Raw genomic sequence first — 56189 nt, 5'->3', positions numbered from 1 at the left:
TCTTCAAGCCCTTTGACTTCTTGTCCTGGTCGGAAGTGACCGAGGGACTGTTTTGCAATGTACTTTGGCATGCTTTATTCCTTATACAAATCCACGACCACCAACAAGACCGTTCTTGTTGTTAGGGACTGCGAGCGGTGATGATTCAGCTAGCATTTGAATGCTAGATGGGTTCTTTTCCTGCCATTGGCTTAGGTAAAATTCTAAAGCTTGGCCAAACGCTTCTACGTTCTGCAATGCACAATGTGCAATCCAACCATTCGCATCTGAGATTAAGCCAAAGAAGTCTTCAGGAATGAATCGCTCTGATTGACCACCACCAATGCTGTGCTTAACGTCATACGTCCAAAATTCAATATTATCAACAGTGCCACGGAACTGAGGTTTATCAATCTGATCAAATGTTGGTGTGAGTGGTACGTTAATACCAGCATACGGTGCAATAAACTTTTCTTTAAACTCTGGGTCTTTAATCAAGGTGTTGTACACCTTTGATGTCGTCAGAGCCATACTTGGTGATGTGCCTGAATGCTCCACAGACAAATCAATCATAGATTGAATATCTTTGACAGGTGTAGCACCAGCTTGCCCCCACTTGATTAATGGAGCGAAATTACAAGCAGCGTTGCGCTCGTAATCTACTTCATACATTGGAAAGTCTGCAGAAGCGAAAGTTGTCTTGCCATAAAGCAAAACATCACGCGCAATCAGCAATTTACGGTTTTCAATAGACTGACGCAGATATACAGCCTTTTGTGCTTGGTCAATCAAAAGAAGATCAGCGTCACTTAAACGATTTGAACCAGTTGCAATGACACCGAATTTTCGCAATTGACTAATCAAAGCAGTGTTTTGTACTTCACTCGGCATAACCGTCATCATTGGCTTTAAGTATGCAGGTTTAACGAAGTTCACTTTGCCTGATTCCCCAACTTTAATCTGTCGACCTGCAGCCGTCGGGGTCACAAATGGTGCTAATGGAGTAGCTGTATTTAATTCACCAACTGGCACTTCTTGTTTCGTGTACGAAACACGTTGTGGAAAGAAGCGATCCATTAGCCATGTATCAACTTTCTGGGTTGTATCAGTAAGAAGTACCAACTGTGGTATATCCAACAATTCCACAGGTGCATTTTGAAATGTAAATGTCTGACTCATGAATTAATTCCCTGATACTTTACGAAGTTCGATTTTGTTGACCAATGCCTGTGCACGCACAGCATCGTACTGACCAACTGTTAATGGGGTACCGTTTACAGTCACTACAGCAATATCAAATGCACCTTGCACATAGATCGGCATTTCTAGACCATTCGCTGCATGGTAGGTTGCTTGCTCTACAGTCATATCTGTATTTGCAATCGCATTCCAATCACCTACCGATCCTTCTGTGACTGTAGGGTGATCCGCTAAGTTATTTGTTCCAATCTTGAGCAGATCACCGCGCTTATACGCTGTGCCCGTTTTTACTTTTGCATTTTCTGTGCGAACACCATCCCCAACTACAAGTTGTGTTGTGGTGATTGTTTGAGTAATTGTGCTCATTAATTTTTTGCTCCTTGTTGAGCTGCAGCAAATTGGTTAAATGCCTGATCAAGTGCTGAACCTTGATTACCGCCTTGCCCTTGCCCACCCTGACCACCTGTAGCTTGGTGAGTAAACAAATGCTGAAAGTGTGATGGAATATGTTGCTGCTGCTGACCAGCTGCTGGCTGAGTACCTGCTGAGAATTGACGAAGTTGTTTAGCTGAGAATGCAAATGCAGAGTCATCTAATGCCTTCATCTCGGTAATATCTTCCGCACTAAATTCTTTGCCCAGATCTTTACCTAAAGCAGTAATTTCTGCTTCACGCTTGGCTGCAGCAAACTGCTTGTTTTGGGCTTCAAGCTCAGAGTTTTTAGTCTCTAGCTCTTGGATACGGGCTTGCGCCTTTTCTAATTCGGTCACTTCTGTGTCCTCTGTAGGTTGATTTGTTGTACCGGGTTTTGCTGAGAATGCATTTACCGAGGTTGTTCGATCCGCACCTGTTGAACAGATCGTAAATTCGCGGATACGGTTATTTCGAAATACTGCGACTGGTCCAGTGAAGGTTTGTCCATTTACAACAACATTCACCCCTTGCCCTACTTCTTCAACAGAACCAGGATCAATGAACATGGACATCTGAAACGGATAACCATCATCTGCATCATCTACTACTTCACGCGCTTTCGTATTGCGGAGAAAGTCGCCAGTCACTGTGATGTTTTGATTGATACCGACTTCCTTCACTACACCGACACGACTGGTACTGAAGTGCTCTTCTAGTAAAGGTGTTGGGGTTGAAATCTCAATTCCTTCAAGATCGAAAACAACACCATTTCGACCCCAAAACCAGTGACCATCAACACGACCACCACCGTAAGCCGTGCCTTTAAAGGTTCGCTTCTTATCCCCCTCAACCTGAGGAACAATGTCCACGGCGGATAGTGAGAATAGGTACTTGCCCTGCTCTTCATTAAGTTCAGGCATTTTTCATGCTCCATAAAAAAACCACCTTAAAAGGTGGTCTTGAATGATTGTGATTACTTAAATACTTTGAATTAACAGATTGAGTTTTTCACAAGCTGTATCTTTTACATCAGAGCATCCATTGATATTCAATACAGCGGCCAATGTGTCAATGATTTGTAGTGTATCTTCTAATGGATAGTTGAATTTTAGACCGGCACCTTTAGATTCCTTATTACCTAACGCTCGACTTCCATTTGATACATCTGAACTTTGACTTAAAGCATTTGAGCCAAAGTCTTGACCTAATGCATGACAACCACGCTCATCTACTTTTAATGCACTCGTTAAAAGTATTCGAAGTTCTGCCCGATCTTCTTTAGATTCCGCGACAATTGAATCGATGTTCATTCCGGTTAATGACATGCCATTTTTATATAAGACACTCATTCCATTTTTTAAAATAAGCTTCATCTAATTCACCAATGCTTTAAGTGTGTAAATCATCTTGCCATTCAGCGCTTCAATCGAAACCACTTCAAATGACAAACCCATTGGCATTAATACGCCATGACCAGCATTCAATTCGTTTAGATCAATGCCTAAGCCTTTCGCATTCTCAATCTGCAACACCACATCGGAAGCATTTTCAGCTAACAGTAATGGCGAATTAAATTGAATCGTTTGCCCAACTTCATAAGCGACTACATGCTGCAAGGTCACACCGCCTGTCACGATTGCAGCAGAATTACTCGCCACGGCGTTTAAGGCTTGCATGTCCTGTGTGAGCCAATGTTTTAAAACATCGTCCGCTTTCGAGCTCACAGACGCATTTAGGTAGTTCGTGATTGCAGCATCATTTCCCTGCACGTAATCCAAAAAAGTCTTAATCGCACTTGGTCTAATGGATGGATCTAAAGGAATAACCGTATTGGCCACTGTGTTGAATAAGTCACGACTAGAATCAGTCATCGGGGCTAACAGACTGGTGAGCTTTTTGGATGCAGTCCATTCGGCTTTAATTGCCTCTTTCTGCTCTAGTAGATATTCTTTATCAAGTAATGACTTAGAAATCTTCTGATCCACCAAAGCCTCAAATTCTCCGAATTGCAAAGGATGTGAACTCCAATCCAATGCTTCTGCAACCTCAGGTAACTTATCATCTGGCGTGATGCCGTATTTAAGCGCCTGTTTCTCTGTGAGGGCGATAACCGTACAACGACAGCGGAAACCCAATGGAGGGTAATGCGTTAGCCAAAATGGGTGATCAATCGGTAATACAATTCGATTCAGCGCTAAATGTGCTGGACGTACGCGACTATCATTGATAGCCGAATACATCAGATACTGACGTTTGTCTTTATTTCGTTGCTGTTGCTGCCAACGCCCATGGCCATATGCACTTTGGATATTGGTACGGAATACATTGTCTAGGTAATGCTTGGGTAAAATGATTTCAGACTCAGCTACAAGCTTCTGAAAATCGTTAAAGGTGCCACCCGATGCTAAGGTTTTGTTAAGTGACTTAATCACTGACTCAGCTTGTTCAAGACTCGACAGAAAGCTAATCGTAGTCGCCATCTGCCGTGTCTTAAGATCCATTGAGTAAAACTCATCAGGCAACACCACTTTCTTACTATGCGCATAATGCAGCGCTTCAAGAAACGTGACTGGTTGCATAGCTCCATCCATAAAAAAAGCAGCCTAATGGCTGCTAGATTTTTTTATTACTTTACCAACCTCTTCAAGTCAGTCAGGTTTAAAAACAAATAAAATATAAATAGAAACATGAAGAATATCGGTGAAATTAGAATTAAATAAGCAATCCCCATAACACTCTTACTTATGTAAAAGTTCACTACCATGTAATTAATAAACCAATTTCCCAAGGACATTAGTACTAGAAAAACGAATGCAAAGAAAATCATTGAAGAGATCGCCATAGCAACTTCTTTGCAGTAGGTTTTTAAATTTAAATCTAATTTTGTAATTCTTCCATTTTCGTCAGTCGTTTTTATAAGTACTTGATCCCAAAATCCGACTATAGATGCAATGATTTCGAAGTTGATAAAATCAGGATGTCTAAAATAATAATCCACCAACTCTTGAGAAGCTAAACCATTTCCAGTTAATTTCTGTGCTGCAGAATTCTTCCGTGCTCGCTTTTCTTCCAGAGTCATCTCTGTTGATGCGTCAATTTCAGAAATTTCATTAAAGTAATTATTTCTTCTTTTTGCACGATCATCTGACTTAGCAAATTTATCTTTTCGGCTTATATAAAGTTCAGTCAACTTTGTAAAATCAATCATTACCACCCCCATTTTTTCATTTTAAAAGTGGTAATGATTTTATATGCTTACAAGTTAAATGTAACTTATCTATTTACCCCTACCGGCCGTCACATACCCCAATACATCCCCGGCATACAAAGCTTGATCTAAATTAGCTTTGAATTGAGCCTTGGACGCCATGGGAATAAGTTGCATTAAATTGCTGGCTAAATCCTGTGGATCCGTCGATTCGGCCACCAATTGTTTAATCTGATCCTGATTCAATAGCTCTAGGTCATCTTGGGCATCGGTCAGCTCATCCACCTCTTGCTGCTCAGGTGAGTGCTTTTGTACAGATGCCTTAAAGCTGAATGCTTGATGAGGTAATGCAGAAAATTGGGTACTTGGAACCACTTGCTCAACTGGCTTTAAATCACCATCTTGCAAGTTGTACTCACGAATGAAGTATGACTCTGAAAGATTTGCACCAGCATTCTTTAGGTGTGTATCCCGCTCAGCCTGTTCTTTATTCAATGGTTTCGTTTTTTCACCGAGAAACACTTTATGTGGCTTCCAGTCATTCAACACACATAACGCATCCACGACGGCTTGAATTGTTGGCGTAACCAATCGAATGTCTGACTTAAGCTTGTCGCCACGGACATTCTCATGGACTTGACCAAGTGCATAGCTTCCCTTGCCATCCGTACCACTGGTAAGAGTCTGCCCCAATACAACCTTTTGGATCTGCTGTGCCAAGGTCTTGTTGAATGTCTCAAAAGCACCGTTAGCTGAACCAGAGCCTTGAGTTGATAGAACTTGAACATCATCTTCAATATCAATCGAAAGTACACTTTGCGCATGAGCATTGAGTAATGCTTGGCTCATATCATCGGTCTCAGTGTCTTTACACTTACCCAATAATATAGGTGTACCAAATCGCTCCAAGAACTTAGCCCAAAACTTAAACCCATTCTGTTTGAAGAAGAACAGCCAATAGAGTGTCGCCAGTAATGCCTTGCCATAAGGTTGTTCAAATGAAGCCTTACGACGAGTGAGGAAGAACTTTAGGAATTGATCAACTTCCCGATCTGCACCACCACCGTCTTGACGATAGATCAAGCGCCCATCGTTTTTAGGCTCAAACCATTGCATTGGCTTTTCACCAATCCACTGCAATCCTAGATATCCCTCTTGTTTTACTTCGTATACAGCCTCTTGCACTGAATAGCCAAAGAACAAAGCATTTAGTGCAGCTGATGCAATTTCGAAGTACCACTCATCAAGCTCAGCTTTTAGATATACTGCCTCTGGTGTATCACTAGGCTCAATGCGGAACGGCGTAGCCAATAACGCATCAATACGTGTCTCTACTGCCTGCGCAATCTCATCATCATCCAGTAATACAGATAAGCGATGACGAGTAATACCCGCTTTACGCAATACCTCATCATTGTCAGGACGTCTTCCAAAATGTGTGAAAAAGTTAGAAATCGCTTCTTGAGTGTATAGACCACCTTTGGACAAAGCCTTCTTTGACGCTTTGTCCTTTTTAGACTTTGCCATGTGTTTTCCTATTGATATGTACGACTTTTTGCCTATTCGTGCTTCATTTAGCTCCGTAAAGCCATCACTACATCCATCCACTTGGTCGTCATGCGTACCATTTGGAAAGTTGCGTAGTTCCTCAATGAGTGCTTTGTTCCAATCACCACGGAGCATCTTTACATTGCCGATGTTGACCTGAGCTGCGAATGGTTGTGCCCGAGTAATCTTGTCACCTGATACCGTCTCAGCATTAACATTGAAACCTGAAAGCATCGTGATGAAGTTTTTAGCTTGAGATTTACCCGCTTGACCAGGATCTTGAGGTAATCGAATCGAAACAGATTTGCCATCCATTTGAGCTGTTTGCTTAATCGTATTTTCTACCCCATCAGGCCCCCATCGTCCGCGAACCATATCGACGATGTAAATCATGTTTTCCTTGGTCTTTAGCATTCGAGGACCTGCAGTCCAGTCACCTTCATTTTCAGAAGCTGCTAAGTCCCAAGCACGAACTTCTTTGATGAATTCCGCGGGTAACGCATCCACAATTTCAATTCTGTCAGGCTTAAAAAAACCACCCGCAGGTGGTGATGGTAACTGTCGATACTGACCAGAGAAGACATACGGCGCTGCATCCTCCATGACCCTTAATCGCTCAATACTATGTTTTTCTGGCCAGAGTGCTGAGCCATCGGGCTGAATTGCAGGTAAACACAAATGTTCCCACTCTTCGCCATTCCCGCCATCTAACAACCAACCTGCAAGGTCTTGCTCATGCAAGCGCTGCATAATGACGATAATGGGCGTATCAGGTGAGTTTGTTCGAGATTCCAAAGTGTTTTGAAACCATTCAATCACATTGCCACGGATCGTGTCTGAACTCGCTTCACTGGCTTTATGCGGGTCATCAATAATAATGGCTCCACCAAACTCTTTTCGGATCTTACCTGCACCAAAACCAGTGATGGTACCGCCCGTACCTTGCGCGTAGCAGACACCTCCAGCAACCGTTCGCCAATCATCTTTCGCTTTACTATCATCCCTTAACTTAAATTCAGGAAATACTCGCTTAAAGGCAGTTTCTTGAACTAGGTTTCGCGTCTGGAATGCGTTATTAGCCGCTAAGGTTGCTGAGTAGCTGATATGAATAAACTCACAATCAGGAACTTTACCAAAGCACCAAGCCATGAAGTTAATTACAGCCAGCTCGGTCTTGGAGTATCGAGGCGGGACGTTAATGATTAAACGCTTAATCTCTCCACGGAAAACTCGCATCAAAGCATCACAGACTACTCGATGGTGCCAGTTGTGCATCCACTTGTACTTACGACGTTCTTTGAACATGTATCGAGAAAAGAAATACAAGTCCTCTTGGGCCTCTATGCGTATCGCAAGTTCACGTGCTGGATCAGTATTCATCTAAAACTCGCTCCCTCGCTTCAAGGTAGCTCTCAGTTGAAACATTGGAATTTACAGTCTCGATTGGCTTGCCATCTTTGCCTGTGATCTCTTGTCGATTGGTAAATTGACCACCTAAGTCCTGCGCTGCTTGCTTCATGATGTTTAGTGACATCACGGTATTTCTGGCATTTTTTTCAAGATGCTTTTGATACTGCTTTAAGCGGTAATACTTTTGAGTAATCGGAATATCAATCAATCCAGCATCAAACTTCTCACGGGTCTCATAAAAAAGGTCGACAAATTTCTTGGAAAGATTTTTACCGCGTTGTTTTGTGGGATCGTATGTTGAGCATTGTACTCGATCAATTTTCACCCCAAATTCTTGTGATACAAGCTCCGCTACTTCTTGTGGAGTGTCACGGCACGCAAGAGCTTGAACTATAAATATTTTTACAGGCTCTTTTAGGGCTGCCATAACCACCTCTTTGTATCACTACGTATCACAAAATAGGCAAAAAAATTTAAGCCAATTTTAAAAGACAGGTACCACAAGCATGTGCAATTTTAGCTTTCCCAATTGTTGGCCCATCATTAGCAAGGTCTACCATCTTCTGCACATCTTCTGATGCACCATAGCGTTGAACCACACCATGAAACTCTTCAACATCATGTGGTCTTAAATAGTATTTATATTCACCCGTTGAAGGACTTATTAAGTAATTCCCATCTTCGTCCCGCTTGGCACCAAGGTGGTAAAGCTCATGCTCAATCAATGCGCAAAATTCTGTATCGCTTGCCTGTGAGGCGAACTTGGCATCAATGGTAATAATGAAGTCAGGAACACAACCAAACCAATCAATCATTTGTTTTTCTTGTCGCAACTTACGCCAGCCACCCGCCATAGGCGAAAACTTCTCGGTTTGGCCCAATACAACTCTGTCAGCTTTGATGAATGCAGAAGACGCCCATAGAACTTTAAATAATGTGCTAGACCACGGCGATATATGAGCGTGATCAGAGTTGTAGAGCTTTCCATCACTAGAAATGAAAGTATCGATAATCCACTCTTCAAGCTCTTTTGCTGGCTCAAAATCAACATTATCTAAAGGGTCTATATTTAGAAGTCGTTCTGGTGGTTGTGGCCTTATCATAAATTTCGCCCATTAAAAAACCACCCGAAGGTGGCTTTAATAAGGATTATTGGTGATATAAATCCAAAATTTTAGTTTCTAAAAAAAAGAGGGTGGATTCTGAAATTTTTATTAAAATCAGTAATATCTAACTCCATCTTTTGATGATTTGAAAAAATAACAATGTCTTCGGTTTTAGTTCGACCAATAACACCGCAAACAAACCAAATATTTAGAATATCAGTAAAATCAGATGCAATACATTTACTAATTACATCATCATCTAAATCCTCTGATTTGAGTAAAACTTCGCAAAATTCATCCTTCTTACTTACTAACACCCCAGTGTTAATAGTATTGGTTTCGAATACTGACAATGCATCTAAATAAATTCTTAAGTTTGGAAATAAACTATACCATTCGGAGCAAAGTGCTGATTTACGACTTGAATAGAAATCCTCTTCAGCTTCCAACACTACACAATGATTTAACTTACAAACATCACCCGAGACTTTGGATAAACAAAGATTGACATACTCAATAGCATCTCTTGGGCGAAGCATAGTTCTTTCCAGAATATACTCTTTAGCCGTCTTTCCTAGAACCTGAAAATTAAATAAGTCTTCAAAGGTAACACCCTCATTAGTGTATTGCCTTTCAATAATGTAACTTATGCGCTTATCAAGTAGGTTGACAATCTCCTCCCTTCTCCATTCAACATGGGATATCAAAGAAAGGTCCTTTTCCTCTTGTCTCAATTTCTTCTTATAAACACCTTTAAGAATATCGGTTCTAATAGATATTAATACTTTTGTATTTTTTATATCCAACAACTCTCTAAATGCATCCAAAAGCGCGTTTATAAAATCATAACGAATTGAATTTTCGTTCAACCAAGAGCGATCCAAATCATCGATACTGATAATATATTTTCTTTTCTTATCCTTTGTGCCTTCAATAAGTGCACGAATCACTTGTTTTTGCTTGGTTAGAAGCTCAGTATTAACATATCGACTTGTTTGAGATTGTATTTTCTCAGTAAACTCATTGTTCTGTTTACCGCCTACTGTCGATTTTACAGTTGAGACATCCCCTCCAAATGATGCAGTAAGCTCTCGCTGCATTTTGTTTGTAATTTCAGAAATAATATTTTCATTAAAAAAATTATCTGAAAAAGTTTCTACATATTCAGCTGCTAATTTATTTCGATCAAAAACTAGTGCTTGTAAAGATTTCAATAAATTATCTTTTGGAAATGTAAGTTCAATGACTTTAATTAATAAAACATGCAGCCACAATGATTTATAAAATATTCTTATATCAATATCATTTTCAATTAGTGAGTTTATAAAAACATTGTTTTTTATATGCTCAAAAATCATTGATTCGGCTTCAATAGTTACCGATTTCATATTTGGCAAGCTGTTAATTTTTTTTAGAAGTGCAGTCTTTCCTGATCCAGTTCTTCCAACTATCACTCTTTTTGAGAATGAATAATCATTTTCATCAAAGCAGGTTAAATCATTGAAAACCTGTGTTTCCCAAAAATAATCTTCTAAAAAGATATCCCTCTCAGCATCAATTGTCCCTATTCCACCCTTCAATACAAAATGATTTGACATAACAACCTTGTTTTTAAATGTTCTATAATCATGATTTTATGTTAGATAATTATATTTTAATAGTGGAAAACGAGACTTTGCGCCCTAAAATCAGGCGCAATATTAGTCTCTTCTTGAAAACTTACATGATCATCTCCTGTTGAATGAAATACGGTGAGGCATATGTATCAGATAGAAAAGAAAAACCCCGCCAATAATGCATATTGAGCGGGGTTCTATGTGCCGTAATACGTTCGGCAAATGCCACCGAAGTGGCGAGGGTTAATCAATCTCTTTCAAACAATCCCGACACACCTTGATTTCCTCATCATCAATCGTGTAATCGATCTCAGTCGCACCATGCAGGCCGAATAAGCACATCAGTAATCTAAGCATGATTTTACTCCTGGCTAATCAAGCATTTTAACTTGATGTGATTACACTAATATTTCTCAGGGCAATAAAAAAAGGATGTGGTGATCTGCCACACCCCTGCCTATAGTTCGATATTAATCAGCTCGGCAACTGATCTACCGCTACTCACAATCACATCAACCTTACATGCACGGTCAATTTCACTTGCTTTCGTTCTCTTTAAGGTCGGGTTGCCAAGCCCTAACTGGAATTGCCTAAACGATCTAGGCATTTACTCAAGGCATGTACTGCAAGCTGGCACACTCGCAGTATATGATTGCCATATATCAGGCATTAAAAAAGCCCACCATTTGGCGAGCTTTGAGGTTAGTAAATATCTAGGTGGCGGCATTAAAATTTAAACCACTACGAATAAAGTCAAGCCGCCATAAAAAAAGCCTAATCCACGGGGACTAGGCTATAAACTTTGAATCTTTTTCATTGGTAGCGGGAGCTGGATTTGAACCAACGACCTTCGGGTTATGAGCCCGACGAGCTACCAGACTGCTCCATCCCGCATCAACGAGTTAGCTTTATACGCCCTAAGCAACCACAAAGCAAACTTTATTTGAAATATAAGCACTTATAGTATTAACGAAATTCAAAATATCTTAAGCCTACCCTATAATTGCTTCAGTTATAAATGCTGGATGAGATGCTCGATAGAGGCTCAATCTTCTCTTTTCACCCTCTAAAAACAACTTGGGTTCTTCCGACCATATTGATTTTCTCGAATCAAGCCCGGATAGACCTACTGCCCAATCAGAAACAGCCCCATAAACAAAAGTATTATCAGCGAAAATTAATTTGGTCTTGTTATGTGTACTATTTATAAGAACTTTATGTGTTGGTAATGAACCGAATACACTGATCTGAGTGTAAATGTATTTATAGATTTCAGGCATATAGAGGAGCACTTAAAAGAGAGTTTCACTATACCATCTTAGTTGTTTAAAAAGCCCATCAAAGCTCCTGCAATTTGTATACAGCAATAAAAAAGCCCTACATATCTGTAAGGCTTTTCCCCTTGGTCATGTGCGCTGATACAAGGAATCGTTGTTTTTATTTACAACAAAATAATTAAATCATTAATCGAATAAAAAATGAAGCAAAAAACCACTAATAAAAAAGCCCACCTTTCGATGAGCTTACATCCAATCTTTTCTAAAAACTTACTTGGAGGATTTAACCTCATCAGAAAGTTTTTCTAAACCTTCCAACCTGTCTTTTTCAGAAAGGTTATGCACGTGAAAACACAAAAAGAATATAAGTGCTAATAATACTCCACCTAAAATCACAACCCTTTTCATTCTCACGAGAATTCATCTTGATTTAAACATAGGCTTAGTATGTCACCCATTTGCTCAATAAGCCACCAATAAAAAAAGCCCATCAAATGATGAGCTTTTAAGCCTTGGTCTCGGATAAACCGTAATACGACCAGTATAGTGAAACTATAGCTTAGTCTTCGCAAAAACGAAATACCTATGCCTTTAATTCTTTGTAAGTATTTTTCTTATACAACTCTATTGATTTTGATGCTTCATTAATTGCTGACTCGATCGCCATGACCATTAGCTTTTCGTATTGCTTCCATGTCATCCGATAATTATCAACATTCATTTGCATGGTATTAATCCCCGCATAATATAAACGCCCCTGAGCAGTGAAGTTATTCTCAAGCTGGGGATCTAAAGAGAAATCTATAACCATGCGTGCAATTAAGTAAGCCAAGTGATTCATAGTAATTTGTTCAGGCTCTCGCTTCTTATCTACCACGGCGTTTTGAAGCATGATATTTACCAAGTGCATACGCACATATTCATAATCACTTTCACATTTACCATCAAAGACAATTAATGAAGTAACCGACTTTGCCAACTGCGTATCCATTGTAGCAATGGCACCTAAACGATCTTCGTAATTCAAAGGCTTCTCCCCAGTGCCATGAGCTTGTGGCTCAAAGTTTGGCGACTTTGCAGTAATGCCATGAGTCAACCATTCAAATTGTTCAAATTTATCTGCCGTAACTGCCGTCATCCCAAATCCCCTACCATCTTCTCTATTTGCTCAATCGCTTTGCCGCTTTTCACTTGCTCGGTGCTAAACCGTATTACCTGATAACCCATCATTGTTGCTGCGTTGTATTTCTCTAAATCTCCTAAATACCCCTTACCCCTTGTATGCCTGCCATTACTCCAGATCCCACCTTCTACTTCGACCAAGATCTTTTTGCCCTTTAAGTGGAAATCAGCTCTCCATTTACGTGTAGAGTGAAACTTAAACTCCTGCTCAAACTCAATCTTTAAAGCTCTCAGTGCGGTGGCCAATATCACCTCACCCTCACTCTGTACCTTTTCACCTTTAACCTTTGGGCGCTTAGATCCTCTTTTAGGTTTCTTCACACCAATCATCTTTTTGTATTCAGCAATGGAGTAGCTGCTTGTCACCCCTTCACCCCAAACAACTGCTTCGCCTTATCCGTTAAAAAGAATCGCGATTCATCTGCAAAACCTGAATCTTTTCGTTTGATATACCCAGCTTGCTCTAAACCTTTCAGGTATCGCTGTGCTGTTCTTAAACTGAGATCGCTTAATGCAGTTTTGCGAAGTTCGGATACCGTTGCTATTGGGGTAGTTTCAATCGCCTTGAGCGCATGAATTACACGTTCAAATATTGCAATCTGATTCACTGGAGTACTTAGATGCTTCATGCTTCCCCCCCAACACGTTCATCTGCCCAGTTGCATGCAACCACGCTCAGTCCACCTTGCTGAAATCGAGACCAAAGACGATCGCCCAAGTCTTTCTGCAACTCAACTAATGTCAGATTCGAAATCAGCATGGTCGGCTTCATTCGGTCATAACGTGCATATAAAACTTTGTGTACCAGCTCACGGCGTTTATCACGGTCGTGCAAGCCATATTCATCCAAAATCAGTAAGTCGTACTGGCTGAAATCATAAATCACAGATTTTTCTGTAGCGTCCGGCTGCTCCCACGCGTTCATTATTCTCTGTGCCAGATCTTCGCTGGTGATGTACCGTGCATACTTACCTTTGTTTAGTAATGTCCGAGCCGTTGCGCAACTCAGATGAGTTTTCCCTGTACCAGTAGGGCCAACCATCACAAAGTTGTTTTTATGGCCATGAATCATGTTCTTTGCGAATGAAATAACCTGATTCAGTGCATTCTGTTGTCCAGCATGTTGCACTTTGTAATTTTTAAAACCTGATGTTGCATGTCGCTCTGGAAGCATTGCTCCAGCAAAATGTTTTTCACGTACAGCACGATCAATTTCAGCTTGTGCATTGAGCTTTTGTTCTTCCAAAAATTCTACGGCGCATTGTGGGCACTTCTGAAATGGCCCTGCTTGTACCATTGCTATTTTGTGTTTTGAACAGATTTCTTGTATTTGTTTTAATCCCTGAGCCAGCATTGACATTGCGTTCATAGAAAGTCCTCCGGGATATGGACTGATGAATTCACAGGTACGTGATGTTGCGATGCTTGGTCTGCCCAAGCTGTATTCACGTCTAGATCAGAATTTTGTTTTTCAGAACGTGGATAAACTGATGGCTGTTTGTTTTTGCGTTCAGTTTTTTCCAAGACTCTTTCAAACTCTTGAATAATCCACTGTGCAAACTTTCGGTGTTTTTGGTTGTCAGTCAGTTGAAAGTTTTTCTCATGGTGTGTATTGAAGTTTCCAAGATGGAATTGAAAATCTTCCAGACTAAGAATTTCAGAAACACGGTGTGAGTGTTTGGTAGTTTTGAGAATTGAACTCAAAGTTTCAGTATTTGGATTCCACACCTGATCAACCACATTTTCCTGCGTGTTTCTCTCTTTAAAGTTTTCTTTAAATGTTTCTTTAAGTGTTTCTTTAATAGTGCCCCGTTCAACGGTACTAGTCCCGTCACCTTTCACGGTACTAGTCCCATCCCGTTTGTTGGTACTAGTCCCGTCACCTTTAAAGGTACTACCCTCATTTGGTACTAGTCCTATTTCGCGGTACTGGTCAGGAGTGAATACATATTCATTTAGGCAGCCTGTTGTTCTCTCAACTTTGATCAAACCAAGTTGTTCCAGATCACGAATACATGACATGACTGTATCGCGTTTTTTGATGCCACAATATTTCTGAAATTGTGTGATAGCAATTGGGTGAGATACGCGATCAAATCCAACGGTTTGACGCATAACAAACATTAGACACTTAAATGCCTTATCGTTCAGTTGAGCCATAATCTCGCTGTCAATTAGCATGTTAGGCATCTTGGTGTAGCGCTCTTCTTTATTCGACATAGCTTTGCGCTCATTTTTTGGAAAATGAACTACTTGCCCTTGAGGTATTGGTGGTTCATGTGCTAAATTTGAGTTATTCATTAAGATTTACCCTCTGAATTGAATGCTAAAGCCCGATCTCAACTCTCGGGCTTTTCCTTTTTTCATCACGACACTTCACCCAGACTCTGCTCGGTCAGAGAAAGTCGGCGTTTAGCATTAAGTTCAATTGTTGTTGCGTGGCGTAGTAAATGCGAAAGCGCAAATTTGCGATTACCATCCAACAAAATTCCGTCACCCTGCACTTTATGAATTGTCATAAGGTGGTCAGGCATAAATGCATCAACAAATACAACCGTGTCGCCTTTCGCGAAATCAGACTCAATAATTGTTCGCGTACCCATAGATTGATCTTCATCTTGATAGCAGTTGATCTGTACTAAGCAATGGTTGCACTGCTCTTCTTTAAAATTGCTGCACTTGTTAGCGCATGGGTGTTGTGTTAGATTTGTTTTGTTCACAAGATTGCCTCGATTGGTTTTTTGAACACTAAAAGCCTGATTTCTGCGATCAGGCTTTTTCTTTTTGAGTATTTGCTGTGTACTTCTGCATTTGCTTAAGCGCTGCCTGATCCACGGCGGTAATCAACTCGATCAAGCCCTGGGTAATCTGGTGGATCTCTTCGTATTCCGCTGGTGTAATCACCCCATCCTCATAAGCCTCATACACAACTCGGTTTGCTTTCCCGCTCTTAATGTTGTGTTGCATCATTGCTTCAAAGATCGATAGCTCATGATGTTTGCTTGAGTCACAATCCACTGGTACTAATGCGTATCCCATCTGATGCGCCCACACCTTTAAAATTTCAGGGTTCTGCGTATACAACATGATGGTTTCAAGCTTCTTTAAGCTCGGTAAATGGTTCGGCATCCCTACGTTGCCGTAGTTGCAAATCGTGTTATGCGAATCACCAGTGACCTGAGCAATTTCCTTTGGTGAAATTCCCTTTGTCTGGTTAATCATTTTAAAAATTGCCGTTTGAGCTTCACGGCTTAGTGTTATTTCTTGCATTTGTGAAATCCTTTATTTGTTTCACGTTTCTTTGAAGGTTTGACAAAGTGATAATTGGTTATATTGCCAATTGCTTGAAATCATTAAGAGATGGACATAACTCAACCGCTTTGAATTTTCCATCTGTCGCCGCCTGGGCTCTCATCGCAACGATCTCAGACATTCTTTTTGAGCCTCGCACCCAGCCAGACACTGCTGGTTGTTTGACCCCAAGGGCTTTTGCTGTATTTTCCTGCCCACCAAAATGGGTTACGAGCAACTGGAAAATATTATTTGTGGTGTTACTCATAGTTATATCCTCACTAGATATAACCAATATTATAACTATAGTTATTTTTAGTCAATAACTATAGTTATTTGAACTCATATAACCAAGGTTATATATTTGTTATTAAGATTTTGAGGTTCTGAAAGATGGAATTAAAAGACAGGCTTAAGCAGTCAAGAAAGCGTGCGGGGAAAACCCAAGCAGAAGTAGCGGAAGCTGTGAAAATGTCTCAGCCTGCATATCAAGCCTTAGAATCTGGTCGAAATCTGAAATCATCTTTCCTTCCACTGATTGCTAATTTTTTAAATGTTGACCCTCTATGGTTAACAACTGGTAGTGAATCAACTCCAGAAAAAAGCAATGCCGATATATCTGCGATGGAGGTTAGTATCTATCAATCTGACGATCCCGTTCCAGATGGATACGTAGCTATTGATTATTATGATGATGTATATGTTAGTGCTGGAAATGGGTATCTAAATCTAGAAAAGCCAAGCAACAATAAGATGCTTTTCCCTGTTGATCTAATTAAAGAATGTAATGTTCAACCATCCGCAACCAAGGTAATCCATGTCCGCGGCGAGAGTATGTTTCCTAAATTAAAAGATGGACAGGCCATATCAATTGATATGTCTGCTAGAACCATTTACGACGGGGAAATCTATGCTTTTCAGGTTGGGGATGATACGAAAATTAAATACTTGTTTAACTGGAATGATGAAGGCAAAGGTGGCTTTAAGGCTGTCTCAGCAAACCCTGATAAAAATCAATTTCCTGACGAATACTACTCCCCTAGCAAAATAGAATCAGAAGGTATAACTATATTAGGGCAGTACTGGTGGAAACAGGTCGTAAAGCGCATTCGACGCTAATAAAAAGCCGCTATATGCGACTTAATCACGTAATGAGAATGATTAATGAGTAAAGAGTACAATAACATTGAGGTGAGTAAATACAGCGAGCTAAGCAGTGATGAACAATCAGCTATTCACGAAATGCTTATCTCATATGTACGCTCAGATCATTTCTACAATATTGTCTTACTTCATGATAGTGAGCCTTACGACCTGGTCAAACTTGTAAGTATTAGCTTCGAGAATCAAGATGCTGCAATCTGGGTTCACTTCGAGACCATTACTGCTGAGAGACTGACTATGCCTTTAGACTTTATTTCAAGAATAGAAATATGTAATCACGAAGAACTTTTAAATACTGTGAAGCTGGGCCGGTATGAGTCTGTTTAGGTTATCTCTGGGTGTTTATAAAGTAAATCATCAGTGACTTTGAAAAAGATTAAAAACTGCGAACCCGACGCAGTTCTTATGAAGAGATCGAGTGGGGAAAACATGATTCAAGAACGTCCAACAAGTGAAATCATTACTAATAAGGAGCCACTCAATGGCTGATAAAATTATAATTCAATACTATGAATTTTGTTTCAAAACCAGAGGAAAGCCAGACAAATTACCTCCAATAGATTACGTGAAGATTCACGATGCGTTTACACTACTTAAAAACAATCTGGGTAACTTGACGACCCCATATGTTTTTAACAGTAGCCAATACAGCACGACCATTGAACACTTGGTTGTTACTACTAATAAAATTGACATCGTATTTGGTTACTATGATGGTTTAGCCCCTAATAGAACACTTAGAAATAGATTGACTGGTACAGATGATGTTCAATTACGAGGTAAAGATCAAAGTGTTAAGCATCTATGTCATTGTGTAATAAAATTAAATACAAACCAGCCTCTTTTAGCATCAATTGGCATAGAGCATGTAGTTGGCATGCCCGTTTCCGTTTTAGTTAAAACATTAAATTGGTACTTGAGAGGCCTTAAGAGAATTACTCCCAATTCTGAAGGTATTTTTCAAATTACCAACCCAGATAATGCAAACAATCCAGATGGCACTCCTGATATTCATAGATTTAATATAGTTTCAAGCCTTTATCCTATGGCGGGTGATTTGTTAGCGGAAGCAATCAGATCGGGACGGCTAAATAGAATAAGACTAAAAGGTGAGGTTACATCAAATTTTAATGACCCAAATCAGCGTTTAGTACGCCTTTCAGGTGCATTGGATTTCAAAGTTACTCCCTTGCAGCCAAATGATACCCCTCAAAGTTATTTACGTTCATTGATTAATACAGCTAATAATAATAGTCTGAATTTGAACAATGTAAGTACTTTTGCTATCATTGAAAATGAAACTGGTCAAGATCAGACTGTCGCCCTAGATAGCACCAATAGTTTAAATTCAGCCTTTGTATTAAAAAAATCTTTCGACCCTGCCAGAGGTAGGAGCGCCCACCCTGATAACACACAAATAAATCAGATATTCCTAAATGAGGTATGGAGATTATTTTAGATAGGTGATTTATGTTCGGTTACGCATTAAAAGCTTTTGATTTTTTGAAAGTCCAATACCCTAACAATGGGGATAATTTGCGTTCTCTGCTATATATTTTACCATGCATATTAGCTATTGTGTTTTGCTCAATTTTTGCATTAATCGATTATAGTAGTGCGGCAGGTGTGAATATTTTCAACCATAAAGCATTTGATAATATATCAACTTTTGTGCAAATTTTACCCGGTTTTTATATAGGTTCATTGGCAGCAATTGCATCGTACAATTATACGCCGATGGATAACGTTATGTCTCTTCCGGCACCTTTTTTGAAAGAGCAAGTTGAGGGGGGATTTAGAGAGTCAAAGTTGAGTCGTCGACGCTATTTAACCCTCCTTTTTGGCTACCTATCAGCAATTAGTATATTAAGTGCTGTCTTTATATTTATTGTTCGCCTGATTTATGATGTAAATATTTTTGCTGTTCCGACAATGTTTTACAATATTGTCTACTACGTAACAGCATTTTTATTCTTCTTTATCTTCTGGCAAATGATTGTGGTGACTTTATTTGGAATCTACTACTTAGCTGATAGGATGCATCGCCCTTAAACATTCCTTGATTTTCCATTCAACCCACCCCAGCGGTGGGTTTTCTTTTTAATGTTAAAAAAATGTAATATTTTATTTTATTGCCCAATTATAACGATTAGTATAAATATACCTATGATTTACAGATAAAAAGGAAATTAAATGAAATATTTTTTAAGTTTAACTTTATTAGCTTTAGCAATGACAGGGTGCGCTTCAAACTCGAAGAATGAAGCTTTACAAGACCAAGTCACAAGCAACACTTCAGCTGATACGCAAGTCCTTCAGTTTTCTGGACCGAATGGTTTATTAATTTTCCTTAAATCCTCAGATAACTTTGAAACTGCTTTAATGACTGATAACTCAGGCATGGTATATCGTTTAGAGCAAACCGTCGCTGGTAGCGGCGTTCGTTTAGCTAATAATGATGGAGTTTCAATCCACTTTAAACGTGGCGAAGGGGTTGTTGAATTTGTGAAAGGCCAACCAATAAGTATTACTGAAGTAAAATAATAAGATTTACACTTCAAGAGATCCCACCTCGTGTGGGTTTTCTTTTGTCTATTAAAACATAAAAATTCTTACAGCTATAATTATATATAACTTTAGATATATTTTAATTGCTTTTCTATTGACTATAAAAATAACTATAGTTATATTTATCTCACAGACATTAAAAAAACACTCAAGACTTCGAACCCTTTGAGTGCTTTTACAGAAACTGCGAGATCAATTATGAACAAAACCTTATCCCCTTTCAATACCATCAAGATATCTCTTGGTGTAGCTGCTGTAACAATAGGCGTGCTTAGCTGTGGGTTTAAGACCTCACCGCAAGCTGCTCAACCTGTAGTTGCCAACGTAGCACCTTCTGAATATCAACTCCTTGCATTACGTATGACTGGTGATAACCACGGCGAAGCGGTTATTCGTTTAGATGGTTTCCGCGTTACTGCACGTTTTGAAGTTGAAGCATTTGAAGACAGCTACGGCGTACCAGGTAGTGAATTCACAGCTGTAGACGTAACCAGCCTTGATGAAGTGACCGTTTCAGATGCCCTAGGCAATCCATACAACGACTTCACAAACCACATCGACCATCAGAACTTCAATGCTCTTATTAAGGGTTATATCGAAAAACATCGTTTAGTGGAGGCAGGCTAATGACTACTTCTACTCAAAAGTTTTCCGAGTTCATCAGCCAAGATGACGAAGGCAAGATTCGTATGCGTCTAGGCCATTCAACCTACTTTGAAAAAGGTCGCCATATCTATGTGGTTAATAAGGATGGTACCGAACTGCTAATCTCGCTTGAGGTTCATGCAGCCAAACCTTGGATCCGTGAAAACTTTGAACGTGAACGAGCTTTCCAACAAAGAAAAACTATGGCTATTCGCCTTCAAAAGTCACTTACACGTTCTTATCCAAAATCATTTAAACGAGCTAAAGGCTCACTGTTCTGGGCATAAGGGGAAATACTCATGGCTATACCTATTATTCCAGCAGACCAAGCATTAAACGTAAGCGCGATTATTACTTACATCTACGCAGATCCGGGGCTTGGTAAAACGTCTCTAGGATTTACCGCTGATAAAGCTATTTCATTTGACTTTGACCGTGGTGCACACCGTACTGGTGAGCTTCGTCGCGGAGCTGTTGTTCCAGTTCAGCAATGGTCAGATATTGAAAACATTACTGAACAAGACTTAGCACCTTTCAATACGGTTGTTATTGATACCGTGGGCGCAATGCTTGAATCCATTAAGACACATTTGCTCAAAACAGCGAATAACCGTCAACAAGATGGTGCACTCAAGTTAAAAGCCCAAGGCTTAGCAAACATGAAGTTTAAGCAGTACATCAATACGCTTTTAAGTTTTGGTAAGGATGTTGTCTTTATTGCCCATGCCTCAGAAGACCAAAGCGGTGATCAGATCATCTACCGTCCTGAGCTTGGTGGCAAGAATCGTAATGAGCTTTATCGTATTGCAGACATCATGGGTTATTTGACTACTGTAACTACTGGTGAAGGTAAAAATGCGAGAGTCATTAACTTCAAGCCATCCCCAACACACCATGCGAAAAATTCAGGTGCTTTAGGTGGTGAGACTGGTGAGGTTTGGGTACCTGATCTTAAGTTACACCCTACTTTCCTTGCAGACTTAATTGCAGATGCGAAGGCTCATATCAACACGCTTACCCCTGCTCAAATTGCATTAAATAAAGCACTTGAGGATTTGGATAACTGGAAGCAAAGCTGCGAAGAAGCAGTTTATGCAAGCGATTTAAATCACCTGACCGAGACCCTAAAGCTAGACAAAGAACACACTTATTACCAAAACATGCGTCAAGCAATGCTTGCTCGAGCGAGAGTACTCGGCTGCACATTCGATATACCCCGCGATACATGGATAGAACCTCCTGAATTTAATGGGATATCAGAAGCGCAACGTGATGAGTTGCAAGACCTCCTAGCACAAGCCGGCATTGATGTTATGACCTATTGTGAAGATCAAGGGATCGATAGCTTATTAGGCATTGAAGCCCAGCATTTTGAAAATGTAAAAGCTCACATCATCAACATCACCCAAGGACAAGGGAGAGCCATTGCATGAGCTACACCTACTCTTCAATCACCCGTGTGCTGTTAATTCAGCACAACGGGCGGATAAAAACTTACAGCGACATCAACCTATTTGGGATTGAGGACTGTATTCAAAACTTTGTTAATACGTGGGGGTATCGATGATTTTCAGAATTAAAAACAAGCACGCCCTTGCCTTCATGATTTGGCTTGAATTGCTGGGCTATGTAAAGAAGGTCCTAGCTGATGGTAGCTGCACGTTCTCAGGCAAAGGCACAAAGAAGTCGCTGAGCTATGTGTTTGTAAAGAATGACTTAACGGGTAATGCAGCGTGTCAGGCATTGTATGAAGAATTCGTAAATTACCAAGATTCTAATTATGTCGAAATGAAGGTGGCGTGATGTTTGAAACGAAAATTAAGCCCGATTATTCGGAAGCGATTGCTAAATTTGTTAAAAGCGGCGGTCAAATTAAACAAGCGGTCAATACAAACAAAGCTGAGTTTAATTACTGCAATGCAGACACGACAATTAAAAGTGCGGAGCGCCCGAACAGTCATCAAAATCATATCTTGCGTACACGTGCTGAAAAGAGTGGCTTAAAAAGTTATAGGCCTGTTGCCCCATGTAAGTCGTGCGGCACATCTGAGCGATCTGTGAAGTCAAATGCGTGTCTTGAATGTGATAGACGCAGAGTTAGAGCCAAAAACGGCATGAGTGCTAAACATATTGAAGCTGTCGGACACTACTTGCTTGCAAATAATGAAGTGGTTGAGTTCACCAGTGGCGGTCAGAAATATATTTTGAAGGTTGAGGTTGCGTGATGGAAGTGCATGAAAAGCGAAAACTTTTAGAAGCGATTGATATTTTGATAAAGCGCCCTGCTCAAGCTGATGAAACAACATTAGGTAATGCAATTAGTTATTTCACTAAATTGGTTGAATCAACAACAGGCGGTCAATTGACGATTGTGCCAGTGGTTAAATGAATATTTTGAGCAATTATTTGCGCAATTTAAACAATAAATTAGGATTTTGCGCAGATGTTTGCTCAGGAGAGTGTGATGGATATTAAAAAATTAAAAGTTGAATTTGAGAAGCTTAAATATATTAACGAGAAGCTTGAGTATCTTAACTTTGACGAGCACTTAGGTTGTTATGTTGAGAAGAATAACGGTATGCCTGTTGGATTGGCGGCATGGGTAAATGGCGCGTTTTATGGGTTTAAGCAAGCAGCCAAAGCCCAAGCGGTTCCTAGGTGGATTTCAACTTCTGATCGGATGCCTAAAGAAGGCGAAGAAGTTTTGGTGCACAGCTTTGGGCAAGTTCGACAAGTAACGCGTGATTCAAAATGGGCTGGTGGCTTTAAAGAGAGAAATTGTTACGGATGGCAGGCGGCTTACGGTCAATCGCACTGGATGCCAAAGAACATTGAATTGCCTGAGGAATACCACTTCTACTACAAAAATGATGCAAAGCAAAAAAGCCATGATCGAAGCACAGGAGCTAGCCAATGACTAACCTCCAACATATCGCCCAAGAACTTGCCGAAGAATTCGCACCACTCGTCATAGGCCAGTCAGGCACAACCAAAACATTCACGGCGGAGCAAGCCTCTGCCCTTTATCACATCCTTGTAAGTTTTGGATATAAGGATGAATGCAAGGGCTTAGATACCAAATTACCGTTTGAGTTAATTGATATCAAGAAGGAGGTGTCTTAAATGGGACTATATATCTCAACCCCTGAATTATTGAAGCGTTACGGCGTTACTAAAGGCACTTTGATCAACTGGCGAAATAACAGGGATTTTCCTGAACCAGTGATCAAAGCACATGGTCGTTCAAGCAGTCGTTACGGTATCAAAGCTGTTGATGCTTGGGAAAGAAGTAAAGGACTGCTTGATTCACTTGAAATACAGCCTTTACTATCGAAACGTTCATGATTGTCTAATATGGCGCTAAGCTTAATAAACCATTTTTCATAAGCTTGCGCCTGATCATCAATATATTCATGTAAATCATAAGTCCCCCAAATTGCAGGCAGACCATGCCCCAACATAATTTCACAAACGTGTGGTGCGGCCAACTCTGATATGTTTGTTCGCATTGTTCTGCGCAGGTCGTGTATGGTCCAGTGCTTCATTTCCACACCAAATCTTTTCTGAACATTATTATTCACAAAGCCCGGTATTGTTGTATGAAAGCTTTTCGACAACAACGTATAAGTTTTCCCTTTAAGACTAGGAAAAGCATATTCACAACTCTCTGGAGAGAGTGAAAATATAAATTCAAGGAATGGAATAATCTGCGGAATGATTGGCCTAATAATAGGCTTATGGGTGCGATCCCCCATCTTGTGATTCTCAGGTGGAACTATCCAAATCATTTGCTGAAAATCGAAATCAGATTTTTTAGCAAGGCGTAACTCAGAAACACGACAGCCAAAGAAAAGAAGCATAATTAAAATAGCTTTATTTTTTTGCGAGATGGCATTCGATCTAAGTGATGCATGGATAACCCAAAATATCTCTTGTTCTGTTAAATACCTTGAGCGTTTTACCTTTTTTACATTTAGATCAGCAGCTTTAATATGCTGGATAGGTTGATGCTTTAACTTTCCGTGAATACACCCCCATCGCATAATCATTTTGAGATTACCCAAAACTTTAACCGCCACAGTTTTAACTTCTCCCGCTATATCAAATAGAAGTTCAGACCACTCCTGTAGAGTTACATCATCACAGAACCTTTTTCCTATACGCGGATATACATGCATCTCAAATGCGCGTAGATCATCCTTACAAGAGACCTTGCCGATCGCCACAGTATTAAACCAAAGGTCACATATATCCTTTACGGTAAGTTGCTTGAGATAGTCACTCTCCCCTTTAAGTTTTAACTGTAAGGGATCCTTTCCCTGATCAAGTTCTGATTTATATTTATGCACTTGTGTGCGGGCATCTTTGAGCCCCAGCATAGGATAAGTACCAATATCTAATCGTTTGGCTGTGCCATTAAATCGATAACGAAATTGGAATACGATCTTACCCTTAGGCGAAATCCTGATAGATAAACCGTCTCTATCTGTCACCACTTCAACCTTTTCTCGAGATTTTCCATTATTCGATTTGAGCCAACTATCACTTAAAGCCATTCGTTTTTTTCAACCTAATTGTTCTATACTCTAATGCTGATATGTACAGATAAAATTTATGTACACAGATATGTACATAATTATTCTTGAAAGGTAAACAACTTTGTTGAACTTTGAAATTACTTAAAATGCTTTAATAAATGCGAAAGCATAGCAATTTCAATGGTTAGAGTGTTTTTCTATGAACCTTGTTGAACTTTGAAAAACATTGGAGATTTTTGAATGGAAAGACCGATTATTATTTTTGATATGGACGGTACATTACTGGATCTTGCCTATGATGATTTTATTTGGAATCATCAACTTCCTATCCGTTATGCTGAACAACACCAGTGCTCTTTAGAACAAAGTACTCAGGCTCTGTTTCAGTTTTATCAAACCCATAATCACACACTCAATTGGTATTCTACGCGCTTTTGGACAGCTAAAGTCGGCGTAGACACGCTCGCTTTGCAGCAGGAATTTAAGCATAAAGTTGGCCTGCGTGAAGGTAGCATTGAACTTCTCGACTATTTAAAAAGCAACGGCTACCCTTGCTGGCTTGCCACTAATGCGGACTGTGAGGGACTCAAGTTCAAACTCGAATACACGAAACTGGCCTCATATTTTGATGTCATTATTAGCAGTGAAACTCTCGGCCATGCCAAGGAATTTACTGAGTTCTGGCAACGTCTCCATGAACGTCATCCTTTTGCAGCCACACAGTGTTACTTCATCGATGACACTGAAAAAGTACTAAAGGGTGCTGAAAGTTATGGTATTCAAAACCTATTTACCATTGCTCAACCCTCATCACTAGGTCAAAGCAAGACATCCAGCCCTTATCCGATCTTAAATCAGCTCACCGATTTAATTCCTTATTTAGAGCGAGCTGAGGTCACCGCCAAATATGCGTAAATCCACTTTAGCAGAAGATGCTGTAGGCATGCGTATTGACAAATGGTTATGGGCAGCTCGTTTTTTTAAAACACGCTCCATTGCCAAAAATGCAATTGAGGGAGGCAAAGTTCACCACAATGGCGAACGTGTCAAAGTGTCGAGAGAAGTTCGGATTGGAATGGAACTCACCATACAACAAGGCATTGATAAGAAAACCGTGGTGATCAAAGAACTCTCTGACGTGCGTGGCCCCGCTCCTGTTGCACAAAAATTATATGAAGAAACCGAAGTCAGTATTACACGACGGGAATTGATTGCAAGCCAAAGAAAGTTGCATAATCTAGCTCGACCTGATCATCGTCCAAGTAAAAAAGACCGACGCGATATCAGTAAGTTTAGACAAGAAAATGATCAACAATTTGACCAATATTGGTCTTATAATGATGATGAATGACATGCGTCATGTTGTGTCGCACACGATCTGGTTTTTATAGAAGATACAGACTAAATCTGTCACTATACTGAGCATATTCAGTAAATATCCGTGACATCGTTTTGAGGTTGTAAGATGGATGATAATAAAAGCAAGGCGCTCAATGCTGCGCTAAGCCAAATTGAAAAGCAGTTTGGTAAAAACACAGTAATGCGTCTTGGCGATAACACCGTACAAGCTGTTGAAGCGGTATCAACGGGTTCTTTGACACTTGATATTGCTCTAGGCATTGGCGGCTTACCAAAAGGTCGTATCGTTGAGATTTATGGTCCTGAATCTTCAGGTAAAACAACCATGACTTTACAAGCGATTGCCGAATGTCAAAAAGCAGGTGGTACATGTGCATTTATCGATGCAGAACACGCTTTAGACCCACAGTATGCGCGTAAACTTGGCGTAGATATTGACAACCTCTTGGTTTCTCAGCCTGACCATGGTGAGCAAGCACTTGAAATTGCAGACATGTTGGTTCGCTCTGGTGCCATTGACCTCATCGTTGTCGATTCTGTTGCAGCATTAACACCACGTGCAGAAATTGAAGGTGAAATGGGCGACTCGCATATGGGCCTCCAAGCACGTTTAATGAGCCAAGCATTACGTAAAATTACAGGTAATGCAAAACGTTCAAACTGTATGGTAATTTTCATTAACCAAATTCGTATGAAAATTGGTGTAATGTTTGGTAGCCCTGAAACCACGACTGGTGGTAATGCGTTAAAATTCTATGCGTCTGTGCGTTTAGACATTCGTCGCGTAGGTCAGGTCAAAGAAGGCGATGAAATCGTTGGTTCTGAAACCAAAGTAAAAGTTGTCAAAAACAAAATGGCACCTCCATTCCGCGAAGCGCTCTTCCAAATCCTATATGGTAAAGGCGTCAATCACTTGGGCGAACTTGTAGACTTAGCTGTCCAACAAGAAATCGTACAAAAAGCAGGTGCTTGGTATTCATATCAAGGCGACAAAATTGGTCAAGGTAAAAATAATGTGATCCGTCACCTTGAAGAAAACCCTCAGTTGGCTGAAACCATTGAGAAAATCATTCGAGAAAAACTACTGACGACTGCAAATGCTGCACCTGTAGAAGAGAATGAAGAAGAGCCTGACTTTTTAGATGCTTAATTAAAGTATCTAAAAGATTAAATGTTATTACACGACATTTAGGCTTACACTAAGAAACGCCCTACGGGGCGTTTTGTTTATTCAGATCTATTTCATAGCCGATTATGCCTAATTCAAAATTTCCCAAACTCCTTGACTATGATGCTCTCAAACAACAGTTTGGCGAGGAAAAATCCCCTGCTACTCAATACGGCCTCACGCAGGTAACACAAGAAACTGCTGATGTTTTAGATTTTGATGAAGAGAATCACCCCAAACCCACAGGTTTAACAGGTTCTCGTCTACGTTCTTATGCCTTTGCAGTATTAACACGTAAGGAATATTCGAAAGCAGAATTGATTGAAAAACTGGCTACATGGGCGATGCACCGAGAAGAAGTGATTACACTAGTTGAAGAGCTTTCAACAGAGAACTACCAAAGCGATCAACGCGTAGCTGAGATCACTTTATCGAGCCAAAAGCGTAAAGGCAAAGGCCCTAATCGCATTAAAATGGCGCTTAAAACCAAAAAGATTGACACTGGTTTAATTTTAGAAGAGCTGAAAGAAACGGATTGGGTCGAACAAGCCTATCAACTCAAAGTTAGAAAGTATGGAACTGAGGTCGCAACAGATCCAAAACTAAAAGCCAAACAAATCCGTTTTTTAATGTATCGTGGTTTTGAAATGGATGCGATTATGAAAGCGATTAATCGCAGGATTGATGACTAATCACCATTCGCTCTTGACCAAGCTATGCCCAAATCACCTTTATAAATATTGATCCTATATTCACATCTAACATTAACTACATTTAATCGTTAATGAATTATAAAATCATAGCACTCTTAAATAAGTATAAATCAAACTAAATTCAGAAAAGCTTAAATATATACAAGACGTGTAAGATAAAAAAATAATGCCATGATTTCTAATGCTTGAAATAATTTTCGATAAATTAAATGATCTGTATTTAACGTTATTTTAAAATACATCACACCCAAAAGAAAAAATACACATGGTAGAGAGCAAAAAGAAGTAAGGAATAGAGTAAATGAATTTTTAAAATAAAAGTTAAAGAGAATAGCAAATATTAAAAACGCAATAATATCGATTGAAAAGATACTCTTTAAATGCTTGATATTTTAAATTTGGTTTACATACAATGTATTTGTATGCTGTATATTGATTATTATATTTTTAATGTATGAATATGGTGGCAACCCTACCAGCAAACCTTCGGCACATCATATTTCTACTACCGTTGCTACCTTCCGGTCCTGGCGGGGTTCGTAGAGTACAATTGCGAAGTAACCGGCAGGGCTACCATTGCAAGAACAGAGTATAGAGATTTTTCTCTAAGTTGCAAGCCTATAAATGACTTTTCAATAAGCATTTCATTCAATTGACTATTTATAAAACAAACTCAAGAAAAATCGCTCAATTATTGGTAACGACTAGGCTACATTCATTTACCTAAATATACGACAACAATGTAAAAGCTTATTGCAATTCATAACGTTGCCGTTTTTAATGGGGTAAATGAATTTTGTTTAATGTGTCCCCCATCAAAGCTTTATAACACGGATATTTTATGATGCTAAAGAAGCATAGCCTATGTGCCCTCACCCTACTTTGCACAACGCCTGTTTTCGCCAATATTCCAATTGAATCTCGCGGCTTAAGCCAAGCAACGAACAATAGTGTCAATCCAACCAGCGTCGCAGTAGACACAGGTGCGAGTGCAACAGCAACCAATATTAATTGGCAAATCATGCAAAAAAACCAACAATTAGAAAATGATTTGCGTAGCTTACGCGGTAAACTTGAAGAGCAAGACAACGAGATCGCTCAACTTAAACATGAGTTGGAAAATCGTTACGCTGACCTAGATCAACGCTTAGAGTTACTTCAGCAAAAAGTAGACCCTGAAGTAAGCAATACAACGGAGGATAACCAACAGGATACTCCTCCCAGTAACACCACAATCACCAACTCCAGCAATAGCACAACCGCGGCCGCAGTAAACAAAGCACCTGTAGTGGTCAGCACTCAAAATACATCTGAACCATCTGAGCTAGAAAAAGCCGCGTATACTGTCGCATTGGATGCCTATAAGCAAGGTGGTGCGAAGAAAGCGATTGCACCCATGCAAAATTTTATTAAAAACAACCCCAACAGTGTTTACATCAGCAATGCATATTTCTGGTTAGCTGAATTTAATTTAGCGATTGAACCCACCAACTATGCAGAAGCGAAAAAAAACTACGGGATTGTAGCAAACCAATATCCTAACTCTTCGCGTGCGCCTCGAGCCGTCTATCAACTCTATAATATTGCCAAAGAAGTGGATAAAAACTCGACTCAGGCCAACCAATACAAAGCCAAACTCCTTAAGCAATATCCTAAGTCTGAAGAAGCCTCTTTCTTTAAAAAGTAATTTTCCTATAGATATAAAAAAAGACACGCGAAGTGTCTTTTTTTTATATTTGGAATAAGCCTAACGCACAATGCCACGCTCTGACTGCTCTAATGAATCGATGAGCAATTGTACCTCAGCAACTTCAGGCAAAATTTCTGCACGAATACGTTCTAAAGCCTGCTCTGTCGTCAAACCTTCTTTATAGATCAGTTTAAATGCTGTACGTAAACCTTGAATCACATTTTTAGACCAACCTTTACGACGCATACCTTCAACATTCATCGCAAAAGCATGTGCAGGATTACCAGAAACCATCACATAAGCAGGTACATCTTTCACAATTAATGATGCACCACCAATCATGCTATAAGAATCAATCTTACAGAATTGGTGTATACCCGAGTTACCGCCGACAATCACATAGTCACCTACGTGAACATGGCCAGCCACGCCGACGTTGTTTGCAAAAATATTATGATCACCGACCACACAGTCGTGCGCAATATGCGTATTTACCATCAATAAATTATGGCTACCAATCTTGGTTATACCGTGATCCTGAACCGTGCCACGGTGTAAACTACAATGTTCACGAATTTTATTATGGTCACCAATTTCTAACCAGGTTTCTTCACCTGCATATTTTAGATCTTGGCAGACCTCACCCACGCTTGCGAATTGGAAAATTTCATTGTGTTCTCCAATACGTGTATAACCACCGACCACTACGTGCGAATGTAACTGCGTACCTGCACCAATAGTGACATTTGGACCAATAATACAATACGGTCCAATCTTTGCATCTGCTGCAATCACGGCAGATGCATCGATGATTGCTGTTGGGTGAATAAATTCGTTATTGCTCATGATTGCTCTATTTTCTGATGCGAAACCATAATTTCCGCAGATGCTGCTACTACACCGTCAACGGTGGCAATACAATTATATTTGTAAATACCACGTTTCTGCATAACCAATTCTGATTTTAACACCAATTGGTCACCTGCAACGACTTGCTTTTTAAAGCGAACTTTCTCTGCCCCTGCGAACAAGAACAAAGAACCTTCACTTGGTTTCTCATTGTTCATGATGAAACCAAGAATACCTGAAACTTGCGCTAATGCTTCGACAATCAAAACACCAGGCATAATTGGATAATTAGGAAAATGGCCTTGAAGGAACTCTTCATTAATAGACACATTTTTATACGCCACAATTCCATTTTCAGTCACATCAACAACACGATCGACCAATAAAAAAGGATAGCGGTGTGGTAAGTACTCACGAATAGTTTGAATCGTCATTGGCAATTCAGGTTTCGTGAAACTAGTAGAATTCGACTCAGTCATCATATTTCTATTTACGCAATTTAATTGTTGATTCAAGGGACTCGATTTGAGCCTGCATATGATCAAGTTTTTTTACCAATTGGGTCAATGGCACATCTGCTAATTGTCTTAAACGAACAACGGTGCGTTTCCACTTTTGATTTTCAAACAGTCCAATTCCTGAAGAATACGTTCCAGCCACAGAAATATTATTTGTGACCATTGACATTCCAGTTAAAGTGACATTATCAACAATATTTAGGTGCCCTGCAATTGCAGACCCACCACCCACAATGCAATTTTTGCCAATGGTTGTGCTGCCCGCTATTGCAGTGGTGGCAGCAAAAGCTGAATTGACACCAATTTTAACGTTATGGGCGATTTGCACAAGGTTATCAATAATGACGCCATCTTCCAAAATTGTGTCATCCAATGCACCGCGATCAACACTACAATTTGAACCAATCCGTACATCATTTCCAATGATGACCGAACCCAATTGAGCAATTCGATGCCATTTCCCTTGATAAGGGGCAAAACCAAAACCTTCACTACCAATCACAGTATTGGCATGAATACGAACACGATCGCCAATTTTGCATGACTTCAAATTTACATGCGATTCAATTAAACCACCGCGGCCAATTTCAACCCCATCATGTATGCTGACATGTGAATGGATAATCGTATCATCGCCAACAACGCAATTTGCACCAATGACCACATAATGACCAATATAAGCAGTATCTGAGATGATTGCAGAAGGATGTATCTGTGCAGTGCTTTCGATGCCCTGTTCAGTGTGTTTAACCTCAAAAGCATGGGTTAAAATGGCAAAGGCTAAATAAGGATTGGCAACAACAATAAAGTTTTGATGTTCAACCAAGTGATCCTTCAGATCAGCTGTAACAATAAATGCTCCAGCTTTAGACTGCTGTGCTTGCTCTAAGTACTTTTCACCATTTACAAATGCAAGATGTCTAGATTCTGCCGAATCTAGACTTGCTAATCCCTTAAGGATTAAATCAGCTTGACCTACACACTCACCTTGGACTAAACGAGCAAGATCTTCTAAGCGATACTGTTGAGGATTCATTGATTACTTAATTGCGTTAACCTTTTGAATCATTTTATCAGTTAAATCATACTTAGCGTCATAGGCAAGTGCTGAGTTTTTATTCAAAACAACATCTAATTGATTTTCTTTACGCAATTGTTCAGCAATTTGCTTCACGCGACCATCAAATACACTACGTACTTGCTGAATAGAGCTTTGCACACTGCTTTGCATGGTTTGCTGCAAAGTATTGAACTCGTTCATTTTGGTTTGATACTGAGTCACCATTTTTTGCTTATCCGCAGCACTCAGCTTATCACCTGTTTGTAAACGCTGTTGTAAGTCTTGAAGCTCTTTACTAAGTTGATCAAGCTTCGTACTTTGAGGTTGAATTTTCTGTTGAAAACTCGAATTTTGCTGTTTTAAATACGTGCTATTTTCAACAACACGCTCAAGATCCACCACACCATAGCCAGCAGCATTCACCACTGTAGAAGTTAATGCTGTAAGTGTTAAAGCTGTAAGAATTTTTTTCATATTTATATCTTTCATGTAGAGAAAAGGTCGACCTTAGAAGGTACGACCGATTTCAAATTGAATGTTCTTTGTTTCATCGCCATCTTTATCATTCAATGGATACGCATAGCTGAGAGACAATGGACCAATCATGGTAATCCAAGTAAAGCCAACGCCAACGCTATAACGCATATTATCAAGCTCAAAACCGAAGTTGTCTTTACAATATTGCTTCGCATCTACCCCAGCGTCAGTTTTACTTCCAGTCATATATAACTGACCAGATGGTACATCACACTGTGTATCAAACACTTGCGCACCTTCAGCAAACAGTACTGGACGAACTTGACGAGTCCAATCCCCTTTAAATGGCAAAGGCAAAGCCAACTCTGTACCAAATTGGATCAGTGCATTACCACCCACTTCCTCATAGTCATTATCTTTAGATCTTGATTCGCTATAAGTCACACCTGGATATTTCGGACCTAAGGTACTGTTATCATAACCACGTACCGAACCAAAACCACCAGCATAGAAGTTTTTATAGAATGGTAAGTCATTACCATAACCCAACTTACCATAGCCACGAAGTACGAAGTCTTTGCCTAATGGGAAGTATGCCTGAGCATCATATGTCAGCTTTTGATATTCAACATCACTACCGGGTAATGCAATTTCACCATTAATACGATGCGACATACCAGATGTCGGGAACACCGGACGGTTTAAAGTGTTATATGACCAACCTAAGTTTAAGTTATACGTTAAGAAGTCACCGGTAAACTCAGAACCAAACGGTGCCGATGGATTAGGACAAGTCTCTCCTACTGCAATATTTTCATCTAAACAATAAGTCGATGTACTTTTTGTCTTACCGCCATGCGCCAACAAATAATCACGTACATAGGTCGATACATACGGACCTGTGGTGACTTCAGTTTGGTCGATGTTTAAACCCGCACTAATGCTTTGGTTTTCATCAATTGGGTAACCGAAATTGATACCACCACCAAAACTATCCGTCACATAGTTGTTGACGTTATAGTCTTCATCCAACTTAGTTTTACGGTAGTACATGTTATAACCACGACGTACACCATCAATCGTAAAATACGGATCGGTCACACTTAGGTTGTAGTAATCTTGTGTTTCTGAGCGTGATAAATCAATGGCAACAGAGTTACCTGTACCCATGAAATTAGTTTGACTTAGACCCGCTTGGAAGGTTACACCACCACTTTGCGAGAAACCAACTGCTAAAGTACTGGTACCTGAGTGTTGCTCTTCAACATTAATGTTTAAATCAACCTGATCAGCTGTGTTCGGAACACGTGCAGGTTTGATATCTACAGTCTTAAAGAAGCCTGTACGCTCTAAACGAACTTTAGATAAATCAATTTTCTCATTACTTGCGAGTGCACCCTCCATTTGGCGCATTTCACGACGTAATACTTCATCCGCAGTTTTCGTGTTGCCGGTAAAGTTAATACGACGCACAGTGACTTGCTGACCTGGATTCACATAATAATTTAAATCCACCAGATGAGTTTCTTTATCAATCTGAGGCACGACGTTCACTTCTGCATAATAATAACCCGCATTACCGTATTTACGTAGAAGCAACTGTTTAACCGCATTCACTTTTTCCTGTGAATAGATATCGCCATCTTTATATATTTGTAAAGCTTTCAGTTCTGCTGGGGTGTATAAAGCATCGCCCAAAAATTTGGTTTCGCCAAATTTAAACTGTTCGCCTTCATCCACTGAAACTTCAACAAAAATATTCTTTTTATCTTCACTTAAATTTAAGCTTGAGTGATTGATATTAAAGTTGATATAGCCTTTGTTTAAATAAAGTGCACGTAAAGACTCTAAGCTTGCAGCCATCTTTTCACGTGCATAACGGTCATTGCGTGAAATAATGGATGTCCAACCACTTTCTTTCACCGCAAATGCTTGTTCAATTTCGCTTTCTTTAAATACGGTATTACCAATAATATTGATATCTACAACTTTTGCAGCCTTACCTTCAACAAACTCAATAGTAAGATCTACACGGTTGTTCGGCTTCGCTGTTGTCACAACTTTGACATCAGCATCATAACGACCTTGCTGCATGTACTGTTGTTCAAGCTCAGACTCAACCGTCTGTAGCGCTGATTTTTTCAGCACTTCACCTTCGGTAATCCCCATCTTCTTCAAGCCTTCTTCCAAGGCCTCTTTAGGAATGAGTTTATTACCTTTAAATTCAACTTTAGAAATTAGTGGACGTTCGACAACTTTGAAAACCAGCGTATCACCCTGCTTTTCTGTTTTAATATCATCAAACAAACCTGTTGCATATAAACTACGAATGGCATTGGCAAGTGCTGCATCGCTCACACGATCCCCACTATTCAACGGAATCATTCCATAGACATTTGCTGGCGTTAAACGAACAAGTCCATCAACCTTAATATCACGTACTACATAATCTTCTGCTGCATATACTTGTTGTACTGTTGCCATAGCACTGATAAGCGCCAAAGGCATAAATAAATGTGTGTGCTGCATGCCAGTTTTTTCCGATGTAAAATTTAATTCCGTATCTACGCTTTTTTACAAACGCATAAAATCATTGAATAGTGCCAAAAGCATCATACTTCCGAGCAATACCATACCAATTTTTAAACCAACCAATTGTATTTGTTCAGAAACAGGTTTACCACGTATTAGTTCTATAAAATAATAGACTAAATGTCCACCATCAAGCATAGGAATAGGCAACAAATTTAATATCCCTAAACTTACACTCATCAGTGCCATAAATGAGATAAAAGTTTGCCAACCCATTTCCGCACTTTGTCCCGCAACTTTGGCAATGGTAATAGGCCCAGATAGGTTGTCTAAACCAATCAAACCGCGCACCATTTTCACAATCGAGTTCAAAATCATACTCGACAATTGACCAGTTTTATCCACCGCCATCATGAACGCTTCGGCAGGATTATATTGTATCGTTTGTTTATATTCTGTAGGAATACTGATCTTTCCTGAGTCACTTTGTACACCCAAGACACCAGAAACCTTGCCCATATTGTCGCGCTTACCTTGCGGCATCACCTCAAGTTGTACTAATTTATTTTGACGAAGCACATCAATTTTTAACAATTTCTCAGGTGAAGCTTGAACCACTTGTACCACATCAAACCAATCATTCATCTTGATGCCATCAATCGCGACAATTTTGTCACCTTGTTGCATACCCTGACGAATGGCTGCACCATCTTCGCTCAACTTAGTCACGACCGCAGGAATTTTAGGTCGATAAGGCGTAAAACCCAGAACATCAAGCGGAGACTGTGTTTGATCTTTCAAGAAGTTTTGAATAGGCAAACTAAACGTTTTAACTTGTCCCGCACGTTCGGCCTGAATTTGGATTGATCCCGTTTCACCCACACGATCAACCAAGGCAAAATTCAACTTTTCCCAAGTAGGTGTCGTTAAGCCATCAACAGCGGTAATTTTATCACCCACTTGCATTTGAACTTGTGCTGCAGGTGTATGAGGTAACACTTTACCTACACGTGTATTCAACTGCTCTTGTGCAGGTAAGAACAAAATCCAAAAAAGTAAAATGGCGAATGCCAAGTTAATCAATGGGCCAGCTGCAACAATTGCGATACGCTTCCAAGGTGACTGACGATTAAATGCTTTGGGCGCATCCTCTTCAGCAACATCACCTTCACGCTCATCCAGCATTTTGACATAACCACCCAAGGGCAATGCCGAAAGCTGATATTGAATACCTGACTTTTTAGAGGTCCACTTCAAAACCGTTGGTCCAAAACCAATGGAATAAACTAAAACTTTTACGCCCAATTTACGCGCAACAAAATAGTGCCCAAACTCATGTATTGCAATAAGTGGGCCTAAAAGCAAAATTGCCGCAACAATCATAAACAAGGCGCTCATGCTTAAATTCCTATATTCACCACATATTGCTGAGCAACATGACGTGCGTTTTGATCGGCTTCTAAAATAACATCAAGTTGTGTTGCTGCTTGACGTGGGATGGTATCCAAAGTGTGTTCAACAATAGCAGGAATCTGCATAAACCCCACCTGTTGATTTAAAAATGCAGCGACCGCAATTTCATTGGCTGCATTTAAAATCGCAGGGGCTGTACCCCCAGTTTTCATCGCTTGACGTGCCAAGCTTAATGCTGGGAATCGATGTGTATCAGGCGCTTGAAAATCCAACTGATGATTTTTAAATAAATCTAGAGCTGGAACATGGGTTTGAATACGCTCAGGCCATGCCAACGCATGTGCAATCGGCGTACACATATCAGGATTTCCCATTTGCGCCAATGTTGAACCATCCACATATTGCACCATGGAATGAATAATACTCTGCGGATGCACAACTACTGTAACAAAATGTTCTTCGATTGAAAAAAGATGACAAGCTTCAATCAGCTCTAACCCTTTGTTCATGAGGGTCGCAGAATCAACCGAAATTTTCTGCCCCATTGACCAATTCGGGTGTTTGCACGCCTGCGAAGGCGTTACATTATGTAATTCATCTAAACTATGTTTTAGAAATGGCCCGCCTGATGCAGTCAGAAGAATACCAGAGACTCCGAGTTTCGGCTGTCCGTGACGCTCAGCTTGTAAATAGGTCGGCGGCAAGCATTGGAAGATTGCATTATGCTCAGAATCTACAGGAAGTAAAAGAGCCTGATGATCATGAGCAGCCTGCATCATGATGTCACCCGACATCACCAGTGCTTCTTTATTTGCCAAAAGGACACGCTTTCCTGCTTTTACCGCTGCTAGGGTCGGCATTAAACCAGCCGCACCCACAATCGCCGCCATCACCACATCCACTTCTGGATGTTTAGCAACTGTGATGAGGCCCGCCTCATCCGCCAAAATTTCAATGCTTTGCAAATTGGCTGCGACAAGTAGTTGGCGTAGTTCATCTACTTTTGCTTGAGGTACAACTGCAATTTGCGGTTGAAACTGCTGACAAATATCAACAAGCTCTTGCATCCGACTATGTGCCGTAACAGCAAACACACGATAGCGTTCAGCATGTTGTTGCAATATTTTTAAGGTGCTCTGCCCAATCGAACCTGTAACACCTAAAATACAAACAGATTGAGACATTTACAAATCTACGCCAATAAGTTTTAACATATATACACCCGCAGCAAAGATAGGTGCAGCAGCCAGTAACGAGTCAATACGATCCAACACCCCTCCATGCCCTGGCAAAATACGACCTGAGTCTTTAATTCCAGCACGACGTTTAATCATAGACTCAAACAAATCGCCGAGCACCGAACTAAATACAGTGACTACAGATAAAATAAGAAATAATAAATGCTGTGCGTAAGTTAAGTCTAAATAGAGGATCTCAACTGCAACCACGATGATCATGGCCGTAATCACACCACCATAAAGACCTTCTAATGATTTATTTGGGCTGACTTCAGGTGCAAGTTTACGCTTACCCAGTTTACGCCCAACAAAATATGCCCCACTGTCAGCACCCCAAACCAATAAAAACAGGTACATCAGCCACCATGGAGACATCTTCCAGAGTGCAAAAATAGCAGTCACAGCTGAAGATATCAGAACAATCCCGACCACCTTAAGGGTTGAATTATACCAAGCATCATAATTTGGATAAGATTTAACCCAATACAGACTGAGCAACCAACATAGGATAGAGGCAGCCCAAAGTAGAAGTGCTATATCGTTAAAGTATAAGGCAAGTGTAGCAAGGCCAGCACTGAGTAAACCAAAACCCCACGCTAGAGGTTTATTAACATTTTTTGTTGTACGGGGCATGAGTTTGAACCACTCATAGCCTGCAACCCCTGCCGCAATAATCATCAGCACAAACATTGGATAGTGTGACTGGCTTGCAAACATACAACTCAGTACAACGGCCACCAAAACCAATGCGGTTATAATCCGCTCTAACATTTATTAGTTCTCAATTTTATCTTGTAGAATTTGTTCCGTCGTTTTCCCGAAACGACGTTCACGCCCACCAAATACAGCTAAGGCGTCATCAAACTCTTCTACACTGAACTCTGGCCAAAGAGTCGGAGTGAAGTAAAGCTCTGCATAAGCTGCTTGCCACAACATAAAGTTCGATAAACGAAAATCCCCACCTGTACGAATCAATAGATCCACAGCGGGTAAATCACTCAAACTTACGTATTGGCCAAAAATATGTTCATCAATTTGCTCAGGATCTAACGCTTGAGATTGAACAACAAGTGCAATCTGCTTAGCCGCATGCGCCATATCCCACATCCCACCGTAACTAATTGCGATGGTCAAAGTCATCTTGTCGAAATTAGCAGTGTCTTGTTCGGCATGCAACATTAAGTCACGCAATTGCGGAGATAATTTAGAACGATCACCAATAAAACGTAAAGACATTTGATATTGATGCATACAAGGCAACTGTTCATGAATCGTGTCTTCCAACAGTTTCATGAGCAAATCAACTTCAGCTTGAGGGCGCTTCCAATTTTCACTCGAAAAAGCAAAAACGGTTAATGCTTGAATATTTTTTTTTCGACAATGCTCTACAATCGGGTCAAGGACATTTTTTCCTTCACGGTGACCATCGCCCTTTTGCATTGCATTTTTTTTGGCAAAACGATTGTTGCCATCCATGATGATGGCAACATGTTTTGGAAGAGTAAGCTTATCTTCTGAATCGGTCATTATACAAGTTAGACCTTCAACAACTCAGCTTCTTTATTCGCAAGACGTTTGTCAATTTCAGCAACAAACTTATCTGTGATTTTTTGAATATCATCAGATGCACGACGCTCATCATCTTCAGAAATTTCTTTTTCTTTCAACAATGCTTTGATGTCGCCCAGTACATCACGGCGAATATTACGTACTGCAACTTTTGCATTTTCAGCTTCGTTACGCGCAACTTTTTGCATGTCACGGCGTGTTTCTTCCGTCAATGCAGCCATTGGAACACGAATCGCATCAGCTGTAATTGGGTTTAGGCCCAAATCTGATTCACGGATGGCTTTATCAATTGCTGCAACCATGGTGCGTTCAAATGGCTGAACCAACAATGTACGCGAGTCTTCAACACCCACGTTTGCCACTTGGTTTAATGGCACATCTGAGCCATAGTAAGGAACCATTACCCCGTTTAAGATAGATGGATGCGCACGTCCAGTACGAACCTTGGCAAAACCGTGTTCTAACGAGTCAAGTGACTTGTTCATACGGTCTTCTGCGTCTTTTTTAAGATCGTTAATCATGTGATCTTCCTTACTTAATTCGAAAAGATATAAATTCTAAAATAGTGTGTAGTATAGAGAGCTTTCAAGGTCACGTACATTAGTTCGTTACGTGAGTACCCTCTTTTTCACCCATAACCACTGAAAGCAGTGAACCTGCTTTATTCATATCAAAGACTTGAAGCGGTACATTATGGTCACGGCATAAGCAAATCGCTGTTAAATCCATCACACCCAATTTCTCATCTAACACTTGGTCAAAAGTTAAGGTGTCATATTTAACAGCATCATCATATTTGCTTGGGTCTTTGTTGTAGACACCGTCAACTTTCGTTGCTTTCAAAATAAGGTCTGCTTCAATCTCGATACCACGTAAGCATGCTGCTGTATCTGTGGTAAAGAATGGGTTACCTGTACCTGCGACAAACACACAAACTTCACCTTGAGTCAGGTGGCGAATTGCATCACGGCTTGAGTATGATTCAACCACAGCACCAATTGGCAATGCTGACATCAAACGGGTTTTAATATTACGACGTACCAAAGCATCACGTAATGCTAGACCATTCATTACGGTTGCAAGCATACCCATTTGGTCACCCGTTACACGACCAACCAAACCATCTTTCTGTAATTGACTACCGCGATATAAGTTACCACCACCCACAACAATCCCGACTTGCACACCCAAACCCACTAAGTGCGCAATGGCCAAAGACATTTGATCAAGTACTTGAGCATCAATACCCATATCTTTATTTCCAGCCAATGCTTCGCCAGAAAGTTTCAGTAAGATGCGTTGAAAACGTGGTTTTTTAGAATCCAACATCGCAATAACTCCAATATCTAAATTTTTAAATTTTATTTGTGTCTTAATTCGATTTAATCGAAATCAATTGTGCATACAGATCATATTCATCTGCATCGGTAATTTCGACTTCTAGCAAATCGCCTGATTTAATCTGGCTTTTATCAATATCTTCCACAAAGACATTGCCATCAATTTCAGGAGCATCTGCGTATGAACGTGCAATCGCAACTGGGAATTCTTCATCCAGTTCATCGACCAGCACCGTCATTTTCTGACCAACACGCTTTTGAAGTTTTGCAGCAGAAATAGCCTGTTGCACTTCCATAAAGCGCTCATAACGTTGTTGCTTAATCTCTTCAGGCACGTGATCTGGCAAGTCGTTTGCTGTCGCACCTTCAACAGGCGAATACGTAAAGCAGCCTACGCGATCAAGTTGTGCTTCTTTCAACCACTCAAGCAAGATTTCAAAATCTTCTTCAGTTTCGCCAGGGAAACCCACAACGAAGGTTGAGCGAATCACCAAGTCAGGACATTTTTCACGCCACAGCTTTAAACGCTCAAGTGTATTTTCACTATGCGCAGGTCGTTTCATTAGTTTTAAAACTTTTGGGCTGGCATGTTGGAATGGAATATCCAAATAAGGCAAAATTTTGCCTTGTGCCATCAAGTCAATCACTGCATCCACATGTGGATATGGATATACATAATGCAAACGCACCCAAATACCGAGTTGACCTAAGGCCTCACACATGTCATAGAACTTTGTCTTAACAGGTTGACCATTCCAAAAGTCTAGTTTGTATTTGGTATCGAGGCCGTAAGCAGAAGTATCTTGGGAGATAACGAGTACTTCTTTTACACCGGCACGTTTAAGCGCAGCCGCTTCTTCTAAAACAGAACCGACTGGGCGAGACACTAAGTCACCACGCATACTTGGAATAATACAGAAGGTACAACGATGGTTGCACCCTTCTGATATTTTTAAGTACGCATAATGCTTCGGCGTTAAACGAATCCCTTGTTCTGGAACAAGGTCAATAAATGGGTTGTGTTTTGGTGGCTCAGGCACGTATTGGTGCACGGCTTCCATCACTTCTTGATATGCAGCCGCCCCTGTCACTTTTAAGACATTTGGGTGCATTTGGCGAATTTTGTCTTCGTCTTTACCTAGGCAGCCCGTAACGATTACACGACCGTTCGCACTCATGGCTTCGCCAATGGCATCTAAAGACTCTTGCACTGCAGATTCAATAAAACCACAGGTATTTACAACAACTAAATCTGCACCATTATAATCTGATGCTACATCATAACCTTCAGTCTTCAACTGAGTTAAAATTCGTTCGGAATCAACCAATGCCTTAGGACAACCTAAAGAAACAAAACCGACTTTGGGGGATTTCATGAATCTGCGCTCCACTAGAATGCGCGTATTGTATGTCTTTTCTGTTTATAAAAACAGATCGATTCCACACTCTTTGTTTAATGCACCAAAATAAAACCAACACTGTAGTAGAATTAACATAACGCACCATTTTAAGTCACATTCAGTTTACTTGATTTTTAGAATCCGCTATATCTTTAGCTAATCGTTCATTTACAGCGCATTCCGCAAAAAAAGTGTGCTCATTTCACTATACAAAATCAAAGTTGGCGTGCATTTTGCTTTATTTGCATCAATTCAGTCCGCTATTTGGAACGGTTAATGCTTTATCAAGATGCCATTGCGCTATTTTAATACAGGATACATTCGCTAATGGATCACCCTATTTCTATCGACTATCGCCTTTTAGTGGACAATTTGACCACTGCGATTTTATTGGTCGACAGTAAATTAAATATTTTTTACTTAAATTCCTCTTGCGAAGCATTATTTGATATCAGTCTTTTACGTGCCTCTGGCCAACCTGCGCTTAATTTACTCCATGCACCCAATGATGAGTTCAATACAGAAGAAGCACTTCTCAATACTTTAAACTCGGGACAACACTACACCCGCCGTGAAGCTATCATTAAGGTCAACTTTAAAGATATTCATGTTGACTATACCGTGTCACAGCTAAATTCAAATAAACCCTATCATCCTTTGCTTTTAATTGAGATCAATCCAATTGATCGGATGCTCAAAATTTCAAAGGAAGAAAACTTTCTACAACAACATCAGGTCGCACGCCAACTGATTCGTGGTGTTGCACATGAAATTAAAAATCCGTTGGGCGGGATTCGTGGTGCTACACAACTGTTAGCACGTAGCCTCAATGATCCGCAATATAGCGAGTTTACCGACATTATTATTAGTGAAGTCGATCGCTTACGTAATTTAGCAGATACCATGCTTGGTTCTCGTCAACTCCCAAGTTATGAGTTGGTCAATGTACATGAGCCTTTAGAGCGCGTTCGCTCACTCATAACCAACCAAACCAAAAAGAAAATTAAGATCACCCGTGATTATGATTTGTCATTACCTGAAGTGATGGCCGATCGTGATCAGCTGATACAAGTCATGTTGAACATTAGCGTTAATGCAGTGCAAGCCATGACTGAAAATAAAGAGTTCTTTGTCGACCACCAACCTGAGCTGATGTTACGTACTCGTATTCAACGTTTAGTGACCATTAATGGTGTACTGCAACGCTCTGTGGTACGGATTGATATCGAAGACAATGGTCCAGGCGTTCCAGAAGAAATTTTAGAATCTGTGTTTTACCCACTGGTCACGGGTCGTGCTAAAGGCACAGGACTGGGTTTAAGTATTGCGCAAAATATTATGCATCAACATAACGGAATGATTGAATGTCAATCTGTTGCCGGAAAAACAACTTTTAGCTTATATATACCTTGGGAGTTAAACCATGTCGCGAAATAAAATATGGGTAATTGATGACGATCGCGCCATGCGCTGGGTGCTGGAAAAAACGTTCAAAGAAGAAGGTTTTGACGTCACAAGTTTTGAAGAAGCTCAATCTGCTTTAGACCAACTCAGTTTAGATGCACCCGATGTGATCTTGACCGATATTCGAATGCCCGGAATTGATGGCTTAACTTTTTTAGCAAAAGTTAAAGCCAACTATCCTGATCTACCTGTCATTATTATGACGGCTCACTCCGACTTAGAGTCTGCTGTTTCAAGTTATCAAACGGGCGCATTTGAGTATTTACCCAAGCCTTTTGACATTGATGAAGCCTTAGCTTTGGTGAATCGTGCGATTTTGCACATCACCAAAATGCAGCAGCAAGAATCAGCAAAAACGGTACAACCCATTCAATCGACCGAGATCATTGGCGAGTCTCCTGCCATGCAGGAAGTTTTCCGTGCGATTGGTCGTTTGTCTCAGTCACACATTACAGTGTTGATTAATGGTGAATCTGGTACGGGTAAAGAGTTGGTTGCGCATGCTTTACACCGCCACTCACCACGTAGCAGTAAACCTTTTATTGCGCTCAACATGGCCGCGATTCCCAAAGACCTGATTGAAACAGAGCTTTTTGGTCATGAGAAAGGTGCATTTACTGGCGCCAATACACAGCGCCAAGGTCGCTTTGAACAGGCCAATGGTGGAACGCTGTTTTTAGATGAAATTGGCGATATGCCTTTTGAAACACAAACGCGTTTACTGCGTGTCTTGGCTGATGGCGAGTTTTACCGTGTTGGTGGGCATATTCCAGTAAAAGTAGATGTACGTATTGTTGCGGCAACGCACCAAGACTTAGAAAAATTGGTACATGATGGTCGCTTCCGTGAAGACTTATACCACCGTCTGAACGTGATTCGCATTCACATTCCAAAACTGGCGCATCGTAGCGAAGACATCCCAATGTTAGCGCAACACTTCTTGGCACGTGCAGGCAAAGAATTAGGCGTCAGCCCTAAAATCCTTCGCCCTGAAACGCAAGAATATATGCAACAGCTGCCTTGGCAAGGAAACGTACGTCAACTTGAGAACACCTGCCGCTGGTTAACGGTCATGATTACAGGACGCGAAGTTTATCCTGAAGACTTACCATCAGAGCTGAAGCAAATTCCAATTACCCGCTCAGGTGAAGATGCGCAAGCCGCGCAAAACTTAGATCGCATTGCAGTCCACCATTGGGACGAGTTATTAGGTCAATGGGCTGTGCAAAAGCTGAAAAATGGCGAGATGAAAATCCTCGATATCGCCACCCCAATGTTTGAACGTACATTGATCATTGCTGCGCTCCAACAAACCCGTGGCCGTAAACGGCATGCTGCTGAGTTACTCGGTTGGGGGCGCAACACCCTTACGCGTAAACTCAAAGAGCTAGGTATGGATACCGCAGATGATGAAAGTGAAGAAGAAGCTTTAGAAAACTAAGGCAGATTCAAATAAAAGCGCCGCAATGGCGCTTTTATTTATTAAGCCGTAAAGCCTAAATAGCGTGAATAGCCTTCAACACCAAGTGGTGCTTTTAACATGATAAATTTGGGGTAACTGGCTTGAGTTAACTCTTCAAACATAATGACTTGATCATCATGTGCGTGGAGATCATCAACATTGCGCTGCATAGTCGCTTCAAATTCATCTGTGATATATTCGAAACCAATGTCCATCGCAATAAATAAGGTATGCTCACAAGGCTGAACGTATTGTTCCTGAGACCAATCAATTACCTGTTGTTGGCAGTGTGGACACGCTACGGGATCTGTCGCTTCACAGTCTAGTGGGATCAATTGATAAGTCATAATTTAGTTTTTAAACAAAGATGCTGCGAAGTTTAGCATAGGATAAAGTACCTAGAATAATCATGTCGACTTTAGAAAAAGCCATTGCACTGGCTGCAACCCAACATGCGGGGCAACTCGATAAGGGCGGACAACCTTACATCTTGCATCCATTACGCCTCATGTTGCAATTTTCCAATCCCACCCTACAAATCATTGCTGTGTTGCATGACATTTTGGAAGACACTGCAATGACTGCTGAAGACTTAAAAGCGCTTGGCTTTAGTGCCGAGATCATTCAAGCCATACAAGCACTGACCAAACAAACAGGTGAATCACGTTTGGAAACGGTCAAGCGCACTGTATTAAGCCCTCTTGCAACCCAAGTAAAATATGTCGATGTACTCGATAATATGAACGTTTCGCGCATAAAAAATCCAACAGCACGCGACTTTGCACGGCTTGAAGAATATAAAGAGATGCTTGAAATACTTAAACAAGCAAAAACACTGTTAAACCCTTTGAATAACTGAGCATTTCCCACTAAATCTCTACAATTTCAAAATTGACAAACTGCAACGATCACTTTTTAATTAAGCTTATCGTTGCACAAATGGACATGGTGAATGTTAAGCGATTTAGATGATTTTTATTGTTTTGCTCAAGTGGTTGAACATGGTGGTTTTAGCGCAGCCGAACGCGCAACAGATATTCCCAAATCCAAGCTCAGTCGACGCGTGTATAACCTCGAAGAGCGCTTGGGTGTCCGCCTGATTCAACGCAGCTCTCGCCATTTCGCAGTGACCGATATTGGTATGAATATTTACCGTCATGCGCAAGTGATGATGAATGCTGCACAAGCCGCACACGATTTGGTCGATCATCTCAGTTTACAACCGCGTGGGGTCATTAAACTCAGCTTGCCTGTATCAATTGCACAAAACGAAATTGCACGCATTTTACCAAGCTTCTTAAAAACTTATCCCGAAATTAAAGTGCAAATGATGGTGACCAATCGCCGTGTGGATATTATTAACGAAGGTTTTGATATCGCGCTGCGTGTTCGCTCCAATCTAGACGATGATCCAAGTTTGGTAATTCGTAAATTTGAAAATATCGAGCAGCATTTATTTGCCAGCCAAGCCTACTTGAATGAATTTGGCGAACTGAAACAACCTGAAGATTTAAGCCAACATCATATACTGAGTATGGTCGACGAGCATTTAGATCAACATATCATCGTGCATAATGATGCACAGCAACAAAAAAAAATACGCGTCAACCCTGTGGTGATGGGCTCTGATTTGAGCATGTTGGCTCAACTGGTGCGTAAAAACTGCGGCATTGCACTACTTCCAGACAGCATCGTACAAGATATGGTGAAAAGCGGTGAACTGGTTCGTGTATTGCCCGACTGGAAAGCACCACACGGTATTTTTCATGCTGTGTATCCTTCACGTCGTGGTTTATTGCCTGCTGTCCGTGTGTTTATTGACTATTTAATTGAACACCTTAGCTCAAATAAATCACTTTAAACCCTACATATTCTCAATGACACTGAGCCAATCCATGAGACAAAAAAAGAGCTTAACCGAGGTGGATAAGCTCATAAACTTACAAAATAAGAAACTACAGCGAGTATCTTAGAAACAATTTTAGTGACAAAATGAAGTCTAGACCAATAGCTTGCATGTATAAGTTTTAATCAAAAAATAGAAAAAATGCGATAAATAAAGGGGTTCAGAAATATTAATAATTGCTTTTAAGACTTAATTTAGCTTTTAAGTCACAAAGCTAGACCAAAGTCTAAAATTTAATCACCAAAAAAACATCAACTTAAATTTCTGGATAACTGCCCGTACCTTCAGGCCAAGGTGATAGTAACTCAAAACCGGTTTCAGTCACGAGTACCATATGCTCCCACTGCGCAGTTAAAGACTTATCTGCAGTCACGACTGTCCAACCGTCCTTGAGCTCTTTGACATGTGCTTTGCCCATATTAATCATCGGTTCAATCGTGAACACCATGCCCGCTTTAAGCTGCATCCCCTTACCTGGTTGCCCGTAGTGCAATACGCTTGGCTGTTCGTGATAAACCTTGCCTATACCATGACCACAATACTCGCGTACCACACTATAACCTTCACGGTGCGCAACTGTTTGAATGGCATAACCAATATCACCCAGCGTTGCACCTTGCTTCACAGCCTGAATACCTGCAACCATCGCCTCATAAGTCGTATCGACTAGCTTTTTGGCTTCCGGTTTCACTGTACCGACATAGTACATACGACTGGTATCACCAAAGTAGCCATCTTTAATAATCGCCACATCAATATTAATAATATCGCCATCTTTGAGTACAACATTCGGCGATGGAATACCGTGACAGACCACTTCATTTGGAGAAATACAGGTAGTTTTAGTATAGCCATGATAACCAATATTGGCAGGCGTCACTTTTAAGGTATTTACAATGAAGTCATGACAAATATCATCCAGATATTCAGTCGTGACACCTGGCTTTACATGCTCACCAATCATCGCTAAAACTTCGGCAGCTAAACGACCAGATATACGAAGTTTTTCTACATCTTGTTCAGTTTTTATGCTCACATTTAAGCCACGCATTGAAATATCCTCAATTATGAAGTCGCAAGTATAGACCTTTTCTCAATATTTTTGTTCAAACTTAAATCTTAGGGTAGCCTCCAACAACCAACCTTTAAAAAATTTGTGTAATTTTAAAGCATTTGCACTACGACTTTTAATTTAAGAAAAACAGTGCCTCAAGCTTTTAATATTTATATTTTTTGTATTTTAAAATGGATAATCAATCACATATATCAACCTATTTTTTACAAGTTGATATATTCACTTTTCATCTTATAAAAAAATTTAATACCACCCATGAAATAAATTAGCCAAAAAAACACATATGCACTAAAATCTTCCCCTTTGTTCAACTCGATCTCCCTTTTATGACAAGTCTGCGTACTCGGGATATTGTTGCTTTGGGTTTTATGACTTTCGCACTCTTCATTGGTGCGGGCAACATTATCTTTCCACCGATTGTGGCTCAACAAGCGGGTGAGCATGTATGGCTAGCAGCTTTTGGTTTCTTAATCACTGCTGTAGGCTTACCTGTAATCACCATTATTGCGCTGTCACGTGTCGAAGGTTCGATTCAAATTTTAAGTTCACCTTTGGGTAAAATAGCCAGTCTCATTTTAACCATTACGTGTTACCTAACTGTCGGACCACTCTTTGCGACACCACGTACTGCAACCGTTTCTTATGAAATTGGTTTTTCATCTTATCTTGGAACATCAAGCAGCAGCTTGCTGATCTACAGCGCAATCTACTTTAGTGTAGTCACCCTCATTTCACTGTATCCAAACAAGATTTTAGACACGGTTGGCTATGTACTCTCGCCACTAAAGATTTTATCTTTGACCATCCTTGGCATTGCGGCGATGATGATTCCAACGGGTTTCGTTCCGCCAGCCATCAATAATTATATCGACAGCCCTGTTTCTGAAGGTTTTGTAAATGGTTACTTGACCATGGACACTTTAGGTGCTTTGGTTTTTGGTATTGTAATTATTCAAGCAATTCGTTCACGCGGTGTCAGCAACCCTAAACTGATTACACGTTATGCGGTTATTGCAAGTATTATTTCTGGTATTGGTTTAACTGTAGTTTACCTCAGCTTATTTAAACTTGGCCTTGGAAGCCATGAAGTCGCAGCAAATGCGAGCAATGGTGCAGTGATCCTGCATGCATATGTTCAACATGCATTTGGTGACTCAGGTTCTATCTTTCTTTCTGCCATGATTTTTATTGCGTGTATGGTTACTGCGATTGGCCTGACCTGTGCGTGTGCTGAATATTTCAGTTCAATCACTAAAATTGGCTATAAAGTTTGGGTCTTCATTCTGATTGGTTTTTCTTTCATTATTTCCAACTTAGGTTTAACCAAACTCATCGCCTTTTCTGTGCCTGTTTTAAGTGCAATTTATCCACCTGCAATTGTAGTGATTATGCTGAGCTTTGGCTGGAAATTCTTTAATCATCCTCGCCGAGTGATCGCACCTGTTACCGCAGTGTCTTTGCTCTTTGGTATTCTAGATGGTTTAAAAGTTGCGAACTTTGAACTGCCTTATGCGCTGACTCACTTACCTCTTGCAGAACAAAACCTTGCATGGCTTATCCCATCATTGGTGGTTTTTGTAATTGCTGTTGTAATCGATAAAGTGAAAAAGTAAGTAAAAACTGATGTTGTTAAAGTCTGGTTTTACCCAAACCTGATTTTAAGCATGATCAATATTTGTTACATTTTATCCAAATGGACACATATTGTTTCATTTCTTTCTACATCAGTTTTTATACATACTGACACATTTCATATACACCCCTAAAGTCGTATATCAACACCTTCATATCTCTTATAAATTTAATATTAGAAAATAAAAAACTCTTTAAAGCCTGTCCTAGCAAGCTATTCATGGCATCAATATTGCTTTATACAATCTATGTATAAGCTTACATACATCATTTACTTGTCATCTTATACCGTAACGAAATACTATTTATTCACTAAAAAAATGCTACATACATATTTTCTGATTGGTATAGCATAATTTCTCTGAAAAATAGTTGTTTTTGCTCTTGATCAACACAAGTTTTAGCAGTACAACATTAAGAACTAATCCGACTAAACACATTGGTTTTTAGTCAAAAACTCAAGGAGGGATGGAGATGTTATCATTACATTTCAACAAGCAAGTCTTCATTAACGCTCTGAAGGCAAACAAGAATATGGTGACGTATTTAAGTACCACCATTGCCCTGATGGTCATTATGATCATGCATGGTTTAATTCAAGGTAACCTTAAAGCTGAATATTTTGCTTACGCTATCGTCGTATCATTTGCCTTTTATTTATGGGCAGTCGTCGATCAAAAATTCCGAAAGGCCACACAGTCAATTGACTAGCAAACAGGTGGATGATTAGTCATCCACCTTTGTAAAAGTATAAAAATTAAAAAAACTATAAGAACAACTTAAAATAAACCTAGAAACATTCCCCACAACAAGCCTAACGTCGCCACAATTTCACCCACAACCAATGCCATCATTGCCATTAGCATGATTGATTTGGATAAATTCCATTTTCCTACAACATGCGGACTACGAAATTGGTTATTGGTGTCTTGCAACACCCCATGCACAATATAGCTCAGTATCGAAAAGCTAAAAAAGAATAAATTAATTCCCACAAACAGCATATTCACAGGTTCAGGCCAGACTGAAATTGCGGCCATTACCGCAATAATTAAACTTGCAGGTGCATATAGCAAACTGCTGCGGTGTGCGATATCAACATAATAGTGCGCGTGAAACTGTGGTGAATGGCGTATTTGTGCATATTTCCATACCCCTGTCAGCATCCCAACAAATAGAAAAATCCCACTAAATAAAAGGGCAAATTTTACCGACATATCTAATTCAACAAACTGCATGTATTTTCCTTTTTTATTTTCTCCCTATTCTATACAGATCTACTTGACTTCAAAGTCATAGATTAGACAAGTTTCTTTTTGGAACTTAGGTAGAGTAGAAGCAAATTAAAATGCTTAAACCGATTATGCAAAATTACGAAACTTTAACCATCACCTGCTCTGACCATTATTCACTCAGTGGACGCTTTTATGCAGCCCAAGGCACACAACAAGCCCTACCTGTTTTAATCTGCCCTGCAACAGGTATTACCCAACAGTTTTATCATCATTTTGCATCATGGCTTGCCGATCAAGGCTATGCCGTTTTGGTTTTTGATTTTCGCGGCATTGGTGAGTCTCTGCATGAACCACTTAAAAAGTCGAAAGCCAGCATCGTGCAATGGGGGCAATTAGATATCCCAGCAGCGATGGAAGTGCTATTGAATAAGACCCAAGCAACACAAGTGATCTTGCTCGGTCATAGTGCAGGCGGGCAACTATTAGGTATTAACCCAAACTATGAAAAAGTCGCAAAAGTCGTTGCTGTTGCAGGCTCAACCGGACACGTAAAAGATTTGAAAGGTCGTACCAAACTCTTGGCTCCTGTGATGTTTAAAATGATCTTTCCTATTGCACGTTATACCTTAGGTTACGGACCGACCAATGCCATTGGCATGGGCGAAAACCTACCCAAAGACGTGGCGCGTGATTGGGCACAGTTTTGCAGCAGACCAGGTTATGTAATTAATGCCTTAGGCAAAACAGTACAAGATGACTTCCACCGTGATATTCGCTGTCCAATCACAGCCATTTGGGCCTCGGATGATGAAATTGCCACGCAAGTGAATGTCAAAAGCTTACTCAGCCTTTACCCAAATGCACAAACAGATCAAATTGAACTCAAACCACAGGCTTATGGCCACAAAACCATTGGTCATATGGCGATGTTTAAGCGTTCCCATCAAAACTTATGGCCTGAGATTGCAGCACAGCTTTCATCTTAAGACGTCACATATCAAGCAAGCCTATCGCCAGTTCAAGCAACACTTGCTTGACTGGCTTTATTTTCACCGCAAAGTTGCAGCTTTCAGATAAAAACCAATGCTATTGATAAATTTAATTTTATTAATCGATAAATAAATATTATATTTCCACCACGAATTTTTATTAAGTCATAGTTCATGTGATGTCTATCGCATGTGCTAGAGATGGATGAATCATGTCTGCACAACAGCAACCCCAGCTTAAGCATGGGCTGAACAACCGTCATATTCAGCTGATTGCTTTAGGTGGCTCTATTGGTACAGGCCTATTTTTAGGCATTTCTCAAACCATAAAACTGGCTGGTCCTTCAGTTATTTTAGGCTACGCATTGGCGGGCTTAATTGCATTTTTCATGATGCGCCAGTTGGGTGAAATGGTGGTTGAAGAACCCGTGAGTGGTTCTTTTAGTTATTTTGCCTATAAGTTTTGGAGTCCTTTTGCGGGCTTTATGTCTGGTTGGAACTATTGGGTACTCAATGTTTTAGTCTGCATGGCGGAACTCAGTGCCATCGGGCTTTATGTCCAGTATTGGTGGCCTGAAATTCCCACATGGATTTCAGCACTTGGTTTCTTTGTACTGATCAATGCCATCAACCTGCTGCATGTCAAAGTGTTTGGTGAAACAGAATTTTTATTCTCCATGATTAAAATTCTCGCAATCATTGGCATGATTGGATATGGCGCTTGGTTACTGGCAAGTGGTCACGGTGGTGCACATGCCTCTATTTCCAACCTCTGGGCTCTAGGCGGTTTCTTTCCCAATGGGATTTCTGGCTTAATCATGGCGATGGCCATCATTATGTTTTCCTTTGGCGGGATTGAACTCGTTGGTATTGCTGCTGCGGAAACCAAAAATCCGACTACAACTATTCCTAAAGCAGTCAATCAAATTGTCTATCGTGTGTTGCTGTTTTACGTGCTTACGATCATCGTTCTGCTCTCATTGTTTCCATGGAATCAAATCGCAGAAGGCGGTAGTCCTTTTGTTTTGATTTTTGACTCCTTAGGTAGTCAAGGCGTTGCAACTGTGCTGAATTTTGTGGTCTTAACCGCAGCCATATCGGTGTATAACGGTACCAGCTATGGCACGAGTCGTATGCTGCTAGGTCTGGCAGAACAAGGTAATGCCCCACAGTTTTTAAGGAAGATTAACCAACGCGGCATCCCTTATGCAGCCATTTTATGCTCTGCATTGGTGACCTTACTGTGTGTCGTCTTGAATTATATCTTTCCAGAAAAAGCCTTTAAACTGCTAATGAGTCTTGTGGTTTCAGCCATTGTGATTAACTGGATGATGTTGGCGTTGACCCATTTAAAATTCAAGCAACGTATGCTGGCATTGCAAAAATCAACCTTGTTTCCAACTTTGATTTACCCCATCAGCAACTATATCTGTATTGTATTTATGCTTGGTATTTTAGTGGTGATGTGGCTTACACCTGATATGCGAATTGCAGTGATGCTGATTCCACTTTGGATTGGCTGCCTAACTCTAACTTACTGGTTTAAACAAAGACCAAAAACACAAAAAGTACAATAAATAAGTCAGCAAACAGCGCCGTTAAAAGGCACCCTTCCCTTTAAGGGCGCTGTTTGCAAATCAAAGCCAATTTCCCAAATGACTTTGATTGAATCACTTTATTGTAGTCATGACCGATACAGAGTGTTTCTCTTTTATTTGCTTATTTTGAGTATTTATTGAGAAATATTTTCACATAAAATAGTTTATAAAGAGAATTATACGCAGGAATACGTTATGAATGACGCTCACTACGTTTTAGATAAAATTGACCGCCGTATTTTGTCTGAACTTCGCCAAGATGGCCGCCTCACCGTTACCCAGTTGGCTGAGAAAGTTGGGCTGTCCTCTTCTCCTTGCTGGACACGTGTAAAACGCCTAGAAAATCTCAATATCATTGAAGGCTATACAGCAAAGATTAATTCAAAAGCCATTGGAATTAATGAGCTGTTTTTTATTGAAATTACGCTTGAACGCCATGATGATGAAATCTTAGAGCAATTTAGTGAAGCACTGGCTTACATGCCTGAAGTGGTTGAAGCACATTTAGTAACTGGCGACTACGACTACTTACTTAAAGTCGCAGTAAAAAATGCAGAACACTATGAGCGCTTTTTGCGTAAAAATTTATACTCAATGAAAGGTGTGCGTCATACACGCTCCATTTTTGCCTTACGTCCTTTGAAACTCGAAAATAAATCCGACCTCATTATGATTGAGTGATTGCTGCAACTATTGTGTAAATGTGGTTTAATACTCTCAGTATGAGATGAGCCTCTTACAGTATGTGCCTTAGATGTGCATACGACTAGCCCCTAACCATGGGGCTTTTTAATGCCTATAAGTTTTAGAATACTGATATTTCAGATAGTTCAAATTATTCAAATACAAAATGGCAGCCAATAAAAAAGCACCCAAAGGTGATTTTTTATTAACGATATCATTTCTAAAAATTTTAACTTAAAATACCAATTAAAAGTTGAATCACAAAATCATTCACAATATCGACAAAGAATGCACCTGTCAGCGGGATAATCAAAAAGGCTTTATGGGATGGTCCATAGGTATTGGTTACCGCTTGAATATTGGCAATTGCTGTAGGTGTCGCACCTAAGTTGAACCCCATTGGCCTGCACAAAGTACCGCAGCATCGTAGTTCTTACCCATCACACAAAAGGTCACAAAGTACAAATAAAGTGCTAAGAACAGTGTTTGTACAATCAGGATAATCACCAGTCGACCAGCCAAGTCTGCCAACAACCAAAGCTGTAAGGACATTAACGCCATGGCTAAAAACAGTGCCAGTGAAGCATTGCCAAATACATCGATGCAGCGGTCAAAAACCTGAACTCTCAACCCATGCTCTAAAATATTACGTAAAACCACACCACACATTAGCGCCCAAACAAAACTTGGTAGCTCAAACCACTGCCCTTTAGCCGCCGCTGTCATGAAGTATGCAAAGCTGATGCAAATGGCAAACATCCCCATGGTTTTGACCGCATCATCTGCCGTAATTAGACGTGTTTTTTCAGGAAATTCAAATGGAGCCGTTTGTGCTGAAGGTGGCGCTTCATTACGCCCTGTTGCTGCTGGAATTTCTTCATCTAACTGGTAGCGACGTATCAGAAATTTAGCGATAGGTCCACCTATTACCCCGCCAATGATCAAACCAAATGTTGCACTTGCCATGCCCAGTACAATCGCACCCTGCACACCGTGTTCATTTTCAAATATCGTGCCCCACGCTCCTGCTGTCCCATGACCACCTGTGAGTGTGACTGAACCAGTAATTAAACCAATCAGCGGGTCTAGACCTAAAACTGTGGCAAGGCTAATACCAACCACATTTTGCAGCAAGACAAATACAATGACGCAAACCAAAAAAACAAGCAGCGACTTCCCACCTTCTTTGAGCTTAACAAAGCTTCCACTTAAACCCACAGAGGTAAAAACATCAGCATAAAAATTTGCTGAATATTGGTATCAAAGTTGACGGTTATGTTTGAACTTTTAAACAAAATATAAGTAATAACAACTGCAACCAATCCACCTGCAACAGGTTAGGGAATGTTATATTTTTTTAAAAATACTGACTTTATTCACACATACATAACCGACCAATGGCACAGCAACTGCTGCAACAATGGTCATAAATGCATCGAATTGATAGTTCATGAGGTATCCAATGATGCTTATTGCATTAATTCTAAAACAGATAAGTCAGTGATGAACAGGCTAAAGTTTCTCAATGTACAATTTCTATGCTTTAGATTACATGATGTTTTAAAACTGAGCTCAGTATTTTAAGAATTAATCATCTTAAAAATAAAAAGACCCAATTGGGCCTTTTTATTTTTATAGCAGCTTAACTTTAAAATTAGAATTTATAATTAAA

The 56189-nt window shown here is 40.2% G+C and carries 64 protein-coding genes, 1 tRNA gene, 1 other RNA gene and 2 pseudogenes (2 of these 68 cut by a window edge); 28 read left to right on the top strand and 40 right to left on the bottom strand.

From position 1 onward, the window contains the following. The 21 genes and pseudogenes from ACG9ZB_RS07385 to ACG9ZB_RS07285 form a co-directional block, all read right to left on the bottom strand. Positions 1–71: the beginning of a hypothetical protein gene (locus tag ACG9ZB_RS07385; RefSeq protein ID WP_419325176.1), read on the bottom strand. It extends 283 nt beyond the left edge of the window; only the first 71 of its 354 coding nucleotides appear in the window; the start codon lies at positions 69–71; the stop codon falls past the left edge of the window. A 10-nt stretch (positions 72–81) separates the two neighbouring features. After that, complete coding sequence (locus ACG9ZB_RS07380) at positions 82–1158, bottom strand: major capsid protein (RefSeq protein ID WP_419325175.1); 1077 nt, start codon at positions 1156–1158, stop codon at positions 82–84. 3 nt (positions 1159–1161) lie between these two features. Beyond that, on the bottom strand, positions 1162–1545 hold the full coding sequence (locus ACG9ZB_RS07375; RefSeq protein WP_078425823.1) for a hypothetical protein: 384 nt from the start codon (positions 1543–1545) through the stop codon (positions 1162–1164). Beyond that, on the bottom strand, positions 1545–2513 hold the full coding sequence (locus ACG9ZB_RS07370) for a hypothetical protein (protein WP_419325174.1): 969 nt from the start codon (positions 2511–2513) through the stop codon (positions 1545–1547). Before ACG9ZB_RS07370 ends, ACG9ZB_RS07375 begins: the two co-directional genes overlap by 1 nt. A gap of 57 nt (positions 2514–2570) precedes the next feature. Continuing rightward, positions 2571–2966 carry a hypothetical protein gene (locus ACG9ZB_RS07365; RefSeq protein ID WP_419325173.1) on the bottom strand — a complete coding sequence of 132 codons (396 nt, stop codon included), beginning with the start codon at positions 2964–2966 and terminating at the stop codon, positions 2571–2573. Then, positions 2967–4172, bottom strand: a complete 1206-nt coding sequence (locus tag ACG9ZB_RS07360) for a phage minor head protein (RefSeq protein WP_419325172.1) — start codon at positions 4170–4172, stop codon at positions 2967–2969. A 47-nt stretch (positions 4173–4219) separates the two neighbouring features. After that, the gene (locus ACG9ZB_RS07355) at positions 4220–4801 is read right to left on the bottom strand and encodes a hypothetical protein (protein WP_131772996.1); all 582 of its coding nucleotides are present in this window, start codon (positions 4799–4801) and stop codon (positions 4220–4222) included. 69 nt (positions 4802–4870) lie between these two features. Then, positions 4871–6328 carry a phage portal protein family protein gene (locus ACG9ZB_RS07350; RefSeq protein ID WP_419325208.1) on the bottom strand — a complete coding sequence of 486 codons (1458 nt, stop codon included), beginning with the start codon at positions 6326–6328 and terminating at the stop codon, positions 4871–4873. A 42-nt stretch (positions 6329–6370) separates the two neighbouring features. Continuing rightward, positions 6371–7729: pseudogene (gene terL / locus ACG9ZB_RS07345) on the bottom strand (phage terminase large subunit); the annotation flags it as partial. Next, positions 7719–8186 (bottom strand): DUF2280 domain-containing protein, encoded by a 468-nt coding sequence (locus ACG9ZB_RS07340; protein ID WP_419325171.1) that lies wholly within the window; start codon positions 8184–8186, stop codon positions 7719–7721. The gene ACG9ZB_RS07340 and the pseudogene terL, both read right to left, overlap by 11 nt. Positions 8187–8232: 46 nt before the next feature. After that, the gene (locus ACG9ZB_RS07335; protein WP_419325170.1) at positions 8233–8862 is read right to left on the bottom strand and encodes a putative metallopeptidase; all 630 of its coding nucleotides are present in this window, start codon (positions 8860–8862) and stop codon (positions 8233–8235) included. 71 nt (positions 8863–8933) lie between these two features. Continuing rightward, entirely contained in the window at positions 8934–10463 is a 1530-nt protein-coding gene (locus tag ACG9ZB_RS07330) for a P-loop ATPase, Sll1717 family (RefSeq protein ID WP_279697050.1), read from the bottom strand. A gap of 835 nt (positions 10464–11298) precedes the next feature. Continuing rightward, positions 11299–11375, bottom strand: a tRNA-Met gene (locus tag ACG9ZB_RS07325). 966 nt (positions 11376–12341) lie between these two features. Beyond that, positions 12342–12896: a hypothetical protein gene (locus ACG9ZB_RS07320; RefSeq protein WP_419325169.1), complete on the bottom strand. Its 555-nt coding sequence runs from the start codon at positions 12894–12896 to the stop codon at positions 12342–12344. Next, on the bottom strand, positions 12893–13270 hold the full coding sequence (locus tag ACG9ZB_RS07315) for a DUF559 domain-containing protein (RefSeq protein ID WP_419325207.1): 378 nt from the start codon (positions 13268–13270) through the stop codon (positions 12893–12895). Before ACG9ZB_RS07315 ends, ACG9ZB_RS07320 begins: the two co-directional genes overlap by 4 nt. 32 nt (positions 13271–13302) lie before the next feature. After that, the gene (locus ACG9ZB_RS07310; RefSeq protein ID WP_419325168.1) at positions 13303–13569 is read right to left on the bottom strand and encodes a winged helix-turn-helix domain-containing protein; all 267 of its coding nucleotides are present in this window, start codon (positions 13567–13569) and stop codon (positions 13303–13305) included. Next, the gene (locus ACG9ZB_RS07305) at positions 13566–14309 is read right to left on the bottom strand and encodes an ATP-binding protein (protein ID WP_419325167.1); all 744 of its coding nucleotides are present in this window, start codon (positions 14307–14309) and stop codon (positions 13566–13568) included. The genes ACG9ZB_RS07310 and ACG9ZB_RS07305 overlap by 4 nt, the downstream gene beginning before the upstream one ends. Beyond that, the gene (locus ACG9ZB_RS07300; protein ID WP_419325166.1) at positions 14306–15241 is read right to left on the bottom strand and encodes a replication protein; all 936 of its coding nucleotides are present in this window, start codon (positions 15239–15241) and stop codon (positions 14306–14308) included. Before ACG9ZB_RS07300 ends, ACG9ZB_RS07305 begins: the two co-directional genes overlap by 4 nt. A gap of 65 nt (positions 15242–15306) precedes the next feature. Further along, a complete protein-coding gene (locus ACG9ZB_RS07295) occupies positions 15307–15543 on the bottom strand; it encodes a hypothetical protein (protein WP_419325165.1) in 237 nt (78 codons plus the stop codon). A gap of 166 nt (positions 15544–15709) precedes the next feature. Then, the gene (locus ACG9ZB_RS07290; protein WP_419325164.1) at positions 15710–16210 is read right to left on the bottom strand and encodes a phage regulatory CII family protein; all 501 of its coding nucleotides are present in this window, start codon (positions 16208–16210) and stop codon (positions 15710–15712) included. A gap of 58 nt (positions 16211–16268) precedes the next feature. Then, entirely contained in the window at positions 16269–16499 is a 231-nt protein-coding gene (locus tag ACG9ZB_RS07285; RefSeq protein ID WP_058952049.1) for a Cro/CI family transcriptional regulator, read from the bottom strand. A 125-nt stretch (positions 16500–16624) separates the two neighbouring features. On the opposite strand from ACG9ZB_RS07285, the gene ACG9ZB_RS07280 reads away from it, so the two are divergent. The 14 genes from ACG9ZB_RS07280 (at position 16625) to ACG9ZB_RS07215 (ending at position 23953) form a co-directional block, all read left to right on the top strand. Then, the gene (locus tag ACG9ZB_RS07280; RefSeq protein WP_419325163.1) at positions 16625–17350 is read left to right on the top strand and encodes an XRE family transcriptional regulator; all 726 of its coding nucleotides are present in this window, start codon (positions 16625–16627) and stop codon (positions 17348–17350) included. A 45-nt stretch (positions 17351–17395) separates the two neighbouring features. Next, positions 17396–17722 carry a hypothetical protein gene (locus tag ACG9ZB_RS07275; protein ID WP_419325162.1) on the top strand — a complete coding sequence of 109 codons (327 nt, stop codon included), beginning with the start codon at positions 17396–17398 and terminating at the stop codon, positions 17720–17722. Between the two features lie 154 nt (positions 17723–17876). Continuing rightward, the gene (locus ACG9ZB_RS07270) at positions 17877–18854 is read left to right on the top strand and encodes a hypothetical protein (protein WP_419325161.1); all 978 of its coding nucleotides are present in this window, start codon (positions 17877–17879) and stop codon (positions 18852–18854) included. Between the two features lie 11 nt (positions 18855–18865). Continuing rightward, complete coding sequence (locus ACG9ZB_RS07265) at positions 18866–19447, top strand: hypothetical protein (RefSeq protein WP_419325160.1); 582 nt, start codon at positions 18866–18868, stop codon at positions 19445–19447. 141 nt (positions 19448–19588) lie between these two features. Further along, complete coding sequence (locus tag ACG9ZB_RS07260) at positions 19589–19939, top strand: hypothetical protein (protein WP_419325159.1); 351 nt, start codon at positions 19589–19591, stop codon at positions 19937–19939. Positions 19940–20161: 222 nt separating this feature from the next. Next, complete coding sequence (locus ACG9ZB_RS07255) at positions 20162–20590, top strand: hypothetical protein (protein ID WP_419325158.1); 429 nt, start codon at positions 20162–20164, stop codon at positions 20588–20590. Next, positions 20590–20895: a hypothetical protein gene (locus tag ACG9ZB_RS07250; RefSeq protein WP_419325157.1), complete on the top strand. Its 306-nt coding sequence runs from the start codon at positions 20590–20592 to the stop codon at positions 20893–20895. The genes ACG9ZB_RS07255 and ACG9ZB_RS07250 overlap by 1 nt, the downstream gene beginning before the upstream one ends. 12 nt (positions 20896–20907) lie before the next feature. Further along, positions 20908–22041 (top strand): ATP-binding protein, encoded by a 1134-nt coding sequence (locus ACG9ZB_RS07245; protein ID WP_419325156.1) that lies wholly within the window; start codon positions 20908–20910, stop codon positions 22039–22041. Positions 22042–22171: 130 nt separating this feature from the next. After that, positions 22172–22411: a hypothetical protein gene (locus tag ACG9ZB_RS07240; RefSeq protein WP_419325155.1), complete on the top strand. Its 240-nt coding sequence runs from the start codon at positions 22172–22174 to the stop codon at positions 22409–22411. Further along, complete coding sequence (locus ACG9ZB_RS07235) at positions 22411–22833, top strand: hypothetical protein (protein ID WP_419325154.1); 423 nt, start codon at positions 22411–22413, stop codon at positions 22831–22833. Before ACG9ZB_RS07240 ends, ACG9ZB_RS07235 begins: the two co-directional genes overlap by 1 nt. Next, on the top strand, positions 22830–22997 hold the full coding sequence (locus ACG9ZB_RS07230; protein ID WP_419325209.1) for a hypothetical protein: 168 nt from the start codon (positions 22830–22832) through the stop codon (positions 22995–22997). Before ACG9ZB_RS07235 ends, ACG9ZB_RS07230 begins: the two co-directional genes overlap by 4 nt. 75 nt (positions 22998–23072) lie before the next feature. Further along, the gene (locus ACG9ZB_RS07225) at positions 23073–23525 is read left to right on the top strand and encodes a DUF551 domain-containing protein (protein ID WP_419325153.1); all 453 of its coding nucleotides are present in this window, start codon (positions 23073–23075) and stop codon (positions 23523–23525) included. Next, positions 23522–23731 carry a hypothetical protein gene (locus ACG9ZB_RS07220; RefSeq protein ID WP_419325152.1) on the top strand — a complete coding sequence of 70 codons (210 nt, stop codon included), beginning with the start codon at positions 23522–23524 and terminating at the stop codon, positions 23729–23731. The genes ACG9ZB_RS07225 and ACG9ZB_RS07220 overlap by 4 nt, the downstream gene beginning before the upstream one ends. Then, positions 23732–23953 carry a hypothetical protein gene (locus tag ACG9ZB_RS07215; protein WP_081316816.1) on the top strand — a complete coding sequence of 74 codons (222 nt, stop codon included), beginning with the start codon at positions 23732–23734 and terminating at the stop codon, positions 23951–23953. Here ACG9ZB_RS07215 and ACG9ZB_RS07210 read toward each other — a convergent pair. Then, positions 23863–25164, bottom strand: a complete 1302-nt coding sequence (locus ACG9ZB_RS07210) for a tyrosine-type recombinase/integrase (protein ID WP_419325150.1) — start codon at positions 25162–25164, stop codon at positions 23863–23865. The genes ACG9ZB_RS07215 and ACG9ZB_RS07210 overlap by 91 nt on opposite strands. Positions 25165–25386: 222 nt before the next feature. Here ACG9ZB_RS07210 and ACG9ZB_RS07205 point away from each other — a divergent pair, with 222 nt between their 5' ends. The 4 genes from ACG9ZB_RS07205 (at position 25387) to ACG9ZB_RS07190 (ending at position 28365) form a co-directional block, all read left to right on the top strand. After that, the gene (locus tag ACG9ZB_RS07205) at positions 25387–26061 is read left to right on the top strand and encodes an HAD-IA family hydrolase (RefSeq protein ID WP_419325148.1); all 675 of its coding nucleotides are present in this window, start codon (positions 25387–25389) and stop codon (positions 26059–26061) included. After that, the gene (locus ACG9ZB_RS07200) at positions 26054–26497 is read left to right on the top strand and encodes an RNA-binding S4 domain-containing protein (RefSeq protein ID WP_419325146.1); all 444 of its coding nucleotides are present in this window, start codon (positions 26054–26056) and stop codon (positions 26495–26497) included. The genes ACG9ZB_RS07205 and ACG9ZB_RS07200 overlap by 8 nt, the downstream gene beginning before the upstream one ends. A gap of 114 nt (positions 26498–26611) precedes the next feature. Then, positions 26612–27655: a recombinase RecA gene (gene recA, locus ACG9ZB_RS07195; protein WP_005401034.1), complete on the top strand. Its 1044-nt coding sequence runs from the start codon at positions 26612–26614 to the stop codon at positions 27653–27655. A gap of 104 nt (positions 27656–27759) precedes the next feature. After that, positions 27760–28365, top strand: coding sequence for a regulatory protein RecX (locus tag ACG9ZB_RS07190; RefSeq protein ID WP_419325144.1), 606 nt, complete (start codon positions 27760–27762; stop codon positions 28363–28365). 491 nt (positions 28366–28856) lie between these two features. On the opposite strand, the gene ffs is transcribed toward ACG9ZB_RS07190, so the two are convergent. Beyond that, positions 28857–28953, bottom strand: an RNA gene (ffs, locus tag ACG9ZB_RS07185) — signal recognition particle sRNA small type. A gap of 274 nt (positions 28954–29227) precedes the next feature. Here ffs and ACG9ZB_RS07180 point away from each other — a divergent pair. After that, positions 29228–30073 carry a YbgF trimerization domain-containing protein gene (locus ACG9ZB_RS07180; protein WP_419325142.1) on the top strand — a complete coding sequence of 282 codons (846 nt, stop codon included), beginning with the start codon at positions 29228–29230 and terminating at the stop codon, positions 30071–30073. A gap of 60 nt (positions 30074–30133) precedes the next feature. Here ACG9ZB_RS07180 and lpxA read toward each other — a convergent pair whose 3' ends face one another. The 12 genes from lpxA to rimO all read right to left on the bottom strand — a co-directional run bounded on the left by lpxA (position 30134) and on the right by rimO (position 42448). Next, positions 30134–30922 carry an acyl-ACP--UDP-N-acetylglucosamine O-acyltransferase gene (gene lpxA / locus ACG9ZB_RS07175; RefSeq protein WP_010326982.1) on the bottom strand — a complete coding sequence of 263 codons (789 nt, stop codon included), beginning with the start codon at positions 30920–30922 and terminating at the stop codon, positions 30134–30136. After that, positions 30919–31404, bottom strand: coding sequence for a 3-hydroxyacyl-ACP dehydratase FabZ (gene fabZ, locus ACG9ZB_RS07170; RefSeq protein ID WP_010326983.1), 486 nt, complete (start codon positions 31402–31404; stop codon positions 30919–30921). The genes lpxA and fabZ overlap by 4 nt, the downstream gene beginning before the upstream one ends. Positions 31405–31411: 7 nt before the next feature. Continuing rightward, the gene (gene lpxD, locus ACG9ZB_RS07165) at positions 31412–32479 is read right to left on the bottom strand and encodes a UDP-3-O-(3-hydroxymyristoyl)glucosamine N-acyltransferase (RefSeq protein WP_419325140.1); all 1068 of its coding nucleotides are present in this window, start codon (positions 32477–32479) and stop codon (positions 31412–31414) included. 3 nt (positions 32480–32482) lie between these two features. Further along, positions 32483–32977, bottom strand: a complete 495-nt coding sequence (locus ACG9ZB_RS07160) for an OmpH family outer membrane protein (RefSeq protein ID WP_419325138.1) — start codon at positions 32975–32977, stop codon at positions 32483–32485. 33 nt (positions 32978–33010) lie between these two features. Next, positions 33011–35509, bottom strand: a complete 2499-nt coding sequence (gene bamA, locus ACG9ZB_RS07155; RefSeq protein ID WP_419325136.1) for an outer membrane protein assembly factor BamA — start codon at positions 35507–35509, stop codon at positions 33011–33013. A 45-nt stretch (positions 35510–35554) separates the two neighbouring features. Next, positions 35555–36910 (bottom strand): RIP metalloprotease RseP, encoded by a 1356-nt coding sequence (gene rseP / locus ACG9ZB_RS07150; protein ID WP_419325134.1) that lies wholly within the window; start codon positions 36908–36910, stop codon positions 35555–35557. A 2-nt stretch (positions 36911–36912) separates the two neighbouring features. Further along, entirely contained in the window at positions 36913–38109 is a 1197-nt protein-coding gene (gene ispC, locus ACG9ZB_RS07145; RefSeq protein ID WP_419325132.1) for a 1-deoxy-D-xylulose-5-phosphate reductoisomerase, read from the bottom strand. Next, positions 38110–38934, bottom strand: a complete 825-nt coding sequence (locus ACG9ZB_RS07140; RefSeq protein ID WP_419325130.1) for a phosphatidate cytidylyltransferase — start codon at positions 38932–38934, stop codon at positions 38110–38112. A 3-nt stretch (positions 38935–38937) separates the two neighbouring features. After that, entirely contained in the window at positions 38938–39690 is a 753-nt protein-coding gene (gene uppS / locus ACG9ZB_RS07135) for a polyprenyl diphosphate synthase (protein WP_419325128.1), read from the bottom strand. An 8-nt stretch (positions 39691–39698) separates the two neighbouring features. Then, the gene (frr, locus tag ACG9ZB_RS07130; RefSeq protein WP_010326990.1) at positions 39699–40253 is read right to left on the bottom strand and encodes a ribosome recycling factor; all 555 of its coding nucleotides are present in this window, start codon (positions 40251–40253) and stop codon (positions 39699–39701) included. A 79-nt stretch (positions 40254–40332) separates the two neighbouring features. Then, entirely contained in the window at positions 40333–41061 is a 729-nt protein-coding gene (gene pyrH / locus ACG9ZB_RS07125) for a UMP kinase (RefSeq protein ID WP_010326991.1), read from the bottom strand. 43 nt (positions 41062–41104) lie between these two features. Continuing rightward, positions 41105–42448: a 30S ribosomal protein S12 methylthiotransferase RimO gene (rimO, locus tag ACG9ZB_RS07120; RefSeq protein WP_419325126.1), complete on the bottom strand. Its 1344-nt coding sequence runs from the start codon at positions 42446–42448 to the stop codon at positions 41105–41107. Positions 42449–42799: 351 nt separating this feature from the next. Between rimO and glnL the strand changes: the two genes are divergently transcribed. After that, complete coding sequence (gene glnL, locus ACG9ZB_RS07115; RefSeq protein WP_419325124.1) at positions 42800–43909, top strand: nitrogen regulation protein NR(II); 1110 nt, start codon at positions 42800–42802, stop codon at positions 43907–43909. Then, a complete protein-coding gene (glnG, locus tag ACG9ZB_RS07110) occupies positions 43896–45377 on the top strand; it encodes a nitrogen regulation protein NR(I) (RefSeq protein ID WP_168158833.1) in 1482 nt (493 codons plus the stop codon). Before glnL ends, glnG begins: the two co-directional genes overlap by 14 nt. Positions 45378–45418: 41 nt before the next feature. Here glnG and ACG9ZB_RS07105 read toward each other — a convergent pair whose 3' ends face one another. Beyond that, positions 45419–45745: a hypothetical protein gene (locus ACG9ZB_RS07105; protein WP_419325122.1), complete on the bottom strand. Its 327-nt coding sequence runs from the start codon at positions 45743–45745 to the stop codon at positions 45419–45421. A 62-nt stretch (positions 45746–45807) separates the two neighbouring features. On the opposite strand from ACG9ZB_RS07105, the gene ACG9ZB_RS07100 reads away from it, so the two are divergent. Both ACG9ZB_RS07100 and ACG9ZB_RS07095 read left to right on the top strand, forming a co-directional pair. Beyond that, positions 45808–46257 (top strand): phosphohydrolase, encoded by a 450-nt coding sequence (locus tag ACG9ZB_RS07100; protein ID WP_419325120.1) that lies wholly within the window; start codon positions 45808–45810, stop codon positions 46255–46257. A 93-nt stretch (positions 46258–46350) separates the two neighbouring features. Beyond that, complete coding sequence (locus ACG9ZB_RS07095; RefSeq protein WP_004981950.1) at positions 46351–47259, top strand: LysR family transcriptional regulator; 909 nt, start codon at positions 46351–46353, stop codon at positions 47257–47259. Positions 47260–47560: 301 nt separating this feature from the next. Here ACG9ZB_RS07095 and map read toward each other — a convergent pair whose 3' ends face one another. Then, entirely contained in the window at positions 47561–48355 is a 795-nt protein-coding gene (map, locus tag ACG9ZB_RS07090) for a type I methionyl aminopeptidase (protein WP_419325118.1), read from the bottom strand. 350 nt (positions 48356–48705) lie between these two features. Between map and brnQ the strand changes: the two genes are divergently transcribed. Both brnQ and ACG9ZB_RS07080 read left to right on the top strand, forming a co-directional pair. After that, positions 48706–49992, top strand: a complete 1287-nt coding sequence (brnQ, locus tag ACG9ZB_RS07085; protein WP_419325116.1) for a branched-chain amino acid transport system II carrier protein — start codon at positions 48706–48708, stop codon at positions 49990–49992. A gap of 493 nt (positions 49993–50485) precedes the next feature. Continuing rightward, positions 50486–50722 carry a hypothetical protein gene (locus ACG9ZB_RS07080; RefSeq protein ID WP_004696541.1) on the top strand — a complete coding sequence of 79 codons (237 nt, stop codon included), beginning with the start codon at positions 50486–50488 and terminating at the stop codon, positions 50720–50722. A gap of 68 nt (positions 50723–50790) precedes the next feature. Here ACG9ZB_RS07080 and ACG9ZB_RS07075 read toward each other — a convergent pair whose 3' ends face one another. After that, positions 50791–51249, bottom strand: a complete 459-nt coding sequence (locus ACG9ZB_RS07075; protein WP_419325114.1) for a hypothetical protein — start codon at positions 51247–51249, stop codon at positions 50791–50793. Positions 51250–51374: 125 nt separating this feature from the next. Between ACG9ZB_RS07075 and ACG9ZB_RS07070 the strand changes: the two genes are divergently transcribed. The 3 genes from ACG9ZB_RS07070 to ACG9ZB_RS07060 all read left to right on the top strand — a co-directional run bounded on the left by ACG9ZB_RS07070 (position 51375) and on the right by ACG9ZB_RS07060 (position 54514). Then, on the top strand, positions 51375–52232 hold the full coding sequence (locus ACG9ZB_RS07070) for an alpha/beta fold hydrolase (protein WP_419325206.1): 858 nt from the start codon (positions 51375–51377) through the stop codon (positions 52230–52232). A gap of 215 nt (positions 52233–52447) precedes the next feature. Beyond that, entirely contained in the window at positions 52448–53812 is a 1365-nt protein-coding gene (locus ACG9ZB_RS07065) for an amino acid permease (protein ID WP_419325112.1), read from the top strand. A gap of 216 nt (positions 53813–54028) precedes the next feature. After that, positions 54029–54514, top strand: a complete 486-nt coding sequence (locus ACG9ZB_RS07060) for an Lrp/AsnC family transcriptional regulator (RefSeq protein ID WP_004696532.1) — start codon at positions 54029–54031, stop codon at positions 54512–54514. 232 nt (positions 54515–54746) lie between these two features. Here the strand turns inward: ACG9ZB_RS07060 and gltS are convergent. Both gltS and ACG9ZB_RS07050 read right to left on the bottom strand, forming a co-directional pair. After that, positions 54747–55969: pseudogene (gene gltS, locus ACG9ZB_RS07055) on the bottom strand (sodium/glutamate symporter). 202 nt (positions 55970–56171) lie between these two features. After that, positions 56172–56189: the 3' end of a TonB-dependent siderophore receptor gene (locus ACG9ZB_RS07050; RefSeq protein ID WP_419325110.1), read on the bottom strand. The gene runs 2205 nt beyond the window's last position; only the last 18 of its 2223 coding nucleotides appear in the window; its start codon lies beyond the right edge, outside the window; the stop codon is at positions 56172–56174.

Origin of the sequence: Acinetobacter johnsonii, from assembly GCF_048551975.1 — a bacterium.
Lineage (GTDB): Bacteria > Pseudomonadota > Gammaproteobacteria > Pseudomonadales > Moraxellaceae > Acinetobacter > Acinetobacter johnsonii_A.
The sequence above is the reverse complement of the archived record's forward strand: the minus strand, read 5'-3'. Positions and strand labels throughout refer to the sequence as shown.

Bases quoted from the DNA above. Each gene is read 5' to 3' on its own strand.
- ACG9ZB_RS07180 (WP_419325142.1), top strand. From the start codon at position 29,228: ATGATGCTAAAGAAGCATAGCCTATGTGCCCTCACCCTACTTTGCACA.
- ACG9ZB_RS07245 (WP_419325156.1), top strand. From the start codon at position 20,908: ATGGCTATACCTATTATTCCAGCAGACCAAGCATTAAACGTAAGCGCG.
- ACG9ZB_RS07250 (WP_419325157.1), top strand. From the start codon at position 20,590: ATGACTACTTCTACTCAAAAGTTTTCCGAGTTCATCAGCCAAGATGAC.
- ACG9ZB_RS07190 (WP_419325144.1), top strand. From the start codon at position 27,760: ATGCCTAATTCAAAATTTCCCAAACTCCTTGACTATGATGCTCTCAAA.
- ACG9ZB_RS07365 (WP_419325173.1), bottom strand. From the start codon at position 2,966: ATGAAGCTTATTTTAAAAAATGGAATGAGTGTCTTATATAAAAATGGC.
- map (WP_419325118.1), bottom strand. From the start codon at position 48,355: ATGCGTGGCTTAAATGTGAGCATAAAAACTGAACAAGATGTAGAAAAA.
- ACG9ZB_RS07140 (WP_419325130.1), bottom strand. From the start codon at position 38,934: ATGTTAGAGCGGATTATAACCGCATTGGTTTTGGTGGCCGTTGTACTG.
- ACG9ZB_RS07285 (WP_058952049.1), bottom strand. From the start codon at position 16,499: ATGAGTAACACCACAAATAATATTTTCCAGTTGCTCGTAACCCATTTT.
- ACG9ZB_RS07350 (WP_419325208.1), bottom strand. From the start codon at position 6,328: ATGGCAAAGTCTAAAAAGGACAAAGCGTCAAAGAAGGCTTTGTCCAAA.
- ACG9ZB_RS07105 (WP_419325122.1), bottom strand. From the start codon at position 45,745: ATGACTTATCAATTGATCCCACTAGACTGTGAAGCGACAGATCCCGTA.
- recA (WP_005401034.1), top strand. From the start codon at position 26,612: ATGGATGATAATAAAAGCAAGGCGCTCAATGCTGCGCTAAGCCAAATT.
- ACG9ZB_RS07360 (WP_419325172.1), bottom strand. From the start codon at position 4,172: ATGCAACCAGTCACGTTTCTTGAAGCGCTGCATTATGCGCATAGTAAG.
- frr (WP_010326990.1), bottom strand. From the start codon at position 40,253: ATGATTAACGATCTTAAAAAAGACGCAGAAGACCGTATGAACAAGTCA.
- brnQ (WP_419325116.1), top strand. From the start codon at position 48,706: ATGACAAGTCTGCGTACTCGGGATATTGTTGCTTTGGGTTTTATGACT.
- ACG9ZB_RS07300 (WP_419325166.1), bottom strand. From the start codon at position 15,241: ATGAATAACTCAAATTTAGCACATGAACCACCAATACCTCAAGGGCAA.
- ACG9ZB_RS07340 (WP_419325171.1), bottom strand. From the start codon at position 8,186: ATGGCAGCCCTAAAAGAGCCTGTAAAAATATTTATAGTTCAAGCTCTT.
- ACG9ZB_RS07060 (WP_004696532.1), top strand. From the start codon at position 54,029: ATGAATGACGCTCACTACGTTTTAGATAAAATTGACCGCCGTATTTTG.
- ACG9ZB_RS07100 (WP_419325120.1), top strand. From the start codon at position 45,808: ATGTCGACTTTAGAAAAAGCCATTGCACTGGCTGCAACCCAACATGCG.
- ACG9ZB_RS07200 (WP_419325146.1), top strand. From the start codon at position 26,054: ATGCGTAAATCCACTTTAGCAGAAGATGCTGTAGGCATGCGTATTGAC.
- lpxD (WP_419325140.1), bottom strand. From the start codon at position 32,479: ATGAATCCTCAACAGTATCGCTTAGAAGATCTTGCTCGTTTAGTCCAA.
- ACG9ZB_RS07160 (WP_419325138.1), bottom strand. From the start codon at position 32,977: ATGAAAAAAATTCTTACAGCTTTAACACTTACAGCATTAACTTCTACA.
- uppS (WP_419325128.1), bottom strand. From the start codon at position 39,690: ATGACCGATTCAGAAGATAAGCTTACTCTTCCAAAACATGTTGCCATC.
- ACG9ZB_RS07075 (WP_419325114.1), bottom strand. From the start codon at position 51,249: ATGCAGTTTGTTGAATTAGATATGTCGGTAAAATTTGCCCTTTTATTT.
- ACG9ZB_RS07330 (WP_279697050.1), bottom strand. From the start codon at position 10,463: ATGTCAAATCATTTTGTATTGAAGGGTGGAATAGGGACAATTGATGCT.
- ACG9ZB_RS07235 (WP_419325154.1), top strand. From the start codon at position 22,411: ATGTTTGAAACGAAAATTAAGCCCGATTATTCGGAAGCGATTGCTAAA.
- ACG9ZB_RS07220 (WP_419325152.1), top strand. From the start codon at position 23,522: ATGACTAACCTCCAACATATCGCCCAAGAACTTGCCGAAGAATTCGCA.
- ACG9ZB_RS07380 (WP_419325175.1), bottom strand. From the start codon at position 1,158: ATGAGTCAGACATTTACATTTCAAAATGCACCTGTGGAATTGTTGGAT.
- ACG9ZB_RS07070 (WP_419325206.1), top strand. From the start codon at position 51,375: ATGCAAAATTACGAAACTTTAACCATCACCTGCTCTGACCATTATTCA.
- ACG9ZB_RS07370 (WP_419325174.1), bottom strand. From the start codon at position 2,513: ATGCCTGAACTTAATGAAGAGCAGGGCAAGTACCTATTCTCACTATCC.
- ACG9ZB_RS07080 (WP_004696541.1), top strand. From the start codon at position 50,486: ATGTTATCATTACATTTCAACAAGCAAGTCTTCATTAACGCTCTGAAG.
- ACG9ZB_RS07210 (WP_419325150.1), bottom strand. From the start codon at position 25,164: ATGGCTTTAAGTGATAGTTGGCTCAAATCGAATAATGGAAAATCTCGA.
- ACG9ZB_RS07255 (WP_419325158.1), top strand. From the start codon at position 20,162: ATGAACAAAACCTTATCCCCTTTCAATACCATCAAGATATCTCTTGGT.
- lpxA (WP_010326982.1), bottom strand. From the start codon at position 30,922: ATGAGCAATAACGAATTTATTCACCCAACAGCAATCATCGATGCATCT.
- ACG9ZB_RS07305 (WP_419325167.1), bottom strand. From the start codon at position 14,309: ATGAACGCAATGTCAATGCTGGCTCAGGGATTAAAACAAATACAAGAA.
- ACG9ZB_RS07290 (WP_419325164.1), bottom strand. From the start codon at position 16,210: ATGCAAGAAATAACACTAAGCCGTGAAGCTCAAACGGCAATTTTTAAA.
- rimO (WP_419325126.1), bottom strand. From the start codon at position 42,448: ATGAAATCCCCCAAAGTCGGTTTTGTTTCTTTAGGTTGTCCTAAGGCA.
- ACG9ZB_RS07095 (WP_004981950.1), top strand. From the start codon at position 46,351: ATGTTAAGCGATTTAGATGATTTTTATTGTTTTGCTCAAGTGGTTGAA.
- ACG9ZB_RS07270 (WP_419325161.1), top strand. From the start codon at position 17,877: ATGGCTGATAAAATTATAATTCAATACTATGAATTTTGTTTCAAAACC.
- ACG9ZB_RS07280 (WP_419325163.1), top strand. From the start codon at position 16,625: ATGGAATTAAAAGACAGGCTTAAGCAGTCAAGAAAGCGTGCGGGGAAA.
- ACG9ZB_RS07065 (WP_419325112.1), top strand. From the start codon at position 52,448: ATGTCTGCACAACAGCAACCCCAGCTTAAGCATGGGCTGAACAACCGT.
- ACG9ZB_RS07275 (WP_419325162.1), top strand. From the start codon at position 17,396: ATGAGTAAAGAGTACAATAACATTGAGGTGAGTAAATACAGCGAGCTA.
- bamA (WP_419325136.1), bottom strand. From the start codon at position 35,509: ATGCAGCACACACATTTATTTATGCCTTTGGCGCTTATCAGTGCTATG.
- ACG9ZB_RS07355 (WP_131772996.1), bottom strand. From the start codon at position 4,801: ATGATTGATTTTACAAAGTTGACTGAACTTTATATAAGCCGAAAAGAT.
- ACG9ZB_RS07315 (WP_419325207.1), bottom strand. From the start codon at position 13,270: ATGATTGGTGTGAAGAAACCTAAAAGAGGATCTAAGCGCCCAAAGGTT.
- ACG9ZB_RS07320 (WP_419325169.1), bottom strand. From the start codon at position 12,896: ATGACGGCAGTTACGGCAGATAAATTTGAACAATTTGAATGGTTGACT.
- ACG9ZB_RS07260 (WP_419325159.1), top strand. From the start codon at position 19,589: ATGAAATATTTTTTAAGTTTAACTTTATTAGCTTTAGCAATGACAGGG.
- fabZ (WP_010326983.1), bottom strand. From the start codon at position 31,404: ATGACTGAGTCGAATTCTACTAGTTTCACGAAACCTGAATTGCCAATG.
- glnL (WP_419325124.1), top strand. From the start codon at position 42,800: ATGGATCACCCTATTTCTATCGACTATCGCCTTTTAGTGGACAATTTG.
- ACG9ZB_RS07335 (WP_419325170.1), bottom strand. From the start codon at position 8,862: ATGATAAGGCCACAACCACCAGAACGACTTCTAAATATAGACCCTTTA.
- ispC (WP_419325132.1), bottom strand. From the start codon at position 38,109: ATGTCTCAATCTGTTTGTATTTTAGGTGTTACAGGTTCGATTGGGCAG.
- pyrH (WP_010326991.1), bottom strand. From the start codon at position 41,061: ATGTTGGATTCTAAAAAACCACGTTTTCAACGCATCTTACTGAAACTT.
- ACG9ZB_RS07225 (WP_419325153.1), top strand. From the start codon at position 23,073: ATGGATATTAAAAAATTAAAAGTTGAATTTGAGAAGCTTAAATATATT.
- rseP (WP_419325134.1), bottom strand. From the start codon at position 36,910: ATGAGCGCCTTGTTTATGATTGTTGCGGCAATTTTGCTTTTAGGCCCA.
- ACG9ZB_RS07265 (WP_419325160.1), top strand. From the start codon at position 18,866: ATGTTCGGTTACGCATTAAAAGCTTTTGATTTTTTGAAAGTCCAATAC.
- glnG (WP_168158833.1), top strand. From the start codon at position 43,896: ATGTCGCGAAATAAAATATGGGTAATTGATGACGATCGCGCCATGCGC.
- ACG9ZB_RS07215 (WP_081316816.1), top strand. From the start codon at position 23,732: ATGGGACTATATATCTCAACCCCTGAATTATTGAAGCGTTACGGCGTT.
- ACG9ZB_RS07240 (WP_419325155.1), top strand. From the start codon at position 22,172: ATGATTTTCAGAATTAAAAACAAGCACGCCCTTGCCTTCATGATTTGG.
- ACG9ZB_RS07375 (WP_078425823.1), bottom strand. From the start codon at position 1,545: ATGAGCACAATTACTCAAACAATCACCACAACACAACTTGTAGTTGGG.
- ACG9ZB_RS07205 (WP_419325148.1), top strand. From the start codon at position 25,387: ATGGAAAGACCGATTATTATTTTTGATATGGACGGTACATTACTGGAT.
- ACG9ZB_RS07310 (WP_419325168.1), bottom strand. From the start codon at position 13,569: ATGAAGCATCTAAGTACTCCAGTGAATCAGATTGCAATATTTGAACGT.
- ACG9ZB_RS07295 (WP_419325165.1), bottom strand. From the start codon at position 15,543: ATGGGTACGCGAACAATTATTGAGTCTGATTTCGCGAAAGGCGACACG.